The organism is Polyangium fumosum, assembly GCF_005144585.1.
In the GTDB taxonomy this organism is placed as follows: domain Bacteria; phylum Myxococcota_A; class Polyangia; order Polyangiales; family Polyangiaceae; genus Polyangium; species Polyangium fumosum.
Genome location: NZ_SSMQ01000081.1, coordinates 1 through 56,739, shown reverse-complemented (window position 1 = coordinate 56,739; position 56,739 = coordinate 1). Strand labels below are relative to the sequence as shown.

The 56,739-nt window shown below is 68.3% G+C and carries 49 protein-coding genes and 2 pseudogenes (1 of these 51 only partly in view); 29 read left to right on the top strand and 22 right to left on the bottom strand.

What is annotated here, in order from left to right; genetic code table 11:
• The 6 genes from E8A74_RS44280 to E8A74_RS44255 form a co-directional block, all read right to left on the bottom strand.
• Positions 1–923: the 5' portion of an AraC family transcriptional regulator gene (locus E8A74_RS44280; protein WP_136935202.1), read on the bottom strand. Its footprint begins 82 nt before the window's first position; 923 of the gene's 1,005 nt are visible here — the first part of the coding sequence; it begins with the start codon at positions 921–923; its stop codon lies beyond the left edge, outside the window.
• Between the two features lie 51 nt (positions 924–974).
• The gene (locus tag E8A74_RS44275) at positions 975–1,733 is read right to left on the bottom strand and encodes a 2OG-Fe dioxygenase family protein (RefSeq protein WP_136935201.1); all 759 of its coding nucleotides are present in this window, start codon (positions 1,731–1,733) and stop codon (positions 975–977) included.
• Between the two features lie 13 nt (positions 1,734–1,746).
• Positions 1,747–3,171: an amidase gene (locus E8A74_RS44270; RefSeq protein WP_232380017.1), complete on the bottom strand. Its 1,425-nt coding sequence runs from the start codon at positions 3,169–3,171 to the stop codon at positions 1,747–1,749.
• Entirely contained in the window at positions 3,168–3,788 is a 621-nt protein-coding gene (locus E8A74_RS44265; protein WP_136935199.1) for a TetR/AcrR family transcriptional regulator, read from the bottom strand. The genes E8A74_RS44270 and E8A74_RS44265 overlap by 4 nt, the downstream gene beginning before the upstream one ends.
• A 107-nt stretch (positions 3,789–3,895) precedes the next feature.
• Complete coding sequence (locus E8A74_RS44260) at positions 3,896–5,380, bottom strand: C1 family peptidase (protein ID WP_136935198.1); 1,485 nt, start codon at positions 5,378–5,380, stop codon at positions 3,896–3,898.
• Between the two features lie 108 nt (positions 5,381–5,488).
• Positions 5,489–6,628 (bottom strand): hypothetical protein, encoded by a 1,140-nt coding sequence (locus E8A74_RS44255; protein ID WP_170229849.1) that lies wholly within the window; start codon positions 6,626–6,628, stop codon positions 5,489–5,491.
• 331 nt (positions 6,629–6,959) lie between these two features.
• On the opposite strand from E8A74_RS44255, the gene E8A74_RS44250 reads away from it, so the two are divergent.
• The 4 genes from E8A74_RS44250 to E8A74_RS44235 all read left to right on the top strand — a co-directional run bounded on the left by E8A74_RS44250 (position 6,960) and on the right by E8A74_RS44235 (position 11,074).
• Positions 6,960–8,741, top strand: coding sequence for an ABC transporter ATP-binding protein (locus tag E8A74_RS44250; protein WP_170229848.1), 1,782 nt, complete (start codon positions 6,960–6,962; stop codon positions 8,739–8,741).
• A gap of 92 nt (positions 8,742–8,833) precedes the next feature.
• A complete protein-coding gene (locus tag E8A74_RS44245) occupies positions 8,834–9,043 on the top strand; it encodes a microviridin/marinostatin family tricyclic proteinase inhibitor (RefSeq protein WP_136935195.1) in 210 nt (69 codons plus the stop codon).
• 82 nt (positions 9,044–9,125) lie between these two features.
• A complete protein-coding gene (locus E8A74_RS44240; RefSeq protein WP_136935194.1) occupies positions 9,126–10,079 on the top strand; it encodes an MvdC/MvdD family ATP grasp protein in 954 nt (317 codons plus the stop codon).
• Positions 10,076–11,074: an MvdC/MvdD family ATP grasp protein gene (locus tag E8A74_RS44235; protein WP_136935193.1), complete on the top strand. Its 999-nt coding sequence runs from the start codon at positions 10,076–10,078 to the stop codon at positions 11,072–11,074. Before E8A74_RS44240 ends, E8A74_RS44235 begins: the two co-directional genes overlap by 4 nt.
• Here E8A74_RS44235 and E8A74_RS44230 read toward each other — a convergent pair.
• Both E8A74_RS44230 and E8A74_RS44225 read right to left on the bottom strand, forming a co-directional pair.
• On the bottom strand, positions 11,062–11,880 hold the full coding sequence (locus tag E8A74_RS44230) for a class I SAM-dependent methyltransferase (protein ID WP_136935192.1): 819 nt from the start codon (positions 11,878–11,880) through the stop codon (positions 11,062–11,064). The two genes, E8A74_RS44235 and E8A74_RS44230, sit on opposite strands and share 13 nt — an antisense overlap.
• A gap of 37 nt (positions 11,881–11,917) precedes the next feature.
• A complete protein-coding gene (locus E8A74_RS44225) occupies positions 11,918–12,313 on the bottom strand; it encodes a winged helix-turn-helix transcriptional regulator (RefSeq protein WP_136935191.1) in 396 nt (131 codons plus the stop codon).
• A gap of 83 nt (positions 12,314–12,396) precedes the next feature.
• On the opposite strand from E8A74_RS44225, the gene E8A74_RS44220 reads away from it, so the two are divergent.
• From E8A74_RS44220 to E8A74_RS44210, 3 genes and pseudogenes are all read left to right on the top strand, one after another.
• Positions 12,397–13,158 (top strand): SDR family oxidoreductase, encoded by a 762-nt coding sequence (locus tag E8A74_RS44220; protein ID WP_136935190.1) that lies wholly within the window; start codon positions 12,397–12,399, stop codon positions 13,156–13,158.
• Positions 13,159–13,200: 42 nt separating this feature from the next.
• Entirely contained in the window at positions 13,201–13,617 is a 417-nt protein-coding gene (locus E8A74_RS44215) for a hypothetical protein (RefSeq protein WP_136935189.1), read from the top strand.
• A gap of 81 nt (positions 13,618–13,698) precedes the next feature.
• Positions 13,699–15,791: pseudogene (locus E8A74_RS44210) on the top strand (amylo-alpha-1,6-glucosidase).
• 32 nt (positions 15,792–15,823) lie between these two features.
• Here E8A74_RS44210 and E8A74_RS44205 read toward each other — a convergent pair.
• The 3 genes from E8A74_RS44205 to E8A74_RS44195 form a co-directional block, all read right to left on the bottom strand.
• A complete protein-coding gene (locus E8A74_RS44205; protein WP_136935188.1) occupies positions 15,824–16,318 on the bottom strand; it encodes a DUF1269 domain-containing protein in 495 nt (164 codons plus the stop codon).
• Positions 16,319–16,371: 53 nt separating this feature from the next.
• On the bottom strand, positions 16,372–18,060 hold the full coding sequence (locus E8A74_RS44200; RefSeq protein WP_136935187.1) for an MFS transporter: 1,689 nt from the start codon (positions 18,058–18,060) through the stop codon (positions 16,372–16,374).
• Between the two features lie 658 nt (positions 18,061–18,718).
• A complete protein-coding gene (locus E8A74_RS44195) occupies positions 18,719–19,240 on the bottom strand; it encodes a DinB family protein (RefSeq protein WP_136935186.1) in 522 nt (173 codons plus the stop codon).
• 88 nt (positions 19,241–19,328) lie between these two features.
• On the opposite strand from E8A74_RS44195, the gene E8A74_RS44190 reads away from it, so the two are divergent.
• The 6 genes from E8A74_RS44190 to E8A74_RS44165 all read left to right on the top strand — a co-directional run bounded on the left by E8A74_RS44190 (position 19,329) and on the right by E8A74_RS44165 (position 26,133).
• Positions 19,329–21,239 carry a mucoidy inhibitor MuiA family protein gene (locus E8A74_RS44190; RefSeq protein WP_170229847.1) on the top strand — a complete coding sequence of 637 codons (1,911 nt, stop codon included), beginning with the start codon at positions 19,329–19,331 and terminating at the stop codon, positions 21,237–21,239.
• A 203-nt stretch (positions 21,240–21,442) separates the two neighbouring features.
• A complete protein-coding gene (locus E8A74_RS44185; RefSeq protein ID WP_136935184.1) occupies positions 21,443–22,009 on the top strand; it encodes a hypothetical protein in 567 nt (188 codons plus the stop codon).
• Complete coding sequence (locus tag E8A74_RS44180; RefSeq protein WP_136935183.1) at positions 22,006–23,736, top strand: OmpA family protein; 1,731 nt, start codon at positions 22,006–22,008, stop codon at positions 23,734–23,736. The genes E8A74_RS44185 and E8A74_RS44180 overlap by 4 nt, the downstream gene beginning before the upstream one ends.
• Positions 23,733–24,236, top strand: coding sequence for a Rab family GTPase (locus tag E8A74_RS44175; protein WP_136935182.1), 504 nt, complete (start codon positions 23,733–23,735; stop codon positions 24,234–24,236). Before E8A74_RS44180 ends, E8A74_RS44175 begins: the two co-directional genes overlap by 4 nt.
• A gap of 13 nt (positions 24,237–24,249) precedes the next feature.
• Positions 24,250–25,371: a sensor histidine kinase gene (locus E8A74_RS44170; RefSeq protein WP_136935181.1), complete on the top strand. Its 1,122-nt coding sequence runs from the start codon at positions 24,250–24,252 to the stop codon at positions 25,369–25,371.
• A 33-nt stretch (positions 25,372–25,404) separates the two neighbouring features.
• A complete protein-coding gene (locus E8A74_RS44165) occupies positions 25,405–26,133 on the top strand; it encodes a response regulator (RefSeq protein ID WP_136935180.1) in 729 nt (242 codons plus the stop codon).
• Between the two features lie 122 nt (positions 26,134–26,255).
• Here the strand turns inward: E8A74_RS44165 and rsmG are convergent, their stop codons facing one another.
• A complete protein-coding gene (gene rsmG, locus E8A74_RS44160; RefSeq protein WP_136935179.1) occupies positions 26,256–26,975 on the bottom strand; it encodes a 16S rRNA (guanine(527)-N(7))-methyltransferase RsmG in 720 nt (239 codons plus the stop codon).
• 281 nt (positions 26,976–27,256) lie between these two features.
• Between rsmG and E8A74_RS44155 the strand changes: the two genes are divergently transcribed.
• The 3 genes from E8A74_RS44155 to E8A74_RS53420 all read left to right on the top strand — a co-directional run bounded on the left by E8A74_RS44155 (position 27,257) and on the right by E8A74_RS53420 (position 30,471).
• Positions 27,257–28,339: a hypothetical protein gene (locus E8A74_RS44155; RefSeq protein ID WP_136935178.1), complete on the top strand. Its 1,083-nt coding sequence runs from the start codon at positions 27,257–27,259 to the stop codon at positions 28,337–28,339.
• 165 nt (positions 28,340–28,504) lie between these two features.
• Positions 28,505–29,716 (top strand): PAS domain S-box protein, encoded by a 1,212-nt coding sequence (locus E8A74_RS44150; protein ID WP_136935177.1) that lies wholly within the window; start codon positions 28,505–28,507, stop codon positions 29,714–29,716.
• A 77-nt stretch (positions 29,717–29,793) separates the two neighbouring features.
• Positions 29,794–30,471, top strand: coding sequence for a hypothetical protein (locus E8A74_RS53420; protein WP_170229846.1), 678 nt, complete (start codon positions 29,794–29,796; stop codon positions 30,469–30,471).
• A 3-nt stretch (positions 30,472–30,474) separates the two neighbouring features.
• On the opposite strand, the gene E8A74_RS44135 is transcribed toward E8A74_RS53420, so the two are convergent.
• The 5 genes from E8A74_RS44135 to E8A74_RS44115 form a co-directional block, all read right to left on the bottom strand.
• The gene (locus tag E8A74_RS44135) at positions 30,475–31,449 is read right to left on the bottom strand and encodes an NHL repeat-containing protein (protein ID WP_136935174.1); all 975 of its coding nucleotides are present in this window, start codon (positions 31,447–31,449) and stop codon (positions 30,475–30,477) included.
• 65 nt (positions 31,450–31,514) lie between these two features.
• Positions 31,515–32,363, bottom strand: a complete 849-nt coding sequence (locus E8A74_RS44130; protein ID WP_136935173.1) for a hypothetical protein — start codon at positions 32,361–32,363, stop codon at positions 31,515–31,517.
• A 69-nt stretch (positions 32,364–32,432) separates the two neighbouring features.
• Positions 32,433–33,386, bottom strand: coding sequence for an aminotransferase class I/II-fold pyridoxal phosphate-dependent enzyme (locus E8A74_RS44125; RefSeq protein WP_136935172.1), 954 nt, complete (start codon positions 33,384–33,386; stop codon positions 32,433–32,435).
• Complete coding sequence (locus tag E8A74_RS44120; RefSeq protein ID WP_136935171.1) at positions 33,383–34,654, bottom strand: radical SAM protein; 1,272 nt, start codon at positions 34,652–34,654, stop codon at positions 33,383–33,385. The genes E8A74_RS44125 and E8A74_RS44120 overlap by 4 nt, the downstream gene beginning before the upstream one ends.
• Positions 34,655–34,685: 31 nt before the next feature.
• Positions 34,686–35,417: a hypothetical protein gene (locus E8A74_RS44115; RefSeq protein ID WP_136935170.1), complete on the bottom strand. Its 732-nt coding sequence runs from the start codon at positions 35,415–35,417 to the stop codon at positions 34,686–34,688.
• 125 nt (positions 35,418–35,542) lie between these two features.
• Between E8A74_RS44115 and E8A74_RS44110 the strand changes: the two genes are divergently transcribed.
• Both E8A74_RS44110 and E8A74_RS44105 read left to right on the top strand, forming a co-directional pair.
• Entirely contained in the window at positions 35,543–35,899 is a 357-nt protein-coding gene (locus E8A74_RS44110; RefSeq protein WP_136935169.1) for an ArsR/SmtB family transcription factor, read from the top strand.
• Positions 35,896–36,714, top strand: coding sequence for an SRPBCC domain-containing protein (locus E8A74_RS44105; RefSeq protein WP_136935168.1), 819 nt, complete (start codon positions 35,896–35,898; stop codon positions 36,712–36,714). Before E8A74_RS44110 ends, E8A74_RS44105 begins: the two co-directional genes overlap by 4 nt.
• Before the next feature lie 33 nt (positions 36,715–36,747).
• Here E8A74_RS44105 and E8A74_RS44100 read toward each other — a convergent pair whose 3' ends face one another.
• On the bottom strand, positions 36,748–38,283 hold the full coding sequence (locus E8A74_RS44100; protein ID WP_136935167.1) for an MYXO-CTERM sorting domain-containing protein: 1,536 nt from the start codon (positions 38,281–38,283) through the stop codon (positions 36,748–36,750).
• 95 nt (positions 38,284–38,378) lie between these two features.
• On the bottom strand, positions 38,379–38,801 hold the full coding sequence (locus E8A74_RS44095) for a MarR family winged helix-turn-helix transcriptional regulator (RefSeq protein WP_136935166.1): 423 nt from the start codon (positions 38,799–38,801) through the stop codon (positions 38,379–38,381).
• Positions 38,802–38,897: 96 nt separating this feature from the next.
• Between E8A74_RS44095 and E8A74_RS44090 the strand changes: the two genes are divergently transcribed.
• Positions 38,898–40,244, top strand: coding sequence for a carotenoid oxygenase family protein (locus E8A74_RS44090; RefSeq protein WP_136935165.1), 1,347 nt, complete (start codon positions 38,898–38,900; stop codon positions 40,242–40,244).
• Between the two features lie 161 nt (positions 40,245–40,405).
• Positions 40,406–41,914, top strand: a complete 1,509-nt coding sequence (locus tag E8A74_RS44080; protein ID WP_170229845.1) for a hypothetical protein — start codon at positions 40,406–40,408, stop codon at positions 41,912–41,914.
• Between the two features lie 34 nt (positions 41,915–41,948).
• On the opposite strand, the gene nhaA is transcribed toward E8A74_RS44080, so the two are convergent.
• From nhaA to E8A74_RS56200, 3 genes and pseudogenes are all read right to left on the bottom strand, one after another.
• The gene (gene nhaA / locus E8A74_RS44075; RefSeq protein WP_136935162.1) at positions 41,949–43,370 is read right to left on the bottom strand and encodes a Na+/H+ antiporter NhaA; all 1,422 of its coding nucleotides are present in this window, start codon (positions 43,368–43,370) and stop codon (positions 41,949–41,951) included.
• Positions 43,371–43,485: 115 nt separating this feature from the next.
• Positions 43,486–44,247 carry a sensor histidine kinase gene (locus E8A74_RS44070; protein ID WP_232380018.1) on the bottom strand — a complete coding sequence of 254 codons (762 nt, stop codon included), beginning with the start codon at positions 44,245–44,247 and terminating at the stop codon, positions 43,486–43,488.
• Between the two features lie 169 nt (positions 44,248–44,416).
• Positions 44,417–46,147, bottom strand: a pseudogene (locus tag E8A74_RS56200) (PAS domain S-box protein); the annotation flags it as partial.
• A 384-nt stretch (positions 46,148–46,531) separates the two neighbouring features.
• Here E8A74_RS56200 and E8A74_RS44045 point away from each other — a divergent pair.
• From E8A74_RS44045 to E8A74_RS44005, 9 genes are all read left to right on the top strand, one after another.
• Positions 46,532–47,359 (top strand): aminotransferase class IV, encoded by an 828-nt coding sequence (locus E8A74_RS44045; RefSeq protein WP_136935159.1) that lies wholly within the window; start codon positions 46,532–46,534, stop codon positions 47,357–47,359.
• Positions 47,360–47,532: 173 nt separating this feature from the next.
• Positions 47,533–50,010, top strand: coding sequence for a sensor histidine kinase (locus tag E8A74_RS44040; protein WP_136935158.1), 2,478 nt, complete (start codon positions 47,533–47,535; stop codon positions 50,008–50,010).
• Positions 50,011–50,197: 187 nt separating this feature from the next.
• Positions 50,198–50,947: an aquaporin Z gene (aqpZ, locus tag E8A74_RS44035; protein WP_136935157.1), complete on the top strand. Its 750-nt coding sequence runs from the start codon at positions 50,198–50,200 to the stop codon at positions 50,945–50,947.
• 329 nt (positions 50,948–51,276) lie between these two features.
• Positions 51,277–51,564: a hypothetical protein gene (locus E8A74_RS44030; RefSeq protein ID WP_136935156.1), complete on the top strand. Its 288-nt coding sequence runs from the start codon at positions 51,277–51,279 to the stop codon at positions 51,562–51,564.
• A 129-nt stretch (positions 51,565–51,693) separates the two neighbouring features.
• The gene (locus E8A74_RS44025; RefSeq protein WP_136935155.1) at positions 51,694–53,127 is read left to right on the top strand and encodes a lipase family protein; all 1,434 of its coding nucleotides are present in this window, start codon (positions 51,694–51,696) and stop codon (positions 53,125–53,127) included.
• Between the two features lie 315 nt (positions 53,128–53,442).
• Entirely contained in the window at positions 53,443–54,336 is an 894-nt protein-coding gene (locus E8A74_RS44020) for a response regulator (RefSeq protein ID WP_170229844.1), read from the top strand.
• Between the two features lie 78 nt (positions 54,337–54,414).
• The gene (locus tag E8A74_RS44015) at positions 54,415–55,200 is read left to right on the top strand and encodes a response regulator (protein ID WP_136935153.1); all 786 of its coding nucleotides are present in this window, start codon (positions 54,415–54,417) and stop codon (positions 55,198–55,200) included.
• A complete protein-coding gene (locus tag E8A74_RS44010) occupies positions 55,197–55,793 on the top strand; it encodes a chemotaxis protein CheW (protein WP_170229843.1) in 597 nt (198 codons plus the stop codon). Before E8A74_RS44015 ends, E8A74_RS44010 begins: the two co-directional genes overlap by 4 nt.
• Positions 55,790–56,739: CheR family methyltransferase (locus E8A74_RS44005; protein WP_136935151.1), on the top strand; the 950-nt coding region annotated here is incomplete at its 3' end. The genes E8A74_RS44010 and E8A74_RS44005, both read left to right, overlap by 4 nt.

Here is a 56,739-nt window from a genome sequence, read left to right as displayed (position 1 = left end):
AGCCGCTCGGCGATTTGCTCGCGCGAGAGGCTCTCGTCCCGGAGGAGGAGCATGGCGCGCTCCTGCCGCAGCTCGTCGAGGATGTCGGAATAGGAAGTGGCCGCGTCCGCGAGGCGCCGTTTCAACGTGCGCGGCGAGACGCCGAGGTGCTGCGCGATCTCTTCGAGCGAGCGATACCCTTCCGAAAGCGGCAAGAGCTCGCGGACCTTGGCCGCCGTCCGATCGTCCTGGCCGAGGGCCTGCATTTCCCGCTCGCATTGCTCGCGCGCGAGCTGCATCGCCACGGGATCGGCCATGTCGAGGGGCAAGTCGAGCACCGAGGAGGCGAAAATGATGCGGTTCGAGGGCTGCCCAAAACGAACCTTGCCCGGCGCGAGGTGCGCGAACCGCTCGAAATGGGGAGGCGCCTCGAACGCGAGGTCCGCGTCCCCCACGAGCTCCTTTTTCGTGATGTCCCGGCCAATCCGGGCAATGCCCATCATGAGCGCGCCGAGGATGAACTCCCGCGCCTCGCCGAGGGGCGCGCGCTCCTCGAAGACGAGGGACGCCGTCTCCCCCTCGACGTGCAGGTGAAACGCGAGCGCCGTCGTTCGTGTCGGCACGAAACGAATGGCAAGCTCGATCGCCTGGCGGATCGTCCCGGCCGTCATGGCCGCGAAGCCGAGATACCCGTGCGACGAGAGGCGCATCTGGAGGCCCATGAAAAACGCGAGCCCCGGCTCCCCGGTGAGCTTCATCGCGCGCTTGACGAGCGTGCCCGTGGTCTCCAGAGAAATCCGGGCCGCCGGGTTCGTCAAGGATTCACGCGTGAGCCCGAGCCCGGAGAGCAGCTCGTCGGGCGCGACGCCCCACCGCGCCGCGAGATCGACCAGGTGCAGCGCATAAGCCGCCGGTAGATCTCCCGTTGCGTGACCCGCGCCCATGAACCCAAGAGAATCGAATATGGCCGCCCCTGTCAAGAGGCGCGCGCAGGTTCACCGGTCCTGAAACCCATTCCTGCGGTACGTGAGGACCAGCGTATCGCGATGTCCGTACGGCAGCGCCCCCGATTCTCCGCCGAGGAGCGGCTGGATCGGCGTGGACTCGTGGATCACGCGTTCGTCGTCGAGCAAGAGGAACGACCAGGGCTCGGTGAGCGTGAAGCGGATCCCCTGCGGGCCCCGCGCGTCGAAGACGCGGGTCTCGCCGCCGCGAATCCCCTGGCGCTCGATGAGGAACAACGCGACGAAGTCGACGCCGTCGCGATGCGCCCCCTCCGGCGTGGGCCGCCCGATTCCCTCGCTCGTGTCAATGCGAAACTGGTGTGCCTCGACGTACCAGGGCGCCGGGCGCGTGATGTCGGAGCAGAGCCGCCCGAGGCCCGTGAGCAAGGTCGACCAGAACGGCTGCCCGATCAGGGTTTGCCGCATCGGCTCGAACCAGCGCTCCATGCCGCCGTGGAGCGCATTGTATTGCAGGGGCTGAAAGTGCGCGCGGTGCGGGACGAGCTGGCAGGAAGCTTCGTCGACGAGAAACGATGCATGCCGGCGCCGCCGGTAACGCCCGCCGTCCTTGAGGTACGGGTCGAGCGGCATGTCGTCCCATTCCGCGGCGAGCGCGGAGAAGTCCACGCGCGGCGCGCCGGTGAGGCCATGAAGGAAGGACGAGCTCGCGACGGCAAACCCCTGCCGCCGCACCACTTCCACGATGTCGGAAGGCGCGGTGATCGGCGGTTCGAACTCGGCAGGCGGCATGATGGGCGCTACCCTAGCACGGTCGCGAGGATACGCTTCCCTCCCGCGCGGCGCGCGTCACCGCGGGCCAGCGGTGCCGCCACGGAGCGGCCTCTTCGAGCTGATAGGCGAGGCCGAGCAGGGTCGCCTCCTGTCCGAGCTTCGCTGCAAAATGGCTGCCGACCGGCAAACCCGATTCCGAGGAGCCGAGCGGCACGGACATGGCCGGCACACCCGCGATGCTGTAGATGGGCGTGTACCCCGCGAGCACCTCCGTGCGGCGAACGAGCAGCTCGCGATCGAGCCCCGGCGCGAGCGTGCCGAGGTCGTACGGCGCCACGGGGAGGGTCGGGCACAGGAGAACGTCGTAGCTCGCCATGTAGGAGAGCATTTGCGCGGACGCGTGGGCAAACGCGGCCTCCGCGCGCGCGCGGGCGCCCTCGGGCAAGCTGCGAACATGGTGGATCAGCGCGAGGGTGAAGGGCTCGAGGTCGTCCTCGCCGACGGGTCGACCGAGCATGCTCTCCATGGTGCGGGCGAGGTCGTGCATTCCGCTGCCGGGCAGCGTGAAAAACGCGTCGGAGAGCGACGCGCCGTCGACGGGCGGCGGCGGCGCTTCCACCACCTCGTGCCCGAGGTCGGCGCAGAGCCGCATCGCCTGCGCGAGCGAATGCATCACGTCGGGATCGGGCGCCCGGCCGCGGAGCGTCGTCGTGTACACGCCGATACGCAAGGTTCGATCGAGGGGGCGATCCACGTATCCGACCGCGGGTTTGGCGCCCGGGTCCTCCGTCAATGACAACAAGAGCGCGCTGTCGCGCACGCTCCGGCTCACGCAATGCTCGATGAGGAGCTCGAAGGCGTCGGCGTACCCCGTGGACACGCACCGCCTGCGCCCCGGCTTGAAGCCAAAGAGGCCACACGCGGACGCGGGGATGCGAATCGATCCTCCGCCGTCGCTCGCATGCGCCATCGGCACCATGCCGCACGCGACCGCGGCCGCGGCGCCGCCGGACGAGCCCGTCGCCGATTTCGCGAGGTTCCACGGATTGCGGGTGATCCCGGCGAGGAGCGTCTCCGTGCTGCCGAGGAGGCCAAACTCGCTCGTCGTGGTTTTTCCGAGCGTGACGAGCCCCGCGGCGTCGAACCGCTCGGTATAAGGCGACCCGGCCGGCGCGACGTGATCGCGGAAGAGCCGCGAGCCCATCGTGAGCTTGTGCCCGGGATACGCGAGCAGGTCCTTGAGGAGGAACGGCACGCCGCCGAGGGGGCCGGTCGGCCGCGATCGGGCTTTCGCCCGGGCCGCGTCGAAGTCCACGCTCGCAATCGCATGGACCACGGGTTCGAGTGTCTCGATACGCGCGATGGCCGCGTCCACGAGGTCGAGCGCGCTCACCTCGCCGGATTGCACGAGGGCTGCCTGCCCGACCGCGTCGAGCTCCCAGAGATCTTGGCTCATGACTGCACCCATTTGGCGAAGCCGGACAAACCGGCGAGCTGATAACTCCAGAACCCTTGAAAGGCCTTGCGGATCTGCGCCTCGTCCTCGTGGGATTCGAGGATCGACACGATCGTACGGACCGTGTTGCGGAAGATCGTTTGGAGGACGAAACGCGCGACGGGGCTCACGCGCCTTTGCGGCGCGTCTTTGCGGAGCCTGGCGAGCGAGGGGCGCATGAGCTCCCGCACGAACGCCTCGGCGAACCCCTCGTGCCGGGATCCCTGGGCCCGATCGAGGAGCGTGATGATCTTCCATCGATGCTCGATCCAGAAACGGAGCAGCTCCTCGCCGCGCTCCTCCGCGCCCGCGTCGAGCTCCGTGGGCGCGGGCGCGCGCACGAGCGCTTGCACGCGTCTGCGCGTGAGCCGGAGGAACCGCGCCGCGAATTCATCCGGGAGCACCGCGTAGAACAGCGCGTCCTTGTGCTCGAAATACCGATAGATGTTGCCCGTCGAGACCCCGGCGCGCGTGGCGATGGCCGCCATCGTCGCGCCCTGGTACCCGGCCTGGGCAAACACCTCCTCGGCCGCGCGAAAGACCCGCTCGCGCACCTGTTCGTTGAGATGTCTTGCCACGTCGTCTCTCTAAAGTGAACCGTACGTTCACTTTAGAGAGACGTCAAGGATGGGCAGGCGAAAAGTGAACGAGGCGTTCACTTTTCTGGAGGGGGCTTCAGAGGTGGCTACTCGTCTTCCTCTTCTTCGTCCTCGTCGCCCTCGTCCTCTTCTTCTTCGTCCTCGTCGCCCTCGTCCTCTTCTTCTTCTTCGTCCTCGTCGCCCTCGTCCTCTTCTTCTTCTTCGTCCTCGCCTTCCTCGTCGTCTTCCTCTTCTTCTTCGTCCTCGCCTTCCTCGTCCTCGTCGTCTTCCTCTTCTTCTTCGTCCTCGTCGCCCTCGTCCCCCGCGGGCTCGATCTGCCAGTGCTCGACGACGGAATCGACGAAGGCCTGCTCCTCCTCGGAGACGTCGTCGTCCGAGCCGACGATCTCCTGGAGCTCGGACGCAATCGAGGCGAGGACTTCCTGCGAGAACACCTCGCCGAGGATCTCGACGGTCTCCTCGACGAGCCGCTCGTCGTCGAGGCGGCGCAGCGCATTGCGGAGCACCTTCTCCGCGCTTTGCCGCGAGCCGAGCTGCTCCAGCACGGGCAGGATGTGCTCGGCCGTGGCCTGAATCTCGCTATCCGCGAGGTCCCCGTCCGCGCCCGCCGCGCGCAAGAACAGGAGCGAGAGCCGCACGTCGAGCGGGACATCGCCCATTCGATCGAGCAGCCCCGTGTATTCCTCCTCGTCGAGCTGGGCAAGGACGCCGGCGACGTCTTCCAGCACGGACTCGTCATCCTCGGACCACGTCTCCTCATCGGGCGGGAGCACGTCGATGCGCTTGATGATCCACGAATCGCCGAAGTTGTAGTCCTCGTTCATGAGGTACCGATAAGGGATGTAGCAATATCCCTTGTCGCCCCACTCCGGCCCCCAGGAGTTGCGGACGATGAAGACCTGGTCCGGATCCGAGTAGCCGACGCAGAGCATCGCGTGGCCGCCGTGGCTCTCGCGCCCCGTCTCGCGCGGGGTCGGGACCGGCACGAGGCCCGCCTTCTTGTGCTTGTCGAACGAGGAGAAGAGCTTGACCCCGAAGATGATCGGGTGGCCCTCCGCGATCGCCGTCTTCCAGGCCTCCAGGTCCGTCGGGACGAGCTCGGTGTCCTCGATGAGGAACTGCTTGGCCTCCTCATAGGCTTCCTCCGAGGGCTCTTCGTTGACGGCCTCCGGGTCGAAGGTCCAGGTCTCTTCCGAACACGCGCCGTACTCCTTGAGGCCCGCGATGACGGATTGCAGGTAGCTGCCCTCGTCCTCGATGTTCTCGGGCTCGTCGACGTAGCGGCCGTTGTAATAGATGAAGAGGCGGCTGACGTCGTAGGCGTCTTCGCCGAGGTGGCGCTTGACGAGGTACTCGTAGGCGCCCGCCGTCGCGTTGGCGGCGCAGCTATTCGTGTCGCTCTGGTCCTCGATCGGCGACATGAAAGGCCGCAGGTCGACCTTGGGGGGGAGCCGCGAGACATTGCCACGACCGGCGACGTAACGCTTCGCGGCGGCCTTGGGCGGCGCATACCGATATCCAACGACGGCCCGTGACGAGCCGTCGGCTTGCGTGAAATTGAACGAATTCATGGCGGCTGTCCCTCGACGGCGCGGCAGGGAGCACCGCGCCCATTGGGACTCATACAACGACCGCCGAGGAGGGGGATACGAAAAAAATCGCGGGGACCGGGAGCAAGCTCAGAGGTCGACCCCACAATCGAACCGCTGGAGGTGGATGCGCGAGGTCTGATCCACCTCCGAGACGACCGAATACGCGACGAGCACGGCGTCCGCCGTGGGGGAGCCGAGGACGGCGATCGGCTGGGACACGCTCTGCGTTTCTTCGATCGTCGCCTCGGGGTTGCCCGTGCTCCACGTGGAGAGGCGCCGCACCTCGATCCGCGTGGAGGTCTCTGCGCCGGTGGACCACGCGACGACGAGATCGTCGTTCAGGCGGCCGACGCCAAGCGTCGCCGGATTGAGATCACTCGACCCCGCCAAGAAAAACGGCTCTCCCACGAAGGCCCCTGCCGCGTCGAGCCGCTGCGCCTGGATCGTGGCCGTCGCTTCGATCCATCCCGCGCGCCCAAAGGCCACCCACGCGCCGTCGCTGCGGCCTGCCATGCCGAGCCCCTGGATCTCCGACGGACCGTCGGGGGTCGACGCGGCGAGCTCGGCGACGACCGCGCTGCCATCGATGACGCGGGCGATGACGACTTGTTTTGCGTTCGAGAGCGAGCCCGTGCAGCCGGAAGCGCTCGCCGGATCGTCATTGCTCGCGAAGGCGACGAGCGTGCCTTTCTCCGTGGGGACGGCGTCCATCAGCACTTCGTCTTTCGTGCAACCGACGGGCGTGAATCCCTCCACGCTCGGCAGCTTTCCACTGTAGCGACCGAATCCGACGAGGAGCTCGATCGTGTTCCCGGCGTGGGGGCGCCCGTATCCGAGGACGTGCCCCCCGGGGTGCATTCGCAGGAGCGCCGCGTGGGTCGCGTCCGGCGGGAGGTTTGCGGATTTGGGAATCATGAGCTGGGCGGGCACGACCGTATACGGCATCGGACCTGTGCCCGTGTCGCGGAGCAACGCAACCTCCATGGCCGCGCCTTCCGATACCACGAAGGGCCCTTGCGCGTCGGCCAGCACGTGATTCGACCCCTCGACCGGCGGCCACGTGCTCCACGGGTCCAGAAGAAAGCGGAGGTGAATGTCATTCAAAGCGCCCGCAGGCCCGTTCACCGGCACGCCCATGAAGGCGAGCACCGCGGTCTTCGGGTCGAGGCCTGATCGCACGAGCTTCGGCGAAAGCGCGGACTGGTCCAGCGGAGGATCGAGGACCACCGGCGCTCCCACGGGGAGGAAGAAATCACATACCGGTCCGTCCCCTCCCCCGCTCCCCCCTGCCCCGGCCCCGCCACTCCCGCCTCCGCCAGCCCCGCCAGCCCCGCCAGGGCCCGCCGATGTGGCATCCACGTCCTTGACTGTCCCGCCGCAGCCCATCGCAGCCGCGAGCGCGACGACCCCCATCCACGAAACAACACAAGTTCGCCTACGCATGTCGCCGACGTTACCACGAACCGCTCCGGGCATCGTGGCTGTCGAGGTCCTGTGTCCAATCCTCGCGGCTCGCGGCGTAAGGCCTCGTGTTCTCGATTTCGAGGTCCTCGCCCCCGTGCCCGAGCCCCCCACTTCCTCCCTTCGATCCCGGCTTTCACGCACGATCGCGCTCGCGTGGCGCGCGAGCCCCTTCGCCCTCGCGTCCATGGTCCTCGCCGCCCTCCTCGCCGGCGCCGCGCCGACCGGCATGGCCTGGTACGCCCGGCGTGTCCTCGACGGCGTCGCCCGCGGCGAAAGGCAGGTCGTGCTCGTCGGTATCGTCGCGGAGGCGGTGCTCCTCTTCCTCACGTACGTCGCCGGAGGCCTGAACCAGTTCGCGACCGCGCGCCTGCGCCTCACGCTCGGCTTTCTCCTTCAGCGGGCGATCCTCGAAAAGGCGATCGCCGTTCCTTATGCCTGCTTCGAGGACGCAGGCTTTTACGACGCGCTCACGCGGGCGCGGCGCGAGGCCGTCGGTCGTCCGGTCGCGCTGCTCGCCGGCTTTTTCGCGATGGTCCAAGCCTTCGCGGTCCTCGCGGGCTCCGCGGCGCTCCTCTTTCGATTCTCGCCGCTCTGCGCGCTCGCGATCCTCCTCGCCGCGTTGCCGAGCTTTTTCACGGAGACCCGCTTCGCGACCGCGATCTTCCGCCTCCAGAATCGACGGGCCACCGAGGCGCGGGAGCAAGCCTATCTGGAGCAGGTGCTCACCCGCGACGACCATGCCAAGGAGGTGCGCCTCTTCGGCACGGGACCGACGTTCCTCGAACGCGCGCGGCGGGTCTTTTCGCTCGTGTTCGAGGAGGATCAGGCGCTCGCGCGAAGGCGGCTCCTCGTGGGCCTCGGCGCGGACCTCGTCGCGCTTGCTCTCTTTTATGCGGTCTACGTCTCCGTGGCGGTTCGAGCCCTCGCAGGAGCGCTCACCGTCGGGGATCTCGGCCTCGCGCTCGTCACGTTCAAGCAGGGGGACGGCGCGCTGAAGCAGGCGCTCGGGGGCTTGCGAGGGCTCTACATGGACCAGCAGTACCTCGGGAACCTTTATGGGTTTCTCGATCTGCCGGTCCCTCCGAAAAGACCGCTCCTCCCCGCAGCCCGCGCGCGGGACGAACGAGGCCTGCGCTTCGAGAACGTCGGCTTCACGTACCCGGGCGCGAAGCGCCCTGCGCTCCTGGGCGTCGACCTTTTCCTCGCCCCGGGGAAAAAGCTCGCGCTCGTCGGCGAGAATGGCTCCGGGAAATCGACGATCCTGAAGCTCGTCGCCGGCCTTTACGAGCCCACCGAGGGGCGCATTTTCCTCGACGGGCGGGATCTCGCCGCCTGGGATCCCGAGGCCCTCCGCGCGCGGCTCGCCGTGGTGTTCCAGGACTTCGTCCGGTACCAGCTCCCGGTCCGCGACAATGTGGCCCCGCGCGCCGCCGAGGATGCCGTGCCGGACGAGGGGATCAGGCGCGCGCTCGCGCGCAGCGAGGCCGGCCCGATCGTCAAAAAGCTCGCGCAGGGACTCGATCAGCGGCTCGGCAAATGGTTCCCCGGCGGCGTCGAGCTCTCCGGCGGCGAATGGCAAAAGCTCGCCCTCGCGCGGGCCTTCCTCCGCGAACAAGCGGACCTGCTCCTCTTCGACGAGCCGACCGCCGCCATCGATCCCGCCGCGGAGGCCGCGCTCTTCGCGCGGGTCCGCTCCGAGACGGAGGGGCGCATGGCGATCCTCGTGTCCCATCGATTCTCCACGGTCCGCCTCGCCGACGAGATCCTCGTGATGGACGGCGGGCGCGTCGCCGAGCGTGGCGACCACGACGCGCTCCTCGGCGCGGAGGGACGTTATGCGGCTCTCTTCCGTCTCCAGGCGGCTGGCTATCGTTGAAAAAAATCGAGGACCTGTCCAACCCGAGCAGGCAGGCGCGTAAGGCTGGATGTCGAGAGATTCGACGCTCACCGAATCCAAGGAGAACCCCCATGTCCCTGCCGAACGACGAAGAAAACATGACCCCGCTCTTCGCGCACCTGCTGGTCGACGACGAGCAGACGCAGTCGACCGAGATGAACACGAGCGGCGGCACCAATCCTGCCCCGACGTACCATTGCCTCGACAGCGAGTGCACCAAGAAGTACCCGTCCGACGCGGACGATTGTTACACGTACAAGCCTTCCTGCGATTACTTCTGACAGGCGAACGATCCCGAGGAGCCATGGACCCGCGTGAACATCGCAACGCGACGACCTCGTTTGCTTTGATCGGGTGACGCCCATGGCTTCACGGGTCGTTCTTTTGCTCTCCCACGCGAGAGAGCCCTTCGTCACCGAGCGTGTCGCGGAGGAGCTCCGCCTCCGCGGCGCGCGCCCCTATCGCCTCGATACCGATCGCCTCTTCGAGGAGGGGACGTTCGGCGCCTCGCTCGCCGCCGAAGACCCCGGTACGGTCTGGGTCCGCGGCGAGCGTGTGCGGCCGGATGCCATCTGGCTCTGGCGCGCATGGCCGCGCATCGAGGCGAAAGGAATGGCGGCGGCGGAGAAGGAGACCGTCAACCGGGAGGCGCACGCCCTCTTTTTCGGGGCGCTCGCCCTCCTCGAAGGCCTTTGGGTCGACGCGCCCGAGCGCGTGCACGCCGCGGAGAACAAGCTGCTCCAGCTCCGGCTCGCGCGGGAATGCGGGCTCCGCATCCCCGACACGCGGTTCACCTCGGATCCGGATGCGGTGCGCGCGCTCTTCGAGGCGCACGCGGGGCGTGTCGTGTGCAAATTGCACGCGCCGCTCGACTACGGAATGCGAGGGGGGCGCGCGTTCCCGACACGTCGTTTGCGTCCCAAGGACCTCACGCAGCTCGACGCATTGCGACGGGGGCCGATGATCTTCCAGGAGGAGATCCCGAAGGCCCTGGAGCTGCGCGTCGCCTGGGCGGGCGGGGCGGCCTGGACCGGCGCCCTCGACGGGAAAGCGTGTGGCGCCGATTGGCGCTTCTCCCAGGCAGGTTCCTGGAAGCCGCACGTCCTCGATAGGGCGACGAAAGCGAACCTAAACAACCTCATGAGGCGCCTCGGGCTCCGGCAGGGCTGCCTCGATTTGATCGTCACGCCGGACGGCGAGACGGTCTTCCTCGAAGTGAACCCCACCGGCGAGTGGGGGATGCTCGAAGCCGAGCTTGGGCTCCCGATCGCCGCATCGATCGCAGAAACCCTCCTCCGGGAAGGCGACGAACCATGAACGTCCTCATTCTCACGCACCAGAACGACGCCCCTCCTTTCATCGAGCGCGTGGCCGAAGAAATTCGCGGCCGCGGCGCCGAGCCCGTCGTCTTCCACCTGAACGATTTCCCGGTGAAGGCGACGATCTCGTTCCACCAGGAGCCGGAGGGCGAGTCGTTCCTGTGGAATGGTCACGCGATCGGCAAAGACGACGCGATCTGGGGGCGCCGTTATCACAAGCCCGTCGGTTTTCCGGAGAAGATGCACCCGGGCCACCAGCGGATGGCCCTCGCGGAGTCGGAGCGGTTCCTCCAGGGCGTGCTCGCCGCCTGCCCCGCATTCAAGGTGGACGCCTTCGCGCGGGTCCGGGCGAGCGACCACAAGCCGCTGCACCAGCGCATCTTTCGGGAGGCGGGCATTCGAACGCCCCGCACGCTCGGCACGAACGATCCGGCCAAGGCGCGCGCCTTCCTGTCGAGCTGCCCCAAGGGCGCCATCGTGAAATTGCTGAGCGCGGAGCCGTTCGTGAAGGACGACGGCAAGCTCCAGGTGATGATGACGACCGAGGTGCGCCCCGAGACGATGGACCGACTCGAACAACTCCGCCTTTGCCCGATGTACTTCCAGGAGCGCGTCGAAAAAGCGTACGAGGTGCGCGCGACCGTGTTCGGCACGAAGGTCTTCGCCGCGCGCATCGACTCGCAGCGATTCGAGGGGGCCGACGTGGACTGGCGCAACAAGGGCCTCGCGATGATCGATGCGTGGCGCCACCACGACCTGCCGAAGCACGTCGAGGACGCGCTCGGCCGGTACCAGGAGGCCGTGGGGATGCAATACGGCGCGGCCGATTTCATCGTGACGCCGGAGGGCGAATACGTGCTGCTCGAAGTGAACCCCGCCGGCGAGTTCTTCTGGCTCGAAGCAAACCCGCCACATCACCCGATGGTCGCGGCCCTCGTCGACGTGCTCGTCGGCGTCCCGGGGGCGCGCCGCGAGGTCCCTCAAAACCGGTAACGCACGATCCGCCCGGCCTTCTTGAGCGCCGGAATCGCCATGAAGACGCGGTAGCTCAGGCGCGCCACCCTCGACATCCTGGCGAGCTGCGCCGGATCGTGGCTCGAGACCTCCGTCAGGAACACGAGCTTCGGGACCTGAACTTCGAGCTCGTGGGGAGCGTCGAGGCCCCAGTGCACGGACGCGCCGGTCGCCTTGATCGAATGGTGGCGACGGAGGAGCCGCACGCCGAAGCGGCTGTAACAGTCGAACGCACATTCGCCCGCCGGGAAATGCGCCGTGAGACGACCAAAGAGGCGGGGCACCTCGTCCTCGCGGAGATACGGGAGGACCCCCTCGGCGACGATCATCACCGGGCGATCCGCCGGCACCTCGTCGAGCCATTGCGGGGCCGTGAGCGACGAGCCGAGGAGGGTATACCCGGCGCGCTCCGGATAGAGGCGACGGCGCAGCGCGATGACCTCCGGATAGTCGACGTCGAACCAGCGGACGGTCGCGGGCGGATCGACCCGGAACACGCGGCTGTCGAGCCCGCAGCCGAGATGCAGCACGGTGGCGTCGGGGTGGCGGGTGATGAATTCGCGCGTCCAGCCATCCAGGAGGTGCGCGCGTATCGCCAGGGAGATCATGTCGTCCCGGCGGACCTTCAGCTTCGAGAAATCGTAGTTGATCCGCCGGATCGCGTCCGCGGCGAAGCGATCCCGCAGAAGGGAATCGGGCAGGCGGCTCTCCTCCGCCTTGCCGTACACCGTGATGAGGAGGGTCTCTTTCTCCTCGCTCAAGGTCACCTTTTCGTCGGTCGTCATGATGTCCCCTATCACGGCGGGTCCGGTGTTTGGAAGATCATGGGCTCGGGAGCACGGGACCGTCGTTCCGCTTGGGCGCATCGGGCGACGAGGCCCACTTCAGCGATGCATCCAGCGCAGGGCATAACGCCTTGCCCCGGACGGTGAGGCTGTATTCGACCTTGGGCGGCACTTCGGGGTACACGGTGCGCGCGACGACGCCGTCCGCCTCGAGGTCGCGGAGCTGCTGGATGAGCATCTTCTGCGAGACCTCCGGAATCGCGCGCTCGAGCTCGGAGAAGCGCATCACGGGCTGCACGAAGAGATGGAAGATGATGACCATTTTCCAGCGGCCTTCGAGGATCTGGAGCGCCTCGGTCGTGTCGTGCGCGGCCTGATGTGCCGGGGACTTACTTTCGGGTGAGTACCTTACTTTTTTGTCCGTTCTTGTCACGCGGAGAGCTTAGCCCAATCTTGCGCCCATCGCGACGCGGTCGGGACGTCCGTCGTTCCCACGCTCGCCAGAAGGGAAGCCCCATGCCTGCAGGAATCGCTGATCTTTCGGAAAAACGCGCCCTCGTGACCGGTGGAACGAAGGGAATCGGCCGCGCGACGGTCTTACGCCTCGTGCGCGGCGGCGCGAGGGTCGTCACGACGGCGCGGTCGGACGCCGACGAGCTGCCCGACGGCGTGACGTTCGTCAAGGCCGATGTCGGCACGGCCCGAGGCGCCGCCGCCGTGGCCGCGGCGACCCTCGAACAGCTCGGCGGCATCGATATCGTGGTGCACAACGTCGGCGGATCGACGTCCCGGGGCGGAGGCGTGCTCGCGCTCGACGACGACGAATGGCAACACACGCTCGACGTGGACTTGCTCTCGGCCGTTCGCCTCGACCGCGCCTTGCTCCCCGCCATGCTCGCGCAAGGCTCGGGCGCGATCGTGCACGTCACGTCCATCCAGCGGCGCATGCCGCTGCACGACGCGACGCTCGCGTATGCCGCCGCCAAGGCCGCGCTCGCGACGTACAGCAAAGGCGTTTCGAACGAGGTCGGGCCACGCGGGATCCGCGTGAACACGGTCGCGCCGGGGTTCACCGAGACCACGGCAGCCACCGCGCTGATCGCACGCTTGGCCGAGCACACCGGCATCGGGATGGATGCCGCACGGCAAAAGCTGATGGATTCGCTCGGCGGTATCCCCCTCGGTCGGCCCGCGCGGCCCGAGGAGGTCGCCGAACTCATCGCGTTCCGGACCGACCGTACGATCGACGGAACCATTGACGCGACGGCCGGCCCGTGAGACCAGAGGGGCGCCGACGCTCGGCGGCGGCGGAGGTCCGGGGTGAGACAGCCGGTGTACCCCGCGCCCGGCGTCGAGGCGCTCCTCATCACCCTGCATCACCCTGCCGCCTCCGCAGGCGCCCACGGCACGGGGTACGCGTTCAACAACATCTGGCTCGTAGTCGACGAGGGGACCACGAGCGGCGCGAGCTTCAAGGTCAAAGGCAGCGTCTCCTGCTCCCGCGGGAGCCGAGCGCAGTCGGTCGACGTCAGCCTCACGGGCTACGGGGCGCACAACGTCGAGAGGAAGGGCGGCAGCGGGTTCTCCGGTTGGTTCTACCTCATGGACGAATACGAGCGTTCGTCGGGCCGGCCCATCGAATGCTCGGGCGTGATCGCGCCCTCCACGGGCGCGTGGACGAAGGCGCGCGTCGTCGTCACCCAGCGGCAGCGGCCCAGCGATTGGTTTGCCCAGTAGGCTGCTGCCCAGCACCTTGCGCCCCTCCCCGGTTCGCCGCAGGTACATCGGCGAAAAACCGGAACGTGAAGGGAGGGCGTCATGGCCGAAGGTTTCATCAGCATCCTCGATGGGTCGACGTTCGTCACGTCCCATCGAACGGGGGACATCGACGCTGGGCCGGATCAGCCGCACGGGCTCTTCTACAAGGACACGCGTCACCTCTCGCGCTGGACCCTCCGCGTCAATGGCGAGTGCCCCGGCTTGCTCACGGCAGACAACGTGGAGTACCACTTCGCTCAGTTTTTCTTGTTCCCCCGCACCGGCAGCATCTATGAGAATCCCTATCTCTCGATCCTCCGGCGACGGTATGCCGGGGAAGGCTTCCGCGAGGAGATCGAGGTCATCAACCATTCCCTGAAGCCGATCACGATCGAGCTTCGTATCGAGGCCGCGGCCGATTTCGCCGACCTGTTCGAGGTCAAGGACGCGCTCGCCAAGAAGGGGGAGGTCTCCCGTGAGGTCCGGGGCCACGAGCTCCTGCTCGGGTACCGGCGGGAGAGCTTCGTGCGGCGCACCCTCATCGCGTCCAGCCAACCCGGTGACGTGAGCGAGGAGGGCTTCGTGTTCAAGCTCGAATTGCAGCCCAAATCCACGTGGACGACCACGTTCTCCGTGCGCCCGCTCGTCGGCGACGTCACGGCGGTCGAAGCGACGAAGGCGTTGCCCCTGCTCAAGCAGGACCTGCGCGAAGACTTCACGCGATGGATCGAAAACGCGCCGCTCGTGACCAGCGATCCCCCGATCATCCAGCAAGTCTACCTGAGGAGCCTCGTCGACCTCGCCGCGCTTCGCTTCTACCCCTACCCCGACATCTTCCCGCAATTCGCGCTCCCGGCCGCGGGGCTGCCCTGGTTCATGGCGCTCTTCGGCCGCGACAGCTTGATCACCAGTTATCAAGCGCTGCCCTTCCGCCCCGAGCTCGCCGCGACCTCGCTCGTCGTGCTCGGCGGGCGGCAGGGCCGGGCATGTGATGATTTCCGCGACGAGGAGCCGGGGAAAATCCTGCACGAGCTGCGCTTCGGCGAGCTGACCGCCTTCGGCGAGCGGCCGCAGTCGCCCTATTATGGCACCGCCGACGCGACCCCGCTGTTTTTGATCCTGCTCGACGAATACGAGCGATGGACCGGCGACGCGGCGCTCGTGCGCCGGCTGGAGAGGCCCGCGCGCGCCGCGCTCCAGTGGATCGACCAGTACGGCGACCGCGACGGCGACGGGTACATCGAATACGAACGAAGGGCCGAGACGGGCCTCGAAAACCAATGCTGGAAGGATTCCTGGAACTCGATCCTGTTCGCGGACGGGACGCTCGCGCCCACGCCGCGCGCGACCTGTGAGCTCCAGGGGTATGCGTACGATGCGAAGGTCCGGTGTGCGAGGCTCGCACGGTCGATCTTCCGCGATGCGGCCTTCGCCGAGCGATTGGAGCGCGAGGCCGCCGACCTCAAGGCGCGGTTCAATCGAGATTTCTGGATTCCGGAGCGAGGCTTCTTCGCCCTCGCGCTCGATGGTCGGAAGCGCAAGGTCGACAGCCTCACCTCGAACATCGGGCATCTCCTGTGGAGCGGGATCGTCGAGGACGACAAGGTCGAGCCGATCGTCCGCCACCTCATGGGCCCGGCGCTCTTCTCTGGCTGGGGCATCCGGACGATGGCCGACGGTGAAGCGGGGTTCAATCCGATCGAGTACCACACGGTACGGTCTGGCCCCACGACAACGCCCTCATTGCCGCGGGCCTGGCACGGTATGGATATCGCGAGGAAGCGAGCCGCATCTGCGCGGCTCTCTTCGACGCCGCGAGGTTCTTCCGTTTTCGCCTGCCCGAGGTCTTCGCCGGGTACGAGCGCAAGGCGACCGGCTTCCCCGTCGAATACCCCACGGCATCGAGCCCGCAGGCCTGGGCGTCCGGAGCGCCCTTGCTCGCCATCCGTATCCTCATGGGTCTCGAGCCGAAGGGCGAAGAGCTGACCTCGGCGCCCGTGCTCCCGGACAGCATTGCGTCGCTCTCGCTTCGCCGTGTGCCAGGGCGATGGGAGCCTGCCGATGTGAGCGCGGAGCGCCCGGACGCTCGGTCGCGGATCGACGTGATCCGGGATTGGCTTGCCGAGAGGGAGGGGTTCCGGAAGGCTGCGTGAGCCGGTCTCCTACGCGCCGGGGCGGCGCACGTTCACGCGGCCTTTTGGCCCTGGAGCGCCGCCTCGAGCTTCTGCTCCGCGTCCTTGGCCAGCGAGGTCCGCAGCACGGTCCCGCCGTACTTGGCGAGCTCCGGGACGACCTTGTCGGCCGTGACCTTGCGTGTGAGCGTGAAGATCGCCGAGCTCCCTGGTTTCATCTGCTCCGCGAGCCGCTTGATGAACGCATCGTCGATCCCATAGTCCGCCGCCTTGCCCGTGATCGCGCCGCTCAAGGCGCCGATCGCCGCGCCAAACACGGGGGCGAGGAAGATGAGGCCGATCAACATGCCCCACAATCCGCCCGACAGCGCGCCGGCGGCCGTGAGGTCCCTGCTCTGGTGGAGCCGGATCTTGCCATCCGGGCGCTTGGTCACATAACAGGCGTCCTCGAGATCAACGAGGTTCTCGCTGCTCAGCCGTTGGAGGGTCGACATGACCTCCGCCGCTCGGTTCTCCTCGGGATAGGCAATGACGACGAGATCGCTCATGGATGTGCTCCTTTTGGTCCCTGGGAAAGGCAACGGCCATGCCGAAGCGAGCTTCACGTCGAGGTTTGCTCGGGCCGAGGACGCCCGGTGTTTTTCGGGAGGAACATCGCCGCGGCGAGGCCGATCAGCCCGAACAGAAAGACCGATCCCAGGGCCAGGCCGATCGCTCGGTCCCGCGCCTCGGCATTGATCCTCGTCACCTCGTCCACGACGGACGGGGGTTTGCCCTGCAAGACCTCGCGGACCTCCGCGTCGCTCACGGTGCTGACGCTGCGTTCGAGCGCTGCCGTGAGCTCTTGTTTCTCGTCCGCCGACAGCACCACGCTCTCCGCCGCGCGGGAGCCGATGCCTGCATGGAGGGCCGAGATCAGCACAGCGCCCGCGATCGCCGTGCCGAGCGACGATCCCAGGTTCGACACGCTGCGCGATACGCCGGAGATCTCGCCCTGCTCCTCGTCCGGCACGCTCGACTGCACGGTATTCACGGAGGCCGTGAGCATGATGCCCGCGCCGAAGCCCAGCAAAAAAAGCCCGGGCGCGAAGAGGGCGACGCTGGCCGTCGCGCGCACGAGCAAGATCAGGAGGGCGATGCCCGAAAGGGCCGTCGCGAATCCAGCGCGGATGATCGCGCGCTGGGAGTACCTCCGTGTCATCCGGTCCGTTCGCCCCGAAGCGAGCAGGATCCCGAGCGTCGCGGGCGTCACGATGATGCCGGTTCGAATGGCGTCGTACCCCCGGCTGACCTGCAAGAAGACAGCGATGACGAAGGACGTCCCGAGCAACAGGAACCACTGTGCGTTTTGGGTCACGAGCCCGAGGTTCACCGTCCGGCTGGCGAACAGCCGGGTCGACAAGAGCGGCGTTTTTCCCGACCGTTCCCGGCGTCGTACGTGGACGAAGAAGAGAGCGAGCAGGAAGGCGCCGATAGCCGTGAAGACGATGACCGGCGAGACGTCCCCTCGCGCGAGGATCACGGAATCACCGAGCGCGAAATCCTTGCGAGCGCGCAGCCAACCGTACGTCCCGGCCTGGAGGATGCCGATGACGATGGAGGCGAGGCCGGCCGCGGACAACGCCGCGCCCACGAGATCGAATGCGGGCCTCGGACCGGTGGGGCCTTTGTCGAGGATCCGACGGCTCGAATAGAGAATCCCGAGGGTGATGAGGGCCTCGGTGAAAAACGAGGCGCGCCACGAAATCGTCGACGTGATGAGCCCGCCGATGAGCGGGCCGCTGGCCGAGCCGAGGCCTGCCGCGGCGCTGACCAGCGCGAACGCCTTCGCGCGCGAGACCGGATCGGCGAACGAGACCGTCGTCAAGATATAGATCGGAGGGATCATCAGCGCCGAGCCGATGCCTTCGAGCAGCGACCACCCGATCACCATGACCGAAAGGGCGGGCGCGATGGCCGTGACGAAGGCCCCGAGCCCGTAAATGGCGATTCCGAGCACGAAGCAGCGCTTGCGTCCCCAGATGTCGCTGAGCTTGCTGCCCGGGATCATCAGCGCCGCCATGGTCAACGTGAACACGGTGATGGCCGTCTGCACGCCGGTGACCGTCGTCCCGAGGTCCGCCGTGATCCGGCTGATGGCGACGTTCATGCTCGAGGAGTCGTAACTCGCGAGGAACTGCGCCAGCACGAGCGGCACGAGCATCGACCGCGAGGAGCGGGCCTCGAGCTTGCTCCCCCCCTTCGCTTCGCCCCCTCGCCGGTGGCCGAGCGCCCTCGCCACGCGCGCCATGCCTGTTCCCTCCCCCGACGTGCGGAGCCAGAGCGCCGCACGCGGCTCGTAACGCCGGCCGGTGGCCGTCGCAAGACGGGGTTTTTCCGAGCCCGCGCAGGACGGGCTCGCACGCACGCGGGATTCGAGCCCGCCGCGCCTTCCTTCGCGCTCGTGTCTCCAAGGCACGACCTCGTGTCTCCGGAGGCTCGGCCGCGCTCTCCCGAGACGCGTCGTCGTCCCTCCAAGGCGCGACCTCGTGTCTCCAAGGCTCGACCTCGTGTCTCCGGAGGCTCGGCCGCGCTCTCCCGAGACGCGTCGTCGTCCCTCCAAGGCTCGACCTCGTGTCTCCGGAGGCTCGGCCGCGCTCTCCCGAGACGCGTCGTCGTCCCTCCAAGGCTCGACCTCGTGTCTCCAAGGCACGACCTCGTGTCTCCGGAGGCTCGACCTCGTGTCTCCGGAGGCTCGGCCGCGCTCTCCCGAGACGCGTCGTCGTCCCTCCAAGGCTCGACCTCGTGTCTCCGGAGACTCGGCCTCGCCTCTCCCGACCCTGCCCCCCCTCTCTCGCGCACACGTCCCCGTCGCCTTTGGGCTCGCCCTCGATACCCGGAAGCGACGGCCTCGTCCCACCCGAACGCTGCAACCCTGCGGCGCGAGAGGAGCCCCATGCTCCGGTCGTTCAGCCCTGGCGCGCCCTGTACAGGAGCCTGAGCTGGCCCACCTCGGCGGCATTCTTCATGAGCTCGATGTTGGCCCAGGCAATCACGTGGCCCAGGGGCTTGTCGAACCACGCCACGTGCTGGTCCAGATCGGCCTCCGTGAGACCGTCGAGCGCCTTCGACCATTGATCCCGCAAGCGGGTCAGCCACGCGGCGGCGGCTTCGGCGCTGCCGGGCCAGTCCACGGTCTTCGCGTGCTCGATCATGTCGAGCGGCTCGCCGCGCTTCGCGCCGAAGGTATGGGCATACGCGCCCGTCCACCACCAGCCGATATGCCAGGTCACCCAGCCGATCGTGGTCGTGGGCGGCGGGTCCGGCTCGGGCAGGACGAGATCGGCGACCCAGCGGCCGTTCGCGGGCCGCACCGTCCACGCGCCGGGCGCGGGCTCCCACAGGCACATTTCGTCGCGGAGGCCGTCCAAATGCAGGGAGAGGAGAGCCCAGGAGATGTCGAGCTGGTAACGCAGCGTCGGGAGAAGCATGGCGGCATCGTACCGCACGCGGCTTGCTGGGTCACACCTCGGGAAAAATAGATCTTCGGCGCGTCTCGCTCGTACAGTAGGGCCTTCCATGACGCCGCCCCGCCCTTCGAAGTGGATCGCCCTCGCTCTCCTGGTTTCCGCAGCCCTCGGGTGCACGAGCACGCCCCCGGCCGTGACGCCGCGCGCGGAAAACACGCCGCCGCAAAGCACGCCGCCCGTGTTCGCCCTCGCCGCGAGCGTCGCCGATACGGCCGAGGACCCCGCCGACCGAGGCGTGGCGTCGCGGATCACGAAGGTCACGGTGTACTCCGATCGGGCCCTCGTGAGCCGCGAGGCGGCGGTGGCCCTGACGACCGAGCCCACGGTCTTCCGTTTCAAGAAGCTGCCCGGCTGGGTCGACGAAGGCTCCGTGCGCGCCGCGACGAGCGCCGGAAAGATCGTGGACGTGGTCGTCGAGCGGCGCTTCCTCGCGCGATCCACGGACGAAGGGTTTCGCAAGGTCGAGGAGAAACACAGGGCGCTGCTCCGGAAGCTGCAAGCGCTCGACGACGAGCTCGCGATCCTGAACGCGCAGCAGCAGCACGTCGAATCGATCAAGGTGTTCTCCGTGGAGAAGCTCGAAGGAGACGCCGTCACGAAAGACATCAAGGTCGACACGTACGGCCAGGTGATCGATTTCGTCTCCGGGGCGCTGCGCAAGACGAGCACGTCGCGGCGCGAGGTGCAGGCCGCGCGCGAGCAGCTCGCCCCCGACGTGGAGGCGAGCGCCCGCAATCTGGAGGAGCTGCGCCGCCTGACCAAGCTGGAAGAGACGACGGTGCTCGTGACCGTGCAAGGCACCGCCGCCGCGAATGCGTCGCTGACGCTCACGTATGCCACGCCCGGCGCCACGTGGGAGCCGATGCACGAGGTGCGCGCCAGCGCGGCCGATCCCGACTGGGTGGAGCTCACGTCGTTCGCCGTGGTCACGCAGACGACGGGCGAAGATTGGAGCCACGCGGAGCTCTCGTTCTCGACGCAGTCCTCGTCCGACAGCGAGCGGATCCCGGAGCTCGAAATGCTGGCGCTCGGCAAGACGCAGGAGGTGACGAGGAGCGTGACGCGGCAGGTGACCTCGTTCAGCTCCGCGCAGAAGAAATTCGAGGAGCAAAACCGCCACTGGAACCGGATGAACCAGGCGATCTCGCAGCGTGTCTCGGAGGTGGAGCAGTTCGATCAATCCTATTCGTCGAACCTGGCGCTGCTCGAGCGCGTGCAGAGCAAGACCGTGCAGATCTTCCAGGGCCTGCAGACGCGCGGCACGACGGCGCATTTCGTCGCGAAGGATCCGGCGATCGTGCGCTCGGACGGCCGCTCGATCCGGCTCCGCACCGGGTCGAGCCGCATCAAGGCGCAACGCCGCATCATCGCCGCCCCGGAAGAGTCGCTCAACGCCGCCGTCACCCTGGAGATGGCCAACAAGACGGGCCAGCCGCTCCTGCCCGGCAGCGTCGCCCGATACCAGGACGGCGCGTTCCTCGGGATGACCGATATCGATTTCGTCACCAAGGACGAGGATTTTTCCGTCTTTTTTAGTGTGGCCGACCAGGTCAAGCTGACGCGGGAGCTCGACAAACACCAGAGCTCGCTCCAGCGCAACGCGCGAAACCGCATGCAGCTCTCGTTCGTCAGCAAGGCGAAGAACCTGTCGGATCGCCCCGTCACCGTGGTCCTCGCCGAGCGCATCCCCGTCTCGGAGAACACCGAGATCCGCGTGAGCAACGTCAAGATCACGCCGAACGAAAAACCCGACGCGAAGGGGATCGTTCGTTTCACGATGACGCTCGCGCCGCGCGAGGAGCGCGAGTTCCGCGTGTCGTATCAGGTCGAATACCCGCCCTCGCTCGTGTTCGACGTGCGGCGCAAGCAGATGCAATCGCCGCCCTCGCCGAGCCCGGCCGCCCCGAAGCGGAAGATCGATTTCGAGGAGCGGCTGATCGACATCGAGCAGCAGTTCTGAGCCGCCGGGCGTCGGCCGATCCGATCGGCCGACGCCAGCGGTGGGTGCGGCGCCGCGGGGTGGCGATGAGCGTCCACGGCTTTATGGATCCAGCGCGGCCAAGGGAGTCATTTCCTATGGATTCCAGCGCATCTGGACGACAAGGGGGCCCGGAACGCTCGCGGCCGAGTCCACGCGAGAGGCCGGTCGGGACGAGGGGAGCCATGAACCCGAGTGCACGCGCGGAGCTCGAAAGCAGGGGGACCACGCACGCAGCGCCGCCGCCGGCGAACAACCTCGATCAGGTGCGCGAGATCCTCTTCGGGGCCATCGTTCGCGATTTCGAGCGAAAGCTCGCGCGCATCGAGGGCCTCGTCGCGTCCCAAGGCGAGGAGCTGCGCGCCGATACGAGGCGCATGATCGACGTGCTCGAAGCCCACGTGAAGCGAGAGACGGACGCGCAGGGCACGCAGCGGGAGTCCGACCGCGCGGCGCAGGTGGCCGCGCTGAACAACGTGGCGCGCGAGGCGCGCGACGCCGTCGCCGAGCTCGACCAGCGCATCAAGAAGCTCGAAGACGGGCTCGTCCGGGCGCAACGTGATTTCCGCCAGCAGATCCTCGACGAGGCCAAAGGGTTCGTCGAGCAATCCCGCTCGCTCCGGGACGAGCTCATGTCCACGCTCCAGCGGGAGCTCGCCGTGTACACCGGGGAGCCGTCCGAGGCCGGCGGCCCCGCGAGCGGGGTCGTCGAGGGAGCACGCACGCCGGAGCCTCGCGCCGAGCAGTCATGAGCGCCCGCCTGCGCGCGCGGGCGCGGCGGCGAGACCACGACTACACCCTCGACGACCTCCGCCCGCTGCTCGTACAGCCCGAACAAGAGCGGCTGAAGTCCCTCGAACACAAGCTCGAGACGCCCGAGGCCCTCGCCGAGGCCATCGGCGAGGTGCTGGCCCGCGCGGCCGTCGTGAGCCAGAAGCGCGGCGAGGAGCTCGCGTCCGCGATGCAGCCGCTCCTGCTGGCGAGCATCCACGACGCTGTCCGCAAGAACCCGGAGCTCTTCGCGGAGGCCATCTTCCCCTCGATCGGCCCCGCCGTCCGGAAGGCCGCCCGCGCCGCGCTCGAAGCGCTCGTCCTGCGGATCGACGACATGGTCCAGCGGACGATGACGCTGACGAGCCTGCGCTGGCGCATCGAGGCGGCCCGCACCGGCCTTCCCTTCGTCGAGGTCGTGATGCGCCACAGCCTCGCCTACCGGGTGGAGCACGTGTTCCTGGTGCACCACGAGAGCGGGATCGTGTTGCAGCACGTGGCCGCGGAGGACGTGACGTCGGAGGATCCCGATCAGGTGTCAGCGATGCTCGCGGCCATCGACGATTTCGCCCGCGACGCCTTTCGTGAAAAAACAGAAGCCGGGTTGTCGCGCTTCTGCGTCGGTGAGCTGACCGGCATCGTCGAGCACGGCCCGCGCGCCATGCTGGTCGCCATCGTCCGCGGCGTCGCGTCGAAGGACGTGGAGGTGTCGCTCGCCGGAACGCTGGAGGAGATCCACCGGACCTACGCGGACGCCCTTTCGCACTTCCAAGGCGAGGTGGCCGCGTTCGAGAAGGCCCGCGACGCGCTCGTCGGGTGCATGCGGGAGGAGCGGATCCAGAAGCCGACGAGCCGCCGCCGCGGGGTGCTCGTGCTCGCCGCCATCGCAACGCTCGCCCTCGTCGGCGCCGGGATCGGGTGGAAGACCGTGCACGACCGGAATCGACGCTTCGACGCGTACGTGGATGCGCTCCGCGAAGAGCCTGGCCTTTTGGTGACGAGGACGGGGCGTCAGGAAGGGCGCAGCTTCGTCGAGGGGCTCGGGGATCCCCTCGCGAAGGATCCGGCCGCATTGCTCGCGCGCCATGGGCTCGACGTCTCGGAGGTCGAGCTGCGCTTCAAGCCGATCTACTCGCTGGATCCACCGCTCACGGAGCGACGCGCCTCCCAGGTGCTCCGGCCGCCGGCCGGGGTCTCGCTGGGCCTCGCCGACGGGACGCTTCGGATCACGGGCGTCGCCGAGCGCGCTTGGATCGACCGGGCGCGGCTGCTCGCCACGAGCCTGCCGGGCGTCACGGCGCTCGATGATACGCGCCTCTTCGAGGCCGAGGCCCTCCGTACCGCAAAGGCGGCGGCGGCCACGCTGGAGGGCATCGAGATCGTGTTCCCGCGCGGCTCGGCCCGCCCGTCCCAAGCCGAGCGCGCCCGCCTCGACGCCGCGGCGCGCGCCGTGCAAGGGCTCCTCGACGCCGCTCCACGGGGCGGCCTTTCCGCGCGGATCGAGATCGTGGGGCACGCCGACGCCACGGGCACACCCGAGAGAAACCAGCGCCTCAGCGAGGAGCGCGCGTCGAGCGTGTCGACCGCGCTCGGCGCGCGGGGCGTCCCGACCGAGCCGCTCGCCGCGCGGGGCGTCGGGGACGCGGTTCGGGCCGCGCCCAAGGTCACGTTCGTCGTGCGCCTTTCGCCGGCGCGCGAGGGCTCATGAGCACGCTCGCGAAGCGCAAGGTGTGCCTGCTCGGCGCCACGGGCGTCGGCAAGACGAGCCTCGTCCTGCGCTTCGTCCGCAGCATCTTTTCCGACACGTACCAGACCACGATCGGGACGAGGATCGAGACGAAGCACATCCACTACGACGATCACGAGATCGTCCTGGTCCTCTGGGATCTGAGCGGCGAGGACGAGTTCCAGCGCGTCCGCCTCTCGTACCTGCGCGGCGCCGCGGGGTATCTCCTCGTCGCCGACGGGACCCGCCGCGCGACGGTGGAGACCGCGCTCGCCCTGCACCACACCGCCGCGGCGCTGCTCGGCGACGTCCCGCGTGTCCTCGTGCTGAACAAGGCCGATCTGCGCGCCTTGTGGGAGCTCGACGACGCCTCCGAGCGGGAGCTCGCCGCGCGCTGGCCCGTCTTCGAGACCAGCGCCAAGACCGGCGCGGGCGTCGAAGAGGCCTTCCGCGCGCTCGGCCACGCGCTGCTCCCGCGCTGAAGGGCTCGCTCGCATGGAGACCTCGATCGCAAGCTCGATCCTCGCGTCCCTCGGGAAGGTCGTCCTCGAACGCCAGCCGGACGGGACGTTCTTGCAACGCGGCGACGCGCCCGCCTGGTTCGCGCACCGGATGCGGGGCGTGCTCCACGCGGACACGCCCATCCGCGTGGAGAGCCTGTTCCCGTTCCTCGAGGTCTTCCTGCCCGAGGCGGAGGCCGTCTGGCAGGGCGAAGGCGCGACGCGGATCGACTCCGACGTCTGGTGCGAGACGGCCGAAGGCGGCGAGGAGCTGCCCCTCGAAGCGACCGCGCTCCTCGTGGGCCCCGCTCGCCTGCTCGTGATCACCCGCTGCGACGAGCTCTTCCACGAGCGGCGCCTCGTCCTTCAGCGCGCGCGCGAGCTGCGCATCACCTACGACGCGCTCGCCCGCGAGATCGAACAGAAAGACATCCTCATGCATTGCATCGTCCACGACCTCGCGAGCCCGCTCCAGACGATCCTCGGCGTGCTCTCGTCCCTCGACGAGCGAGATCCGCCCGGCGAGGACGGCGTCCTCCTCGACGCCGCGCTCGACGCCGCGCTCCGGCAGCGCTCGATGATCCGCGAGATCCTGACCGTGTTCGCCGCCGAGCACGGCGGCCTCGACGCCACGCACGAGGAGGCCGTGGTGTGCGATCTGCACGTCGTGCTCCCCCACGTCGTGGCCGAGCACGAGCGCACGGCGCGCGGCCGGAACGTGCGGATCGAGCGGGACGCGCCGCCGCCGGGCAGCTTCGTCGTCGCGGACGAGCCTCGGCTCGTGCGGGTCCTCGCGAACCTGCTCGACAACGCCGTCCGCCACAGCCCGGTCGGGGGCCACGTGCACGTCCGCGTGCGCGGGGACGACACGAGCCTCGAAGTGAGCGTCGAGGATGAGGGGCCGGGCGTGCCGCCTTCGCTCGCGGCGCGGCTGTTCGAGCGGTTCGGCCGGGGGATCGGGCCCGAGGCGGGCACGGGGCTCGGGCTTTATTTCTGCCGCATCACCGTCGAGCGCTGGGGCGGCGCGATCGGGTACGCCGCGCCTCCCGAGGGAGGGGCCCGGTTCTGGTTCCGCCTCCGCAGGGCTGCCACCTCGACAGGGGCCAGGGCGGCGTGAAGGAAGGAAAGCGGAGCGAGGGAAGGACGGGCCATGGCGAAGCTCCTGATCGTGGACGACGACGACGAAACCAGGCTCTGGATGGCCTCTGCGCTCGCCGACGTCGGGCACGAGGTTCACACGAGCCCGGGCAGTCGTGACGCGCTCCGGATGCTCTCGACGTGGAAGCCGGATCTCGCCCTGCTCGACGTCCTCATGCCCGAGATGGATGGGTTTGCCCTGAACCGCGTGCTCAGGAGCCAAGGCATTCCCACGGTCTTCGTCACCGTGGTCAAGCGCGAGGCCGAGGCCATCCTCCACGGCGTGTCGGGGTACGTGGAGAAGCCGGTCACGGCCGGGGAGCTGCGGGCGGTGGTGGCGCGTGTCCTCGGCGGGGCCACGGGCGGGGCCATCTTGCTCGTCGAGGACGACCCGTTCCTGCGCCACGTGTATCGATCGGTGCTGGAGCCACGGTTTCAGGTGCTCGAAGCCGAGAACGGACGCGAGGCGCTCTCCCTCCTCGCGTCGCACGCGGTCGCGCTCGTCATCACGGACATCCACATGCCGGTGATGAACGGGGTGGAGCTCGTCCGCGCGATCCGCAGCGACGCCCGCATCCGCGACGTGCCCGTGGTCGTGCAGAGCTGCGATACTTCCTCGGTCCGCTCGCCCATCTGGTCGGGGCTCCACGTCTCGAGCGTCATGCCCAAAGAGCATTTCATCGGGTGGTTGATCGGGCAGATCGAGGAGCAGCTTTCGGTCGTGACCGCGAGGCCCGCCTGAGCGACGCGTGGCGCGGGCGTGGGAGGAACGACGACGGCCATCCGATCGTGCCATCGACGTTCGAGCTCTGCGGCGAAATGCGAATCATGCGGCCGGCGCAATCCCCAGCCGGGCGCGCATATTCACCGCTTTCCCTTGCGCCGCGCCTCGCCCGATCCTCGCCGGAGCACGACGATCCGCCCCGTCGGCGTCGCGACCGTCTTTTCGTGGGTCGTCCCTTGCTCGACGAGCACGCGTTTGGCCTCGGCGAGCTCTTCGTCGGCGCGCTGGCCCTTCACGAGGAGCACGAGCCCGCCCGGCTTCGCGAACGGCGCCGTGAGCGGCACGAGCGCATGCAAGCGCGCCACGGCGCGCGCGGTCACGACGTCGAACCCCCCGCGAAGCTCCGAAGCCCCGAGCTGCTCGGCGCGGCCCGCGCGTGCTTCCACGTTCGTGAGGCCAAGCGCTTCCGCGACGGCCGAGAGAAACGCCGTTTTTTTCTGCGTCGCGTCGACCAGCGTGACCTGGAGATCGGGCCGGGCGATCGCGATCGGAATGCCGGGCAACCCGCCGCCCGAGCCGATATCGACGAGCCGTGATCCCGCGCCGACGTCCCCGAGCAAGGGCAAGAGCGTGAGCGCGTCGAGCGCGTGTTTTTCCCAGGCTTCGGTTGGATCTTTGATCGCGGTGAGGTTCATCTGCTCGTTCATCGCGAGCAGCCGCGCGAGGTAGTCGCCGAGCTTCGCGAGGACGGGCGCGTCGAGGCGAACGCCTATCTCCGCGAGGCGCGCGTCGAAGCCGTCGGGCGGCGCGAGGGGCGTGGAGATCGGGAGCGGGAGCGGAGGACGGGCGGCCGTGGTCACGCCGAGGGGGTAGCACGCCCCGACACGCTCGGCACAAGCCGGCACAGCCCGAACGACGCATCGGACGCAAAAACCAACGTGCCGGCGGCGGCACGCGAGTTGCCAAGGGGATCCATATGCGTGTCTACCTGCATCGCCTTCTCATCGCTTCTCAATGGGGCGCAAGCCTCCTCCTCGCCTCGGGGTGCGGGGCCAACGTCGAGGGCGGCCCGGGTGCCCCCGACACGGAAACCGCTCCCCAAACCCTCGAACCTGCCCCGGCGCCCGCCTGTTACGGGCCCGTGTACGACGACGGTTTTGGTTTTCATGGCCAATGTTGCGACATCACCCTCTGCACCACGCCCGTGAACGGCGTTTGTCCTGACGTGGACAAGGTCGAGCTCGCGGGACGGCCGCCGGGCTCCGGGGAATGCGAATGCCAGCCGCTCCGCGGGCCGTATGCCAATGAAGACGCCGGCAGCACCGAGAGCTGCTGTTATCTCGCCGGCTCGATCGGCTGCGATGGCCGGCCGCTCCTCGTGCAAGGAACGCCAAGGCTCGCCGACGTGCGTGAAGGGCCGAGCGCCTGGTCGAGCGCGCCGGACGCGCCTGCCGATCGCGCCGAGGGCCTCCGCGATTTCAATGCCGCGCTCCGTGAACTCGATACGGCACATCTTCCGGCCGACGTGCGCGCGCGCCTCGCGCAGCGCTGGGCCGAGCGAGGTCGATACGAGCACGCTTCCGTGGCCTCGTTCGCCCGATTCTCCATGGCGCTGATGGCGATCGGCGCGCCGCCTGCGCTCGTCGAGGCGGCCCATCAAGCGGCGCTCGACGAAGTGCGGCACGCGCGCCTCGCCATGGCGCTCGCGTCGGCGTATGGCGGCGCGTCGCTCGGCTTCGGTCCGCTCGCCGTGGACGGGGCCTTCGAGGATCTCGGCTCGCTCACGGCGGCCACGCTCGCCACCGTGGTCGAAGGTTGCGTGGGCGAGACGCTCGCGGCCATCGAGGCCGCCGCGGCCGCGCAGGAGGCGGGGCCACGGGCGGTGCGCCTGGCATTGCTGGAGATCGCCGAGGACGAGATGCGCCACGCCGAGCTCGGATGGGCCTTCGTGCGCTGGGCGATCGGCACGGGCGGCGCGTCGCTCGCCCGCGAGGTCGCGGCGACGCTGGAACAGGCGCTCCGGGTGGCCTGCAAGGACACGACGGTCCCGGGCGAAGCGCCGCCCCGGGAGCACGGTTTTCTCCCCGCGGAGGAGGTCACCTCGTTGCGGCGGCAAGCGGCGGCGCAGGTGCTCCGGCCGGCGGGCGACGCGCTCGTCGAACAAGGGCGTGCCAATGGCGCGGCGCGCTCGCCTCGCCTTTCGACCCAGCCCTTGCTTTCGTGAGGGCGAACGGGCTCGCTCCGCCAAACCCTCCGCGTTCGCACCAGGGAGGGATGCTCACCGTCACCTCCATGACGTCCCACGCCTCCCCGATCCCCCCGTAGCGAAGCGTACTCCCGCGGGAGGACAGCGCTTTCCGGCCGGCTGCTCTTTTGGTACACGGGCCAGATGGGGATCGAGGAACGTGCTGCGCCGGCTCATTTCGAGGATGCAAAATTGCTGGGTGCGCTCACGCGCGAGGCGCCGATGGGCATCGTGGGCCTCGACACGAAGGGCACCATCGTCGCGTGGAACCCCGAGGCCGAGCGGATCTTCGGCTACGTCGGGGTCGAGGTCATCGGAAAAACGATACGCGATCTCCTCGGCCCCGATACGGACGCGGACCCGGGCGCGCTCGTCTCGCAGCTCGACCCCACGAGCCCGCAATCGTTCACGGCCCCGTGCGTCCGGAAAGACGGCGCGCGTTTTCATTGTGAATGGCTTTTTCGCGCCCTGCGCGACGAGAAGGGCGAGCTCCTCGGCCGCGCCGCTTTCATTCGCGATACGACCGAGGAGACCGAGACACGCGCCACGCTCGCCGCCGAGCGCCGCTTCCTGCGGCGCATGCTCGACAATACCCCACTCGTCCTCTGGTCCACCGACAAGAACGGCATTTTCACGCTGTCCGACGGCGCAGGGCTGCGCGCGCTCGGGTTCGCGCCCGGCGAGGTCGTCGGCATGAGCGCATTCGAGGTCTACCGGGACGTCCCCGAGATCGTCGGCGCGATCCGCGGCGCCCTCGCCGGCACCTTTTCGACGACCCTCGCCGCGACGAACGGCACCGTCTGGGAATGCCGATACATCCCGATCACGCGCGAGGACGGCGGCCCCGTGGAGGGCGTGCTCGGCGTCGCGCTGGACGTCACCGAGCGCGTCGAAGCCGAACGCACGCTCCGCCGGCAGCTCGACCTGATCGCGCAGCAAGAGGGCGCGATCCGCACGCTCTCCACGCCGATCGCGCGTGTATGGGAGGGCGCGCTCGCGCTGCCGCTCGTCGGGACGATCGACGGGGCGCGCGCCGAGCAGATCCTCGCCACCTTGCTCGAAGCGGTCGTGCGGGAACAGGCGCATTACGTGATCCTCGACATGACGGGCATCGGCGAGGTCGACGCGACGACCGCCGATCACCTCTTCAAGGTGCTACGGGCGCTCGGGTTGCTCGGCGCGACGGCGCTCGTGACGGGCGTCAATCCCGGGGTGGCCACGGCGCTCGTGGGCCTCGGCGTGGATCTCGGGAGCGTCGTGACGCTCGGAAATCTGGAGGAGGCGCTCCGGTACGTCATGAAGCGCCGCGCCGGCAAGCCACGCCGCGCCCCTGCCCCTTCCGCCCACCGGGTTTGACGGCTGCCCGGGTCGTTTTCCATACCAGGCGCCCGTTGTCGTCCTCTACACTCGGGGCGGTAGCAAGGAGCTTCCCCATGTCGATGAAGATGGCCTCTCGGGTTCTTCTGTGTCTTTTGGCGGCCGGCGTCGCCGCGTGTTCGGGCGCGGATTCCCAAGGAAGCGGCGGTGAAGGCGGGGCGGGTGAAGGCGGCAGCGGCGGCAACGCCGGCCAAGGAGGAATGCCGAGCAGCAGCGCGTCGAGCGGCAGCGGCGGCAACGGCGGCGGCGGCACGACCAGCAGCAGCGGCGGCGGGTCCGATCCGTACGAGGCGGCCCGGCAGGCGTGTGTCGACACGATCAACACGCACCGCGCGACGATGGGGCTCCCGCCCTTCGCGCGCTGGAAGGAAGCGGAGCCCTGCGTGGATCAGCAGGCGACGTGGGATCAAGAGAACAACAAGGCGCACGGGTCGTGGGGCATGGGCCTCTACCCGACCTGCAATGGCAGCGGCCAGAACGAGTGCCTGGGCCACGGGGCCGAGAATGTCTCGGGCTGCCTCGACGGGATGTGGGCCGAGCGGGACCAGAACGGATGCTCCGGCTGCGACGCCTGCAACGAAGGGTACAACCCGGACTGCCCGAACTGTGATTTCTACGGGCAAGCCACGGGCGATGTGTGCGGGCATTACGTGAACATGAGCGCGAAATACTTCTCGAAGGTCGCCTGTGGCTTCAGCGCGGCCGGCGGGTGGATCGCCATCAACTTCCAGTAGCGCTCATTTCGGCGTCTCGATCGGCGCGCAGGTGGACACGCCCGCGCCGACGATGTTCGTGCCGAGGCCCGTCTTCACCACGGTCGTCTTTCCGGTCGACGGTCGATACTGCTGGATCTGCGAGTCGCCCGTGGGGCTCGTGAACAACCAGAAATCGCCGCCCCACACCGCGAATGCCCAGCCGCTCCCGATCGTCACCGTCGGCTGCGGGGCCTGGCTCAGGATTTTGCCCGAGAGTTTGTCGATCTCGGCGATGATGATCGGGCTGTAATTAAAAAACCCGAAGATACGCGCGTCGCCCGTGCCCGTGAGCTCCGCCGCGCCGGAGAGCTGGTCCCACGGGCCGACGAACGAGAGCTCGAACGTCTTCGGGTCGATCTGCGCGAGGCCCTTGCCGTTGTAGTCGGCGACGTAAAGCGTCTCCTCCGCGCTGCCCTTCGCATTGGAGACAAACCCCATCCCGAACGTGGTAAACCCCTGCTGTCCCGGGGTGAACGTGGTCGCCGCGCAGGCCGCCGTCTTCACGTCGACGTGGTAGATGCGGCCGTCGCTGAAGAGGATCCACGCCGTCCCTCGGCGGTCGACGGCCATCGAGAACGGCGTGCCGAGGCCGCCGGTGGGGCAATCGATCACGCCGATGAGCTTCACCTCGAGCGTGGGCGGGTTGAAGCTGTAGAGCTCGTTGTCCTGGCCGATGATGTACACGAGCCTCGCCTCGTCCACGCAACCGTCGCCGCCGGATCCACCTCCCGCGCCCATGAATCCGCCTTCGCCGAAAAGATCTCCGCCCTCGCCGCCCATTCCGGCGTTCCCGCTGCCCATTCCACCGGCCCCGGCGCTCCCGCCCTGCCCACCGCTCGATTCGCCCACCTCGGCGCCGCTCTCCGAAGAGAACGTGCCATGGGGCGTGACCGTGCACGCGGAGAGGACGAGCACCGCAGGGACTACAAATTGCAACGAGCGGTGAAGAAAATGCATGGGAACCTCCGATCCCGAGGATAGGAGGTAACCCGAGTCACGTCACGCGCTCCGTGACGTCTGATTTACCGAAGATCGAGAATGAAGTCGGCGATGAGTCCGACGACGAACGCGCGCGTGTCCAGGGCGCCGGTCGCGGGCGAATAGAAGCGCGTCCAGGTCACATAGGGCGTGAGCGCCAGGAAATCGAGCTCTGGGCCCGCGCTGTAGCCGCCGGTCAACCCCACGGGAATGGACGTGGTCGCTCGCGGATCACGGAGGTCTCCAACGATGAGGACGCTCGCCCCGCCGATGTGGAAACGCTCCGCGAGCTGGACGTACACGTTCATCGGGACACGAACGCCGACATGCGAATCCGTGGTGGGATACCAGGGGACATAAACGCCGGTATCGATACGGAGGTGCTTGTTCGGACGGAGGATGGCAGGCAGGCCCGGCTGAACGTAGCTGACGAACGGGTGCGTGGGGTTCGGGTCGAAGACGGTCATGAAGGAGGCGCCGAGGTCGACGGGCCGGGTTTTGACGAACCGACCGGTGAAGGTGAGGCGGTTCGTGCCCGGGAGCGGCTCCTGGCCGATGTAATAGGGGCCGATCTGGAGATCGACGTGCACCTCGGGGACGATGCCCCATAACGTGCCGATGCTCGCCCCGAAGCGATGGAAGCCTCTATCGATGGGGCGCTCGGCGAAGGTGCTCACGTAGGGATCGAGCAGCCCCGTGGGCAGGATGAGCCCGCGTTGCACCATGGGCGTGGGACCGCTCGGTTTGCTGCGGTCGACCCTGGCCGTGCCCGCCCGCGCCGAGACGGGTGGCGGCGTGACGGCCGAGGCGCGAGCGCCGGACACGAGGACGAGAGCGATTGCGGCAAACGCCGGCAATGGTCGGTACGAGGCCACGGGATCTGCGATCGTCATGGAGCCTCGACCCTCCGGACGTCATCCCCAACCGCCCGAAGACCCACCGGCCGGAGAGCGGCCGGCGGCTCAGCCTTCGAGGCTCGACAGCACGCTGAGGTCCTCGGGTCCGCCGAAGACTGTCGCGGGGACACCGAGGATGCCCATTTCCAGCAATTCGTGGAACGACCTCGACGATGTCGCGAAGTAGCCGGTGCACGGAGAGGCTTTCAGCTCGGGCCTCGCGCTCGTCAGGGCGTCGAGCCTGCGCGCACGCTCGCGCAAGGCGGCCGAGACTTCCTGGGGACGGGCAGCATGTTCGGTGAGCGCCGCATATCCGATTCGAAGGCGTCCTTCGTCCTTCGGCAGCTCGGCGAACACGTCCCGCGTCTGCTTCCGGAAGCGCTCGGGCACGATGCAGATCCCCGCGTGATCCGGGACGAGCCAGCCCTTCGAGAGCGACGTGAGAAAAACGGCGCTCTCGTCTTCGAGCAAGGCCCGCGAGACCTCCGTCGGCGGCGTCGCATAAACCGAATCGAGGATCAGCATACGACGGTCGTCCGCGCGCGCCCAGCGCCGAAGCGCGTCCGCTTCGTGGGGCGCAAGCGCCGTGCCCCAGGGCTTCAGGGGCTCGCAAATCAACAATGCGTCGAGCGCGTCGAGCGCGGGAAGACCGGCGCGCGCCTCCCACGGGACGATCGTCGCGCCCGCCTCCGCCGCGAGGTGCAGATAGACGGGGTAGACATCGGCGGGCACGCCAACACGCGCGTTCCGCCTTGCGAGGAGACCGAAGAGCGCGCGGAGCGAACGGCGGACGCCGTGGCTGACCTGCGTGCGTGGCTTCAGCGCCTGCGGGAGATCGAGGTGCGCGAGGAATCGCTCCGCGAGGTGACAACGATAAGGCGCTTCCGGGTGGGTCGAGGGCACGATGGAGGGGAAGGCACGCCCGAGGCTCCGGTAGACGTTCAGCTCCGCGAGGTCGACGAGCGAAGGCCGCGCGGCCCGGAGCTCGGCGCGGCGCGCGAGGAAGGTTTCGTGGTTCATAACGTGGAGCTCGGATCTTCCAGCGAGGCGAGGCAGGTTCCGTCGGCCATCACGTTCCACGAGCGAACGATCCCATGCGTGCGCTCCCAGCCGACCGAGGGCTCCGTATACGCGGCCACGCGCAGCGCGCGGCCTTGGATGTCGCCTTCGAACACGGGGCTCCCCCAGGGCAATTCCGCGCATTTCTCGAAGCCGAGCTCGGCGAGCGTGTGGAGCACGAGCGAGAGCGGCACCTGGTTCGTCTCGCAAAACTGGTTCGCGCGGCTCGGCGCCCACGGGTTTTCCGAGAGGCTCGAAACGTAGAGCTCCTTGAAACAAACCTCCTGAAACCCCTCGGCGGCGCTGCGTTCGAGGTAGGCGCGCACCTTCGCGGCGTCGTCGACGCCGCCCCGCTGGAGCACACAAATCGCCCGCGTGCGGAGCCCCGGCGCACGCCCGAGCGCCCCGGAGTCGACCTCGATCCCCATGATCCGCGCATCGTCTTCTCGCGTCACGCCGTGGCGGCTCACCGCGAGCGTCGTGAGCCCGGCTTCCCGGAGGGCTTCGAGCTGCGCGAGGTCGAGGCGCGCGCCATTCGTGATGAGCAAGGTTGTCGGGAACAACCCCGCGAGGCCACGCACGAGCGCGCGGAGCTTCTCGGGTTCGAGCAGCGTCGGCTCGCCGCCCCCGGTGATGACGGCGCGCTCGGCGCCCCGCTCCTTCGCGAGCTTCGCCCAGGTGAGAGAATGCGCGAGCGTGCCACTCCGCTGGCGCGCGAGATCGGACACGCTCGCCTTCGAGAAGCAGAAGCCACACCGCGCCTGGCAGGCCTTCGCGACGGGCAGCACCGACACGCTCCGCGGCCGGCACTTCGCCCATTCGACGAGCCTGTCGTCGTCGAGGCGGAAGGCCTCCGCGGTGATCTCCTCGTGCCGCGTGGGGACGAGCGAATCCTTCTCGTCGACCCACGCCACGCCGGAGAGCGGGATCTCGCTCGCTGGCCAGCGCCAGCCAATGCCCGTGCCGGTCACGTCGTTCGGGCGCATCCCCGCAGGCCCGACCGGGAGCCGCGCCCGCAGCGCCACCACGCGATCCTGTGGCCGACCGAGCTTCGCCACGAGCCGCCGCGCCTTTTCGAGCCCCGGCGCCCAGCGCTCGTCCTCCTTCAGCATGTAGAACGCGTCGGGAAACCTCGATTCGCCGATCAGCGCCTTCGAATACCGCATCCCGTAGCGGTCGAAGCCCCGCAGCCAGTTGGAAAGCGGAATGAAAGCGAGGAAGGAATCCATCACGACATGGTTCTCGACGTACAGGCTCAAGTCAACCCGACGCGTGGGGTCTTCGCCGCCGATCCACCCGCTGGAGGAGCGCCGCGACCTCGGCCGGGAACGCACCGGCATACGCCGCGAGGCTCCTCTCGATCTCGGCTGCGAAATCGATGTTCATCGCCTTCTCGGCCTTTTTGCCGGCGAAGGCGAGGTACCAGGGGGCCGCCCCGAAACGACAAAACCACGCGACGAAGTCCGAAAACAAAAGATCGAGGGGGAAGAGCTCGCATCCGTCCTGCGCGAGGCCGATCCGATAGGGTGCGCCCTTCGGATCGAAGGGGTCGATGGTGAGCCATGCGGACGCGCCGGGGACGGATACGAGCAGCTTCGACCGCTTCAGCGTGTTCAGGCGATCGAGATCGCGCTTCGACGCCACCTCGAATCCGTCGCTCCAGAGCTCCTCGCAGAACGGCTGATCGTAAAGATCCCCCGCTTCCACGTCGTTCTCGTAGTCGCTCCTGCGACGGTATTGTCGGTGCGGGCGAAAGCCCGCGAAGGCCGCTTCGAGCCCGCAGATCGAGGCTTCCTCGCCCAGGGGCACGCCGCCGCGGGTGGCGCGGAACGTGAGGCCGTCGCTCCTTTCGTAGAACGCCGCGACGTCGTCGGGGAGGTCTTTTCCGAGCACCACACGGACCCGACCCGCGAGCTCCGCGAGCCTGCTCTTGGGTCGCAGGATGGTGATCGTGACATCCCCCACGGTTTTGCTCTCGGTCGTCTCGCCCATCGCCCCTCAGCCCATCGTGCGCTCGCGCTCGTGTCAACGATCCGACGGGGAATTTCTTTCGGGCGAGGCGCTTCTGATCGTACATGCCTTGACAAGTATATGCCTTGATGGGCATATACGCGTCCATGTTGAGCGCGTTCGAAGTCGTTGCAGAGCCGAACCGAAGGCGCATCCTCGACGTTCTCCGCGAGGGACGTTGCCCTGTCGGGGAGCTTTCGCATCGGCTCGGGCTCACCCAGCCCACCGTGTCCAAGCACCTGCGCGTGCTCAAGGATGCGCGGCTCGTCGATGTGGAGCAGGACGCGCAGCGCCGGCTCTACCGCTTGCGCCCGGAGCCCCTCGTGGAGCTCGACGCCTGGCTCGCGCCGTATCGCGAGCTCTGGTCGCAGCGGCTCGACGCGCTCGAGCGCCACCTTACCACGATGGCGGACGACCCCCCCGCGAGCGCCCGCCCGAGCCCGCCCCCGAGGAGGAAACGATGAAAAACGGGACCCTGACCACAAAAGGCAATCACGTCGAGCTTCGATTCGAGCGGCGCCTCGCCCACGCCCCCGAAAAGGTTTGGCGCGCGCTCACGGAAACCCAGGAGCTCGCCCACTGGTTCCCCGCCCGCATCGAGGGCGCCCGCAAGGCCGGCGCCGAGCTGCAGTTCTTCTTCGAGGAAGGCGCGCCGGGCGCGGGAAAACTTTTGGTCTTCGAGCCGCCGCGCTTGCTCGAATACACGTGGGAAGGAGACCTGCTCCGGTGGGAGCTCGTGCCCGAGGGCAAAGGCTGCCTCTTGATCTTCACGACGATCCCGGCGGAGCGCGCGAACGTCGCCCGCGACGCCACGGGCTGGCACTTTTGCCTCGACAACCTGGAGGCAGCGGTCGACGGAACGCCGGCCGCCGGATTCGACAAGGCGCGCTTCTCCGCGCTCAATGCGGAGTACGCCGCGCGTTTCGGCCTGGGCAGCTTCCCGGCCTTCCTGACGAGCGCGGCGAACCACGTCGCGGCGGATTCCCTGCACATCCCCGGCGTCGAGGCCTACGTGTTCGACGGCGCGGATGGCACGCAGATCCTGCTGTGCCACGCCAAGACCGACGCGGATACGGACGAGCAGTGGCGCGACGCCGACGAATACCTCGCCGTCCTGGAAGGCAGCTACGTGCTGCGCATCAATGGCATGGATATGGAGCTTGGCGCCGGGCGGGAATTCGTGGTCCCGAGGGGCGCGCGGGTCTCGGGGAGGTTTTCCGCCGGCACGCGGACGATGCATGCGTTTCGAGGACGGAGCCTCGGGCGGGGTGGGGCGTAGGACGTCCCGCGCCTGGCACGCCCAGGGCAAACCTCAGCGCGCTCGCCGCCGCCGCATGGCCGCGAGCCCCATCATCGCCAGCGCCGCCCACGCGGCCCCCGTCGTCTCCTCGTCTCCCGCCACCCGGCATCCGCACGACCCTTCGCTGCCGCTCAAGTCGGGGCCGCCGGGACCACCACTCCCGCCGCTTCCCGCCATGCCGCCCATCCCGCCGCCCCCCGCGGCGCCGCCCTCGCCGCCGGTGCCGAAGATCCCCGACGAGCTGCTGCTCGCGTCCGAGCTGCTCGGGTTCTCCACGCATTGCCCCGCCATGCACGTCTGGCCCGTCGGGCACACCGCGCCCATGCAATCGTCCACGCACGTCCCGCCCGCGCAATGCGTCCCCGCGTCGCACGTCACGCCAATGCACGCCACGTCCACGCAGAGGCCGCTCATCGTCTCGCACGCCTTGCCGCCGGCGCAGGGCAGGCAATCGCAGCGCGTGACGCACACGCCGCCGTCGCAGACCTGGCCACTCTCGCACGTCACCCCGGCGCACGGATCGACGCACGCACCCACGCGACAAACCTGCGGGAACGGACACGTGACGTCGTCGCACGGGCCCTTGCACGTGCCACCGACGCAGACCTTGCCGGCCTCGCAGGACACGTCCTTGCACGCGGCATCGACGCAGTAGCCGCTGCTGTTGCAGGCCTGATCGGGCAAACAGTCGAACTCGCCGCCCTTGCAGCTCTGCACGCAGGTGCCCTTGTCGCAAACGTACCCCGCCGGGCAGATGTCCCCCTCGTCGACCGGCCCGTTGCAATCGTCGTCGATCCCGTTGCAGCTCTCGCCCGCCGGCTGCGTGAGCTGCTGGCACACGACGCCGTTCGAGGTGCATTGCGTCACGCCCGCCGCGCAGACGCCGGGATTGCCCGTCTCGCAAGGCTGGCCGCCGCCGGAACAGGTGATGCCGGTGAGGAAATAGACGTCGTCGTTGAAATCGCCGTCGTTGTTCCAGCCCGACGCGCTGGTCGACCCGTCCTCGAAGGCGATGTAATAGGCGTTCGGCGTGGTCTTCGAGGCGTAAATCATCGCCGTGACCCACGGCGCCGCCGGGTTGCAGGCCGAGCAGAGGTTGTTGTAGGCCGGGTTCGTGTAGTGCGTCTCGCCGCCCACGAGCGCGAAGCCGACGAGCCCGCCGGCGTAGCCCGGATCGTTCTTGATCGACGTGCCGTTGAACATGGTGCCGACCGGCGAGTTCGGCGGCACGAGGACGTGCAGATCCGCAGGCTGCGGCTTCTGCCCGGTCTCGTTGTACCAGGCGAGGCCGAAGTGCGAGCCGGCCTCGTTGAGCACGAACCTCGCGGTGAAGCCGCACAGCGGCGAGAACGCGTTCGGCGTGGTATGCGCGTCGGCCTTCCAGTCGACGGGATCGTTCAGGTTCTGGAACATGGTGTAGAGCTGGACCTCGCCGTTGGCCGAATCGAGCGGCACGACGAGGCCGTTCGGCTCCGTGACGAGCGCGTCGGCGGTGCTTGCGGCGAGGACGAGGGCGAGGGAGGAAGCAAAAAGCGGTGTGCGGCGCATACCTCAGGCTACCGCACCGCCGCGCGTTTGGGGGAGTACCCCTGGAGAAGAATTCGTGCGATCCCGTTCCCTCGGCCGAGCCGGGACGACGTCCTTCAACCGAGCCGCGTGATCACCGCCGCGACCCTCGTGAGCTCCTCCTTGTTTGCCTCCGGGCCCAGAAGATCCGCCGCAATCCGTCGGGCCGTCGGCACGGCGTCCGCGAGGAGCTTTTGCCCCGCTGGGGTCAGCACCGCAAACGTGACACGTCCGTCCTCTTCGCTCGGCTGGCTCGTGACGAGCCCGCGCTGCGTCAGCGGGCGCAACATCCACGTCACGCCCGAGGCCGTCACGCCGAGCTGCGCTGCCAGATCGATCCGCCGGAGCCGGCGCTCGGGCGCGTGATCGAGCACCTGGAGCAGGTGCAGGTCGTTGAGGCCGATGCCGTGCACCCCGCCGAGCGAGGCGTCGAAGCGGCGGATCACGGTCGCGTGTGCCCGGTTCAAGTCGAAAAAGAACGTCAGATGATACGCCGACATGTGCGCCTCTCTTTTGTTGAGCACTCAAATAAATCACTTGCGAGGGAGATGCAAGGGTGTTAGTTGAGAACTCAAGCAACGACAAGGAAGAGGCGCATGTCCACCCGCGAAGAGGCCGATGCTCGTTCTGCCGCCCAGCCGTTCTGGTTGCGCGGTCCCTTTGCGCCGGTCGTCGACGAGGTGACGGCGCACGACCTGCCCGTGGCGGGCGAGCTCCCGCGCGACCTCGCCGGGACCTACGTGCGCAACGGACCCAATCCCAAGGACGGCGCCTCCCGGCATTGGTGGTTCGGCGACGGGATGGTGCACGGCGTCCACCTCGACAACGGAAAAGCGCGCTGGTACCGAAACCGTTACGTACGGACCGCCAGGTATGGCGGGACGAACCTCGACGCGGCGGCGAACGGCGAGGACACGAGCGCGGCTCGTGCGCGGCGGCTGCGCGGCGGCGGCACTTCGAATACGCACATCATCGAGCACGCGGGCCGGCTCCTCTCGATGGTCGAGGCGGCGCTGCCGATGCAGCTCGATCGGGAGCTGTCGACCGTCGGCATCTTCGATTTCGACGGAGCCCTCGACACCCCCATGACGGCGCACCCGAAACGTTGTCCCTCGACGGGCGAGCTCCACTTCTTCAGCTACCAGACGGTGCGGCCTTACCTCACCTATTACATCGCCGATGCGGGGGGGCGGGTGATCTCGAAGCGGGAAATCGAGGTCGACAGCCCCTCCCACATGCATGACTTCGCCCTCACGGAGCACGATGCGGTCTTTTTCGATTCACCCGCCCGCATGACGCGCGACTGGGGCGACGGGATGCCCTTCGCGTGGAGCGAGACCCATACGGCGCGCCTCGGCGTGGTGCCGCGCGCGGGAGGGGCGGCGCGCTGGTTCGACATCGAGCCGGGTCACCTCAGCCACACCGCCAATGCATTCGAGCGCGACGGGACGATCGTCCTGGAGGGGACCCGCTGCGCGCGCTTCGAGGCCAGCCCACCGTGTCTCCATCGCTGGGAGATCGACCTCGGGTCCGGGCAAACCCGCGAACGGGCGATCGACGAGCGTATCGTCGATTTTCCTCGCATCGACGACCGCCGCGTCGGGCGGCCGCATCGCTACACCTACGTCGTCGAGCTGTGCGATTTCGTGGGCGGCGCCCCGACGAGCGCGCGCTTGCGCCGCTACGACGCGGCGACGGGCGCCTCGGCCGCGCAGGATCTCGGACCGCGGCGCATTCCGGGCGAATGCGTCTTCGTCCCCAGGGGCGATGACCCTTCCGAAGACGCAGGTTATCTGCTCAGCATCGTCTACGACGGCGAGCGTGACGGCAGCGAGCTCGTCGTACTGGATGCCGAGACCTTCGGCGCGGCCCCGGTGGCCCGTGTCCAATTGCCCCAGCGTGTCCCCTTCGGCTTCCACGGGACGTGGGTGAGCACACCGTGAGCACGTTTACGACACGAAGGCCACGTTTACAAGGAGCGAAGAGTGCGACTACCCTCCGAATTGTGTAGTCTGCGTCGCTGCCCACGCACGATCGGACGACACCCCCTTGAGCCGCCCGAGGGCGCGCATATGCCCTCGGGGCTCGTTTCCGGAGGATCCTTATGAAACACTCATTTCTCGGGATGGCCAGCGCGCTCGTGTTCCTGCCTTGCGTGCTCGGGACGGCTTCCTGCGGCACCGCCCCGGCTGGAGACATCGCCAGTTCCACACAAACGCCGCCGGATCCCAGCGGCAGCGGCGGCAGCGGCGGCAGCGGTGGCAGCGGCGGCGACGCAGGCAGCGGCAGCGGCGGCGGCGGCGGCGGCGCGAATAGCTGCGGCGAGGGCGTCCAGAGCCCAGGTATCGTGCCCCTGCAGGTGAGCTCGGCCGTCGACGTCGACCCTGCGAACAACGTGGCCGTCACCGGAACCTTTTCGGGTGTTTTGGACCTCGGCGACGGTTCGCCCGTCCAAGCGTACGACGTGGGGCCGGACATCTTCGTCGCAAAACTCGACGCGGAGAGCAAGCCGCTCTGGACCCGTCAACTCCACGCAAGGAATGGCGATGGGAACGGAGTCGCGTTCGATCGAGAAGGCAATGTCATCGTCACCGGGTATGTCTTCGGAGGCATGATCTGCGACGACATGCCCTCTGGCCTCCCGGTCAATCAGGACATCCTCGTGTCGAAGCTGGATCCGGACGGGAACCTGCTCTGGACGCGCGTCTTCCCTGCCCCGGGAGACCAAGCGGGCGTCGACGTGCTCACGAACAGCGACGGCGATATCGTCGTGGCTGGTTACATGACGGCCGGCGACCTGACCTTCGACGAGATCGGCACGACGCTCCACACCAATGGCCTGATCAGCGCCGTGCTCATGAAATTGAGCCCGAACGGCAGCGTCGTATGGGCCAAGAGCTTCGGAGGCTCGCAGAGCGCCGCGTTGGCCGTCGACAGCGGGGACAACATCGTCCTCACGGGTGACATCCTGGGGACGACCGATTTTGGCGGAGCGCCGCTCACGGCGGGGTACGATCGCGATACCTTCCTCGCGAAGTTCGACGACGCGGGCAACCACCTCTGGAGCCAGAGCTTCGAAGGTACCGCCTCCGGGACGATGCATGACGTCGCCGTGGACAGCGCCGACAACATCCTCCTCTTGGCGCCATTCAACTGGTCCGTGGACATGGGGGGCGGTCCGATCGTGAACCCGGGCAGTCCCGACACGGCTCTCGCCAAATACGATCCTTCGGGCCATCACCTCTGGAGCCGAGGCCTCGTCAGCGTCGTCCAGGCGGCGAGCACGCAGGGCATGTCCATCGACGTGGACGGCGCCGATAACGTCATCGTCGGAGGGAGTTACGTCGGAACGGCGGATCTCGGCGGCGGTCCGCTCGTGAATACCAGCGCTCTCGATATCTTCCTCGCGAAGTTCGATCCGTCCGGTGGCTGGCTCGCGAATCAGCGGTTCAGTACGCAGGCCGAGGACGAGACCGCGGCGATTCGTATGGATCACACCGGGCGCGTCATCCTCACGGGGCGCAACGCCTCCATCGATTTCGGCGGAGCCCCGAAGGTGCACAACACGGTCCCCGGACAGAGCGACTTCTTCGTCGCCTGGCTCGCCCCCTGAACGCGCCTCCCGCTCGACACTCCATTCCGTAAGCTCACGCCTCCGTTGAGCTCTCCGCCTCGTCGGCCGTCTGCGCGGCGCCCGCCGTCTGCACGGGCGCGAGCAGCAGCCGTCCGAGGACGAGGCCGACGATTGCCGCCGCGCCGCTCGCCGCGAGCACGCCGAGCTTCGCCGCGGCGAGCAGCGACGCATCCTCAAAAGCAAGCTGCGCGATGAACAGCGCCATCGTGAACCCCACACCCGCGACGACCCCCAGCACCACGAGGTGCCGCAAACGCATTCCCCGCGGCAACGTCGCGACGCGCAGGCGCAACACGATCGCGCTCGCGAGGAGCACACCGAGTGGTTTGCCCACGACGAGACCCACGGCGACGGCCACGAAGACACGCCACGCAGCGGGATCGAGCGAGCCACCCGTCACCGAAACGCCCGCATTCGCCAGCGCAAACACCGGCATGATACCAAAGGCCACCCAGGGGTGCAGGGATTCGATCAGGCTCTCGGCGGGCGACATGGCTTCCCGGCGCAGGGCGTCCACGTGACGCAGCGTCGCCGCGAGCTCGTGCGACGAGAGCGCCTCCGGCGGGGCCTTCGCGAGCTGCTCGATGTCTCCGCGAACGCCGGCGACGAATCCCTCCGGCCCGAGCCACGCGCGCACGGGCGTCACGAGCCCGACGAGCACACCGGCGATCGTCGGATGCACGCCGGCCGCATAGATGCCGGCCCACGCGACGAGGGCCGGCAGGACGTACGCGAGCTTCACGCGCACGCCGAACCGCTGCATCAGGAGCACCCCGCCAAACCCTGCCGCGGCGACGAGGAGCCCCGAGACCACGATTCCCGACGAATAAAACAGCGCGATGACGACGATGGCCCCGAGGTCGTCGATGACGGCAAGCGCGAGCAGGAGCACGCGCAGCGCCGCGGGGACACGCTTGCCGAGCAGGGTGAGGATACCGACGGCGAAAGCGATGTCCGTGGCCATTGGGACGCCCCACCCCGAGCGGGTCGCAGGAGCCCCGGCGAAAGCGAGGTACAGCGCCGCCGGCGCGAGCATGCCGCCCAGCGCAGCCGCGGCGGGCAGCGCCGCGCGACGCCACTCGGAAAGCTCGCCGTGGTGGATCTCGCGGCGGATCTCCATTCCGACGACGAAAAAGAAAATCACCATCAGGCCGTCATTGACGAACCCCGCGAGCGTCCGCTCGAAGGCGAACGCGCCGACACGAATCCCGATCGGCGAGTTCCAGAGGTGGAAGTAACTCTCGGCCCACCGCGAGTTTGCCCAGACGAGCGCGACGGCCGCCGCGACGAGCAGCAGAATGCCGCTCGCGGCCTCGATCCGGAGGAAACGCTCGAGCGGACGGCCCGCGAGCCGCGTGAAACGCAAGAGCGGCTCCCAGGCCTCGGGAGGCGACGAAGGCAGGGAGCTCCGCCCCGGATCGTTCTTGATCGACATGCATCATCCCTCGCCGGCGGAATCACCGGCTGGGATGGCGGCCCGACCATCCTCGATCCTGCAGCGCCCGTCTCTGCACCCTTCCTGGCGCCTCCTGCCTTTGCCCATGACGGCATCACCCCCGCGCGGCCTCGATCTCCGCCCTCGGCAACGAAAACCGGAACGTCGTCCCCGCGTCGTCGCTCTCGACCCAGATCCTCCCGCCGTGCGCCTCGACGATGCCCCGACAAACGTACAGCCCGAGACCCACCCCGAGCACGGGCCCCTTGTGCAGCCGCCGAAACCGCTGAAAGAGGCGTGGAATGTCCTCGGCCGGAATCCGCGTCCCCCGGTTGTGCACCGAGATGCGCGCGCCCTCCTCCGTGCCCTCGACCCATACGCGGATCGGCGTATCGGCCGCTCCATAGTTCACGGCATTCGAAAGGAGGTTCCCGAGCACCTGCTCGATACGCGTGGGATCCACGAGCACCCGCGGGATCTGCCCCACGATCACGATCTCGCCTCGCCCTCCGAGGGAGGCGCGCTCGACGGCGCCCCGCACGAGCAAAGGCAGATCCGTCGGCTCGAGCGCGAGCTCGAGCTGCTTCGCGTCGATGCGGGTGGTATCCAGCAGATCCCCGATCAACCGGTTGAGCCGCGCGGCGCTTTGCGAAATGTTCTCCGCGCGCCGCTTCTGCGTGGGCTCTTCGGTGCGCGCGAGCAGCGCCGCGTGGCTGGCGATCGCCGTGAGGGGCTGGCGCAGCTCGTGCGCCACGATGGAGCTCCACTCGTCGCGCATTTGCTCGAGCCACTTGAGCCGCGTGATGTCCTCGTACGTCGCAATGGCGCCGACGATGTGGCCATGCGCGTCGCGGACGGGGCCCGCGCTCTCGAGCACTGGCAACCCAGGATTGTCCGGGCGGCCCACGCGCAGCTCGCGGCTGCGCGTCTCCTCGCTCGCCGCGCAATGCGCGCGCCATGGCGTGCTTCTCCGGGGAAAGGGTTTTTCCGGACGGATCACAAAGGGCCGCGAGGTACGACGACGAGACCTCGTCGGGCCGCGGGGGTCGGCCCAGGATCTCCGCGGCCCTGCGGTTCGCCAAGAGCCGATCCCCTTTCGCCCCGACGGCCAGCACGATCCCCACCGGCGTGTGCTCGATGACGCTCCTCAACCGGCTCCGATCGGCCTCCATTTGTTCGAGGAGGAGCTCGCGCTCCTGCTCCGCTCTCTTTCGCTCGGTGACGTCGCGCGCCACAGCGATGAGCCCGATCGGGACACCGAACTCGTCCCTTATGGTCGTGCCCTTGATCTCCGCCCACACGAGCGCCCCGTCTTTTCGATGAAACCGGATGAGGAGCGACTCGGCCTCGTTATCGCTCCGAAAACGCTCGTAGGCCTCTCGATCGTCCTCGTGCGCGATCTTCATGCCGAGATCGGGATCGGCGTACCATTGCTCGACGGAATAGCCGGTCATGGCGAGCACGGAGGGGCTCACGTATTCGAATCGACGGCGCGGCTTGAAGGAGACCTGATACACGACGTCCGAGGCGTTCTCCGCGAGGAACCGGAAGCGCGCCTCGCTGAGGCGCAGCGCCGCCTCGGTGCGCTTGCGGCGCGAGACGTCGCGCAGGGTCACGAGGTGAAACCCCGGGACGAAATGCGCCCTCGCGCCGAGCTCGACGGGGATCGTGCTGCTGTCGTGGAGGTGCAGGGTGATCTCGAGGTCGAGCTCCCCTTGCACGGAGAGGCGCCGCCACGGCTCTTCGAGCAGCGCCACCGTGGTGGGCGTGACCAGGGACGTCATCCGCCGCCCGATCAGCGCCTCGCGCGTCTCGTGAAAGAGCTCGCACGCGGCCGGGTTCGCGTCGACGAAGCGCATCTGCTCGTCCAGGAGCACGATCGCCTCGCGGGCGCTGTGGAAGATCGCGTGGTACTTGCGCTCGCTCTGCCGCAGCCGATCCTCGATCCGTCGTTTTTCGGTGATGTCCTCGATCTGTGAAATGTAATGGAGCGGGATGCCGCGGGCGTCGCGCACCATCGAGGCGCTCTGCATGACGTCGACGACCTCGCCCGTCTTGCGAACGTACCGCTTGGCGAGCTGATACCGCTCGATGTCCCCACGCAGCAGCCGCGCGACTTGCTCGAGATCGACCTCGAGATCTTCGGGGTGGGTGATGTCCTGAAAGCGCAGGCGCTCGAGCTCTTCGCGACCGTAACCGACGATATCGCAGAGCGCACGGTTGACGCGGACGAAGCGGCCGTCGAGGCCCACCAGCGCCATTCCGATGGACGCGTCGTCGATCGTACGGTTGAGGCGTTCTTCCACATCGCGGAGCACCTCCTGGGCACGCGCGAGCTCGTCGATGTGTTTGAGCAATCGCTCCTGCGACCGGGCCCCGTCGAGCGCCCACGCGAACACGGAGGCGAGCGCCACGACGACGGCTTGCTCCTCGTCGCGATCGGAGAGCTCGTGCCCGATGCCACACGTGACCGCCCCGAGGATTTGCCCTGCGGCGACGAGAGGCGCCACGATCACGACCTTCACCTCGCAACACGAAACGATCGTGCGAGCATCGACGAATGTGCTGGCCTCGGGCATGGCCGCCTCGACACGAAGGGGGCTCCGCATTGCGATGACCTCGGTCACGAGGGTGGGTCCTTGCGCGGGCGCGATCTCCGATACCCCGGCAAGGGCCGCGCTCGGGATGCCGTGCTGCGCGAGCAGCCGAAGCGGTGGACCGTCGACAAAGCCGTACAGGCAGGCGATCCGCGCGTCGAGATGACGCTCGAGCTGCACGAGGAGCGTTTCGATCACGTATTCCGGCGAGCAGGCGCCGGCAGCGAGCGCCGCCACGGATTCGCCGACGGCGAGCGCGACCCGCCCCCGGGCGGTTCGCCTCCCTGTCCAGGCTTCGCGGCGCGGAGCACGAGCGACTTCGCACGGTCCGGACTGGAGACCGATGCCTCCGGCTCTCGCTTTACGGCCAGGCTCATGCAGGCGGCTCGTCCTCCGACGAATATAAGACCCACGTGGTGCACGGGCCACTCGCGCTCGTCGGCGAACTGCCGCGCACGACAGGAACGGGCACGCCTGCGCGTGCTTTGCCAAACCGACCCGCGGCCCTCCCGACGCACGGCGCCCTGGCACGCCAAGCGGCCCGCCTGCTAAGGTGGGGGCCGCATGAAGCCTCACTGCTATCACGACGGAAAGATAGTGCCGACGGAGAAGGCGACGTTGCCGGTCACGGATCTGGCGGTCTTGCGTGGTTATGGCGTGTTCGATTTCCTGAAGACGGTGAACGGCAAACCATTCTTGTGGAAGGAGCACTGGAGGCGCTTGCAACGCTCGGCGAAGCTCCTCGGCATGAAGATCCCGCTCCCGGAGAAGGCCGTGCGCGAGGCGATCGATCGGCTGCTCGCGAAGAACGAAGGGGAGGACTGCAACATCCGGCTTCTGCTCACGGGCGGCGTCGCCAGGAATGGGCTCCTCGTCGACGAGCCGCGTTTGTATGTTCTCTCGGAGCCCATCCAAATGCTCCCCAGGAAGGTCTTCGAGAAGGGAGCGAAGGTCATCCGGTGCGCACACGAGCGAATCGTGCCGGAGGCCAAAACGACGGACTATCTCGCCGCGGTGCGCCTGCAGAAAGAGCGAATCCGCGCCGGGGCGGTGGAAATCCTCTACGTGGTGCATGGCAGGGTCCTGGAGTGCTCCACGAGCAACTTCTTCCTCGTGAAGGACGGGCGCCTGATCACCGCGCGTGACGCGGTGCTCCTCGGGACGACGCGAAATCTCGTCCTCGATCTCGCGAAAAAAGCCGGAATCGTGTTCGAGGAACGAGACGTCGCGGAAACGGAGCTCGCCTCGGCCGAGGAAGCGTTTCTCACGGCGACCAACAAAAACATCGTGCCGGTGGTCCAGGTCGACGACCTCGCAATCGGCAACGGAAAGCCGGGCGTGGTGACGCGCCGGCTGATGACCCTGTCTGCTGACTACATGGCTCGTTATTGAAGCTCCGCTCGGTTCGAGCGAGCCGACGCTGCCACGAGGGCGTCAGGTTCGTGGGAGCGCCTGATCCGACGAAGCCCCCGGCGCACGAGCGCGAGCAGGCTCCTACTTTCGACGAACTTTGTAAGCGTGACACGAAGCCTTGATCATGTTTTACTGGCGCGGCGTGGGACAAGATGGCGGGCGCCGACACAAGCATCGTTGCCAGCAGCGAAGATACGTTTTCCACGCTCGCGGCGCGCCTCCTGAGCAGCTCCGTCGAGCCTCGGGACGCGCACCGCATCGCCGTCGACTTCGTGGCCTCGGCGCTCGACACACACGTGACGCTCTTTTACGGCGTCAGCGAAGACGGGCGTACGCTCGCCGTTTCCGCGCATCACGGCGCACCTGAGGCGCTGCTCGCCCGTCTCGCCTCGCTCCCGCTCGAATCCGCCAGCCTGATTGCCCGGGTGGCGCGCACGCGCAAAGCCGCGGAGGTCGACGCCGCAGCAAAAAACGCCCCCTCCGACGCGCGCGTGGCCGCGGAGCTCGGATGCGGCCAGAGAGCCCTCGCGGCGCCCCTCGTGGCCGGGGAGCGTCTGCTCGGGCTCCTCCTTTGCTTCGCGGCGCCTGCCAAAAACGGTGAGGACCGGACACTCCCCATGCTTTCGGCCCTCGCCAGTTTGATCGGGGCCGCGCTCGGCTCCGCGCGTCCGGCGGAGGAGAATGCGCTGCGACGGAGCCGGGAGCGCCTCGCCCGCGCCCAGCGGATCGCCCATCTCGGGAGCTGGGAATGGGAGATCGACACAAACGAGGTCTTCTGGTCGGACGAGTGCTCCCGCCTCTTCGGCCTGCCCCCCTCAGCCGAAAAAAAGACCTGCGAGGACTTCCTTTCGTTCGTGCATCCCGACGATCGCGTGGAGGTCGAGGAAGTCATACGAGGCGCCCTCGACGGGGCCGCCTCCTCGTATTCGATCGATCACCGTATCCTCGCCGCCGACGACCGGGAGCGGATCCTGCACGTGGACTGCGACGTGAGCCGCGACGACGCGGGGCGCGCGATCCGCATGTGGGGGACGGTCGAGGACGTGACGGAGCAGCGCCGCGCGGAGAAGGCGCTCCAGAAGAGCGAGGCGCTCTTCCGGAAGGTCCTCGAGACGTTGCCGGTCGGGGTATGGGTCTCCGACGAGCACGGCCACCTGGTCCTGATCAACCCCGCCGGACACCGCATCTGGGGCGGGGCGAGGTTCGTCGGACCCGAACAATTCGACGAATACAAGGGATGGTGGGCCGACACGGGCAAGGAGGTCAAGTCGGACGAATGGGCCCTCTCTCGCGCCGTGAAGAAAGGCGAGACCGCGCTGAACGAGCTCGTCGAGATCCAGACCTTCGACGGCATCCGCAAGTTCGTGCTGAACTCGGCGGCGCCGGTGCGAGATCCGAACGGCCGGCTCCTCGGGGCTTTCGCCATCAATGACGACGTGACCGAGCAGCACCGGCTCGAAGCGGAGCGTGAACGGCTCGTTCACGCGTTGTCCACGGAGCGGCGGTGGCTCCGGACCGTGATCGATCGCTCGCCCATTGGAATCGTGCTCTGCAAGCTGGACAAAGGGCCGGAGTTTCTCATGAACCACAAGGCGGAGGAGCTCATGGGGCAGGCCATGCCGACGGACGTGCTCGGCCTCTTGCGGCAGCGGCTCCACCTGCCGGACGGCTCGCCGGTCCCCGATGAGGATATCTCGCTGGATCGTGCCCTTCGCGGCGAGATCGTCACAGGACGGGAGCTCATCATCCGGACGCCCCACGAGCCCGACGTGCCCGTCTTGAACAATGTGTCCCCCATTCGCGACGAGGGCGGCGAGATCGTCGGCGCCGTGGTGACGTACGAGGACATCACGCCGCTGAAGGAGCTCGAACGATTGCGCCAGGAATGGACCAGCGTGGTGGCCCATGACCTGCGCCAGCCGGTCGCGACCATCATGACGCTCGCCGGGGTCCTCGCGCGCTCCGGGGCCGACGCCACGGCGCGCAGCCGCGGCGAGCGGATCGTCGGAAGTGCAGCGCGGCTCAGCCGCATGATCGGCGACCTGCTCGATGTGTCGAGAATCGAGGCACACAGGCTGGAGCTCTTGCGCGCGAAGGCCGACCTCCCTGCGCTGCTCGGGCGCGTCCTCGAGGCGAGCGGCAGCCGCGAGCGCGTCACGCTCTCGATCCACGGCGAGATCCCGGCCCTCTTCGTGGACGCGCAACGGATCGAGCAGGTCGCGGAGAACCTCCTCTCCAATGCGATCAAATACGGCTCCCCCGGGACCCCCATCGAGCTCGTCGCGGAGCGGCGCGGCGACGAGGTGGTGGTGGCGGTGCGGAACCAGGGGCCGGGCATCGCCGCCGAGGACATCCGCACCCTGTTCGAACGATTTCAGCGAGGGCGCGCGAAAGGCAGCATGATCAAGGGGCTCGGGCTCGGGCTCTACATCGTGCGGGGCCTCGTGGAAGCGCACGGCGGGCGGATCGAGGCCCACAGCGTCCCCGGCGAGACCACCACGTTTTCGTTTTCCTTGCCCATCGAGGCCTGCGTGGAGGGGATACGCGAGGACACGTCGAAAGAATCGGCGAATGCCACCAGAGATGAGCAGGTCGCGCCCTCGAAGGCCGGAAAGACAACCGGGCGGTAGACGAAACCGCAGGAGCGACGTTCCGGATTCGCTGGCGCGACCGAAACGGCGGCGCTCGTCTGCGAGCCTTGGCGAGGTGCGCTCGCTTGGCTGTTTTGATCCGGATCTCCCGCGTCGAACGTGAACAGGTGGGCGCCTGGACGTACGCGCGCCCTACCCCACGTTCGGGGAAAGGGGGGGAGTTCTGATGTCCATTGGAAAAAAGATCATCGCAGAGGCTGTCGGGACGTGCTGGCTCGTGCTCGGCGGCGTCGGCAGCGCCGTCATCGCGGGCGACAAGATCGGAAACCTCGGCGTCGCGTTCGCGTTCGGCCTCACCGTACTCACCATGGCCTACGCATTCGGCCACATCTCGGGCGCGCACCTCAACCCGGCCGTCACGGTGGGGCTCGCGGCAGCCGGGCGGTTCCCGCGCGCGGAGGTGCTGCCGTACATCGTGGCCCAGCTCGTCGGCGGCGTCGTCGGCGCGGGCCTCCTGCTGCTCATCGCGCGAGGCATGCCCGGCGGCTACGACCCCGTCGCGAGCGGCCTCGGCGCGAACGGCTACGGCGCGCACTCGCCGGCCGGTTATGCCGCGTCGTCCGCGTTTTTCGCCGAGGTCGTGCTGACGTTCTTTTTCGTCGTCGTGATCCTCGGCGCCACGTCGAAGCGCGCGATGAATACGTTCGGCGGAATCGCGATTGGCCTCTGCCTGACGCTGATTCACCTCGTCGACCTCCCGATCACCAATGCCTCCGTCAACCCTGCGCGCTCCACGGGGCCAGCGCTGTTCGTGGGCGGCTGGGCGCTCGCGCAGCTCTGGATGTTCTGGATCGCGCCGCTGCTCGGCGCCGCGCTCGCGGGGCTCACGGCGCGCGCGCTCGAGCCGGATCAGGTGCTCCGCAAGGCGCGCCCGGGCCCGCCAGGGCCGGCCGAGCAGGTGCCCACGCGGGCGTGACAGGGACGATCGAAATCGTCCTTCCGGGTCACCCATCGCCGATCTGAAAGCCGCCGCCCCCCTCGTTGGGGAACCGGGCGCGCGCTACCCACCACGGCTCCGGAAACGCGATCGCGATGGCGACGATTTCGTCAACGGAACCCTGTTCCAACCCTGGAGTCCCCTCCGTTATGCCCACGAGCGACGTTTCTTGACATCGCGAGATCGTTTGCTTAGCTGACTTTCCGAACATGCGCCCCTCGAATTCTTTCCAGTCGTGCCTCTCGGGAATCGCCGCAGCCATGCTGGCGGTCCCGGGTTCCGCGTTTGCGTGCTCGGGTCCGGGTGCGATGGAAGCGATTCTTCGCGCCGAGCGGCTCGGCTGGATCCTGTGGCTCGTGACGCTGCTCGTGGCCGGTGGCGCGGCCTTCACACCTCGGCTGCGCTCGGCGGGCTGGCGAACACAGGGGCCCTTGTTCCTCGTGGTGGCGCTTCATCCGGGCTCGTGGATGAGCGCGCGCGCCGGGGACTGCGGACGCACGCTGGTGGCAGGCTCGATTCTCGTCGCGGCGCTGGCGCCCCTGGTGGCCGGCTTCCTGTACTGGCGCTCCGGACGCGCGGCGAACGCGGCTCGTTGATCCGAGGCCGGCGCGCGCGTTTTCGGCGCGAATCCTTTTGACATCCGCGCTTCGTCGGTCGTGCTCTGCGTTGCGCGGCGCGCGCAGGCCATTGTCGTCCCGCGGCGCAACGCGTAAGGTGCGCGGCCCATGAGGTACCTTTTGGATCGCCGCGTTCGCGGCATTCTCCTTGGCAGCACCCTCGCCCTCGCCGCATGTGGCGGGGAGGACAGTCCCCCGCCGCCCAGCGGCCCGGGGAAGCCGGAGATCCCGGCCCCCGAGGTCGCGGGGACACCCGAGACCAACGCCCTCGCCGATGCCCCGGCCCGCTGCGGGCAGCCCGATCACGCCTGGCAGAGGGATCTCTCGCTCGGCGAGATCACCTCGCACAGGGCGACGGCCACGTACCCCAAAGGCCTGCTCGACGCGCTCGCGGCCGAGGCGCTCGGCAACCTGCCCGTCTCGCTGCAATACGACGTCGTGACCCATGTCTTCACGTACGTGACGCAGGATCGCGGCAAGGCAGTGGAGGCGACGGCGCTGCTCGCGTGGCCGACGAGCGTGCCCGAGGACGCCGAGGCGCTGCCGACGCTCATGGTCCTGCACGGCACCAGCGGCTTCACCGACGGCTGCGGCCCGAGCGCAGAAACGGATACCGCGGCGCTCGCGGCCGCGCTCGCGTCGATTGGGTATGTCGTCGTGGCGCCCGATTACATCGGCCTCAAGAACGAGCCGCCGCCCACGGGCTTCTTGCACCCGTACCTGGTCGGCCAGGCGACAGCCATCGCCTCGCTCGACGCGGCCCGCGCGGTCCTGCGTTTGCCCGAGGAGATCCGCGAGGGCGGCGCGCGGCCCTCGACGCGCCTCGCCGTGGTGGGTGGATCCCAGGGCGGGCACGCGGCGCTTTGGGTCGATCGTCTCGCGCCTTATTATGCGCGCGAACTCGAGATCGTCGGCATTGCGACCACCGTCCCGCCCGCGGACATGCTCGGCGAGGGCACGCTCGCGCTCACCACGAAGCGCGAATCGACGGACAACATGGTCGCCTTTTATGGCGCGAGCGCGGGCTGGTACGGCGCGGCGGACAAACTCGCGGAGGTGCTGCTCCCGCCCCTCGACGCGGAGGTCCCGGCCGCCCTCGGCGCGGGGTGTGATCCGGGCGATCTCCTTTCGGGCAAGGACATGCTGACGTCCATTTTCCAGCCCGAGGCGCTCGACGCCGCCGCGTCCGGGAAGCTGGATGCGTTCGCGCCGTGGGGATGCATGGCCGCCGAGAATGGGTTGACCACCACGAGCGTATCGCGCATCCAGAAGGACGCGGCGAGTTATGGCATCCTGTTCGTCACGGGCGAGGCGGACACGCTGGTCGATACGCCGACCGAGCGCGTCGCGTTCGGGGCGCTGTGCGACGCGGGGATGCCCATGCGTTACCTCGAGTGCGCCGGCGCCTCGCACACGAGGGCCACGACCTGGGCGCTGCCGGAGATCCTCACCTTCCTCGGGGATCGCGTCGCGGGCAAACCATTCGAGAAGGCCTGCGCCACGAGCGCCCCGGTGACCTGCGCGGGAACCCCGACACCTTAATCGTGGATTCCGCGTCCCAGAAGGACGCGAACTCCATGGAGGGTGGACAACACACGTACGCCAGCGCGATGCGGGGCCCCAATCACCGTGGTCTCTACGTTGACCATGCGTCGCGCGATGCGGGGCGAGATCGTCATCGTATTGACGTCACTCGCGGCCTCGACCGGTGGGTCGAGCCGGTGGACGGGTCTGGGCATTTTCGTGGACAGACCACGGTGATGGCGATTGACGCCGGGTTGTTGATTGTGTTAATCCGAACGATGGGGAGAGATTTTGAATCATCGCAACACAGCCCTCAGGGTTCCGCGGCGGGGGGTGATCGCTGCACCTCGGAAAAAAGTCCTCATCATCGACGATGACGACGACTTCGGCCGGCGTGCGGCATGGACGCTCGACGGCGCGGGCTTGGTCGCGCGTTTTCACCACGGGCCCCAGGGGAGCTTGCAGGCGATACGGGAGACGGGCTGCGAGGTCGTGTTGCTCGACGTCAATATGCCGCAGCTCGACGGCCCGCGTCTGATGCGGATGATCCGCGAGACCTTCACCGCGCCGCGTGTACGCGTGATCCTGTGCAGCAACATGCACAAGGGTGTCTTGCAGAAGCTCGCGGATCGCCTCGGGGCCGACGGCGCCATCCAGAAGCCCGAGGACACGCAGGAGCTCGTCGGCGCGCTCGAAGCCGCGATGCTCATCGAGCCGTCGAGCCGGGTGCGTATGTCTGCGACAGCGTTCCTCTCGGACCCTCTCGGCGAAGCATCCACCCGGCAAAGCGGCGGCGAAGGTCCCCCTTCCACGCGGAGGGCGCAGGCCCCGGAAACCGGCAGCTTCGACATCACCATCGAGCCGCCGGACCTCGTGTTGCTCAAGGCGCGGAGCTGTGGCGGGAATGGCAGCGACAAGGCCGGACTCTCGCGGCTGGAGGAGTGGGCGGGCCCGCGTCCCTATTACCTCATCCTTTTTGATATGTCCGAGACCGTCGCCCTCGATGCAGCGGCGCGGGATCACATGAGCGCTTGGGCCAGGCGCGTGCCGCCCCACGCGATGGCCGCGTTTGGTGCGGACTTCCATATTCAGGTGGTCCTCGAAATGGTCCAGCGTGCGGTGTCGAAGCTCACCGGGAAGCCCCTGCACCGACATTTCTCCCGGGACGAAGCCGCGGCGAGGGCGTGGCTCGACAAGGTGCGGTCGGGTCTCCTCCCAGGGAGCTGAGATCCTGGCGCCGTCGCTCGGCCGCCCGGCCCGCGGCGCGTCGACACGATCCGCGCAGAGAAAGACAGAGCATACGAAATGGCCTCCGAGCACCCGCTCCTCATGAGCGATTTCCTTGCGGAATCCGAGCTGCTCCTCGCCTCGATGGTGCGCTCGCGGGACTCGCTGCGGGCCTGCCCGTCGGATCGAGCCGCCGTGCGTGAGCTCTCCCGCGACGCGCACACGCTGCGAGGCATTCTCTTGATGGTCGATCTGCCGGCGCTCCGGGACCTCGCGTATCGGCTCGAAGGGGCCGTGGGGGAGCTGCGACGGGACACGAGCCGGAGCCCCGAGGACGCGCTGCGGCTCGTCGACGAGACAGTTCGGGCGCTCTCGGACGTGCTGCGGGGCGCGGCCACGCAGAGCAGGAGCCACGCCCCGGCGCGCGCCGAACGTCGGGGGCGCGAGGCCGTCTCCCTCGCGGCGCGACCGCTGCTGCAGACCGTCCTCGTCGTGGACGATAGCCGCACCGTGCTCCGCGTCGTGCAACGCGCGCTCGAAGAAGCGGGGTTCCGCGTGCTCACGGCAAACACGTCGACGGCTGCCGTCGAAGCGCTCGCCGGGGAGCCGCCCGCGCTGATCCTGCTCGACCTGTCCATCGCGGAGCAGGATGCCGGCGCCCTGCTCCGACGGCTCTCGCAGAATGGCGTCTTCCACCGGACGCCCGTCGTTCTTTTTTCCAACCAACCGGATACCTTGCTCCGCGCGACGGCCAAGCGCCTCGGCGCTGCGGGTCATCTGCGCAAGACGGGCGACGCGCGCGCGATCGTCGCGGCGGTCTCCGCGCAGCTCGCAAAGCCGGCACGCGCATCGGGGGGACCGTGAGCACGCGGCACGACATCGGGCGGGAAATCGCCGAACTCAAGCGACGCCTCTACGAGCTCGAGTGCACCACGTCGGCGCACGAAGCCGACGAACCGCTGCCCCTCGCGGGCGAGATCCAGGCGGTCGTTTGTCGGGTCGAGCAGACGCGGGTCGCCTTGCCCCTCGACGTCGTCGAACGCGCGGTCCCCGCGGCCGCGATGGCCCCCTTGCCCGAAGCGCCTCCGTGGGTGCACGGGCTCTTGAACCTCCGAGGTCGGGCGCTCCCGGTGCTCGACGTGGCGGCCCGGATCGAACGCCGAGGGCGAACGCTCGATCTCGACGATCAAATCGTCATCTGCCGGCACGCCGAGCAGCGGCTCGGCCTCGTCGTGCAGGAGGTGCTCGGCGTGAGCGAGTTCGCGCTGGGAGAACGGACGAACGGGCCGGGGGCGAGTTTGCCCATCGCGCCCTACGTGCGGGCGACGCTCCGCGACGCCAAAGGGCTCGTGCTCCTCTTCAGCCTGAGCCGCCTCATCGCCACCTCGGACATCCCGCCCCTCGACGAACCTCCCGAGGCAGAGCGCGCGGGGCACGAGGAGACGCCGGGGCGATGAGCGGCGAGGGTGGGCTCGACGCGTTGCTCGACGCGATCGCGCGCGCGAGTGGGCTCTCGCCCCGCGACGACTGGGCGGACCAGGCCTCGCGCGGGCTCGAGCACATCGCGGTTCGTCGCGGCACCACGGTCGAGGCGCTGAAGCGGGAACCGGCGACGTGGCCCTCGCTCCTGCCCGAGCTCCTCGACCACCTCACGGTCCGGGAGACGTTTTTTTTTCGGCACAACGGCCATTTCGATTTTCTGGTCGACGCGCTCCATGCGCGGCTCTCCGCCGATCCGCTCGCGGGCGCGTGTGTGCTCTCGGCGGGCTGCGCGACCGGCGAGGAGCCGTATTCCATCGCCATCGCCGTCCACGCGCGGCTCGGCGCGAACGCCCTCGCGCGCGTCCGCATCCTCGGGTCGGACATCAGCCCCGAGGCGATCCGCAGGGCGCGCGCCGCCGTCTACGGCGCGTGGGCCTTTCGCGAGGCGCCGGCCTGGCTCTCGGCCAGCTACTTCCGGCGCGGCGAAGGAACGAGCGCCGAGGTGGCGGACCTCGTCCGGCGGGCGGTGAACTTCGACGTGGGGCACGTGGTGCACCACGCGGCGACGTTGCCCGCGGCCTCGGTGGACGCCGTGTTTTTCCGGAACGTCGCCATCTACCTCAGCCCGAGCGTGATCGTCGACGCATATCGCGAGTTTCATCGTGTGCTCCGGCCCGGCGGATTGCTCATCGTGGCGCCCGCCGATCCTCGACCGAACACGGCGTTTTTCGCCGATGTGGGCCACGACAGCACGAGCATCTATCGCGCACGCGCTCCGGGCTTCGAGCCCGACCAGCCCGTGCCGTCGAGCCGCCGCGGCCGCGGGCCTCGCTCCTCGCGCGCTGGGCACGCCGCGGTAGGTCGGCCGACGCGCGCGTCGGTCCGCGCAGCCCCGGCGCGCGCTGCGGCCCCGGCGCGGCC

What these genes read in the sequence shown, in the direction of transcription:
- E8A74_RS44275 (WP_136935201.1), bottom strand. Translation starts at nt 1,733, where the DNA reads ATGCCGCCTGCCGAGTTCGAACCGCCGATCACCGCGCCTTCCGACATC.
- E8A74_RS44270 (WP_232380017.1), bottom strand. Translation starts at nt 3,171, where the DNA reads ATGAGCCAAGATCTCTGGGAGCTCGACGCGGTCGGGCAGGCAGCCCTC.
- E8A74_RS44260 (WP_136935198.1), bottom strand. Translation starts at nt 5,380, where the DNA reads ATGAATTCGTTCAATTTCACGCAAGCCGACGGCTCGTCACGGGCCGTC.
- E8A74_RS44245 (WP_136935195.1), top strand. Translation starts at nt 8,834, where the DNA reads ATGTCCCTGCCGAACGACGAAGAAAACATGACCCCGCTCTTCGCGCAC.
- E8A74_RS44240 (WP_136935194.1), top strand. Translation starts at nt 9,126, where the DNA reads ATGGCTTCACGGGTCGTTCTTTTGCTCTCCCACGCGAGAGAGCCCTTC.
- E8A74_RS44235 (WP_136935193.1), top strand. Translation starts at nt 10,076, where the DNA reads ATGAACGTCCTCATTCTCACGCACCAGAACGACGCCCCTCCTTTCATC.
- E8A74_RS44230 (WP_136935192.1), bottom strand. Translation starts at nt 11,880, where the DNA reads ATGACGACCGACGAAAAGGTGACCTTGAGCGAGGAGAAAGAGACCCTC.
- E8A74_RS44220 (WP_136935190.1), top strand. Translation starts at nt 12,397, where the DNA reads ATGCCTGCAGGAATCGCTGATCTTTCGGAAAAACGCGCCCTCGTGACC.
- E8A74_RS44205 (WP_136935188.1), bottom strand. Translation starts at nt 16,318, where the DNA reads ATGAGCGATCTCGTCGTCATTGCCTATCCCGAGGAGAACCGAGCGGCG.
- E8A74_RS44200 (WP_136935187.1), bottom strand. Translation starts at nt 18,060, where the DNA reads ATGGCGCGCGTGGCGAGGGCGCTCGGCCACCGGCGAGGGGGCGAAGCG.
- E8A74_RS44195 (WP_136935186.1), bottom strand. Translation starts at nt 19,240, where the DNA reads ATGCTTCTCCCGACGCTGCGTTACCAGCTCGACATCTCCTGGGCTCTC.
- E8A74_RS44190 (WP_170229847.1), top strand. Translation starts at nt 19,329, where the DNA reads ATGACGCCGCCCCGCCCTTCGAAGTGGATCGCCCTCGCTCTCCTGGTT.
- E8A74_RS44185 (WP_136935184.1), top strand. Translation starts at nt 21,443, where the DNA reads ATGAACCCGAGTGCACGCGCGGAGCTCGAAAGCAGGGGGACCACGCAC.
- E8A74_RS44180 (WP_136935183.1), top strand. Translation starts at nt 22,006, where the DNA reads ATGAGCGCCCGCCTGCGCGCGCGGGCGCGGCGGCGAGACCACGACTAC.
- E8A74_RS44175 (WP_136935182.1), top strand. Translation starts at nt 23,733, where the DNA reads ATGAGCACGCTCGCGAAGCGCAAGGTGTGCCTGCTCGGCGCCACGGGC.
- E8A74_RS44170 (WP_136935181.1), top strand. Translation starts at nt 24,250, where the DNA reads ATGGAGACCTCGATCGCAAGCTCGATCCTCGCGTCCCTCGGGAAGGTC.
- E8A74_RS44165 (WP_136935180.1), top strand. Translation starts at nt 25,405, where the DNA reads ATGGCGAAGCTCCTGATCGTGGACGACGACGACGAAACCAGGCTCTGG.
- E8A74_RS44150 (WP_136935177.1), top strand. Translation starts at nt 28,505, where the DNA reads ATGGGGATCGAGGAACGTGCTGCGCCGGCTCATTTCGAGGATGCAAAA.
- E8A74_RS53420 (WP_170229846.1), top strand. Translation starts at nt 29,794, where the DNA reads ATGTCGATGAAGATGGCCTCTCGGGTTCTTCTGTGTCTTTTGGCGGCC.
- E8A74_RS44135 (WP_136935174.1), bottom strand. Translation starts at nt 31,449, where the DNA reads ATGCATTTTCTTCACCGCTCGTTGCAATTTGTAGTCCCTGCGGTGCTC.
- E8A74_RS44130 (WP_136935173.1), bottom strand. Translation starts at nt 32,363, where the DNA reads ATGACGATCGCAGATCCCGTGGCCTCGTACCGACCATTGCCGGCGTTT.
- E8A74_RS44125 (WP_136935172.1), bottom strand. Translation starts at nt 33,386, where the DNA reads ATGAACCACGAAACCTTCCTCGCGCGCCGCGCCGAGCTCCGGGCCGCG.
- E8A74_RS44120 (WP_136935171.1), bottom strand. Translation starts at nt 34,654, where the DNA reads ATGGATTCCTTCCTCGCTTTCATTCCGCTTTCCAACTGGCTGCGGGGC.
- E8A74_RS44115 (WP_136935170.1), bottom strand. Translation starts at nt 35,417, where the DNA reads ATGGGCGAGACGACCGAGAGCAAAACCGTGGGGGATGTCACGATCACC.
- E8A74_RS44110 (WP_136935169.1), top strand. Translation starts at nt 35,543, where the DNA reads ATGTTGAGCGCGTTCGAAGTCGTTGCAGAGCCGAACCGAAGGCGCATC.
- E8A74_RS44105 (WP_136935168.1), top strand. Translation starts at nt 35,896, where the DNA reads ATGAAAAACGGGACCCTGACCACAAAAGGCAATCACGTCGAGCTTCGA.
- E8A74_RS44100 (WP_136935167.1), bottom strand. Translation starts at nt 38,283, where the DNA reads ATGCGCCGCACACCGCTTTTTGCTTCCTCCCTCGCCCTCGTCCTCGCC.
- E8A74_RS44095 (WP_136935166.1), bottom strand. Translation starts at nt 38,801, where the DNA reads ATGTCGGCGTATCATCTGACGTTCTTTTTCGACTTGAACCGGGCACAC.
- E8A74_RS44090 (WP_136935165.1), top strand. Translation starts at nt 38,898, where the DNA reads ATGTCCACCCGCGAAGAGGCCGATGCTCGTTCTGCCGCCCAGCCGTTC.
- E8A74_RS44080 (WP_170229845.1), top strand. Translation starts at nt 40,406, where the DNA reads ATGAAACACTCATTTCTCGGGATGGCCAGCGCGCTCGTGTTCCTGCCT.
- nhaA (WP_136935162.1), bottom strand. Translation starts at nt 43,370, where the DNA reads ATGTCGATCAAGAACGATCCGGGGCGGAGCTCCCTGCCTTCGTCGCCT.
- E8A74_RS44045 (WP_136935159.1), top strand. Translation starts at nt 46,532, where the DNA reads ATGAAGCCTCACTGCTATCACGACGGAAAGATAGTGCCGACGGAGAAG.
- E8A74_RS44040 (WP_136935158.1), top strand. Translation starts at nt 47,533, where the DNA reads ATGGCGGGCGCCGACACAAGCATCGTTGCCAGCAGCGAAGATACGTTT.
- aqpZ (WP_136935157.1), top strand. Translation starts at nt 50,198, where the DNA reads ATGTCCATTGGAAAAAAGATCATCGCAGAGGCTGTCGGGACGTGCTGG.
- E8A74_RS44030 (WP_136935156.1), top strand. Translation starts at nt 51,277, where the DNA reads ATGGAAGCGATTCTTCGCGCCGAGCGGCTCGGCTGGATCCTGTGGCTC.
- E8A74_RS44025 (WP_136935155.1), top strand. Translation starts at nt 51,694, where the DNA reads ATGAGGTACCTTTTGGATCGCCGCGTTCGCGGCATTCTCCTTGGCAGC.
- E8A74_RS44015 (WP_136935153.1), top strand. Translation starts at nt 54,415, where the DNA reads ATGGCCTCCGAGCACCCGCTCCTCATGAGCGATTTCCTTGCGGAATCC.